This window comes from Chryseolinea lacunae (assembly GCF_016735595.1).
Classification (GTDB): Bacteria; Bacteroidota; Bacteroidia; order Cytophagales; family Cyclobacteriaceae; genus Chryseolinea; species Chryseolinea lacunae.
Genome location: NZ_JAERRB010000019.1, coordinates 1 through 57671, shown reverse-complemented (window position 1 = coordinate 57671; position 57671 = coordinate 1). Strand labels below are relative to the sequence as shown.

Annotated in this window: 50 protein-coding genes and 1 pseudogene (1 of these 51 running past the window's edge); 32 read left to right on the top strand and 19 right to left on the bottom strand. The window is 45.6% G+C overall.

From position 1 onward, the window contains the following. Window positions 1-1259: the 3' portion of an FAD-dependent oxidoreductase gene (locus JI741_RS31325; protein WP_202016405.1), read on the top strand. 673 nt of this gene lie to the left of the window's left edge; the window shows 1259 of its 1932 coding nt (coding positions 674-1932); its start codon lies beyond the left edge, outside the window; it ends in the stop codon at window positions 1257-1259. Window positions 1260-1451: 192 nt separating this feature from the next. Here the strand turns inward: JI741_RS31325 and JI741_RS31320 are convergent, their stop codons facing one another. The 3 genes from JI741_RS31320 to fucP all read right to left on the bottom strand — a co-directional run bounded on the left by JI741_RS31320 (window position 1452) and on the right by fucP (window position 5534). Continuing rightward, entirely contained in the window at window positions 1452-3176 is a 1725-nt protein-coding gene (locus JI741_RS31320) for a GAF domain-containing protein (RefSeq protein ID WP_202016404.1), read from the bottom strand. 45 nt (window positions 3177-3221) lie between these two features. After that, entirely contained in the window at window positions 3222-4226 is a 1005-nt protein-coding gene (locus JI741_RS31315; RefSeq protein WP_202016402.1) for a zinc-binding alcohol dehydrogenase family protein, read from the bottom strand. Window positions 4227-4316: 90 nt separating this feature from the next. Continuing rightward, window positions 4317-5534 carry an L-fucose:H+ symporter permease gene (gene fucP / locus JI741_RS31310; RefSeq protein WP_202016399.1) on the bottom strand — a complete coding sequence of 406 codons (1218 nt, stop codon included), beginning with the start codon at window positions 5532-5534 and terminating at the stop codon, window positions 4317-4319. Window positions 5535-5997: 463 nt separating this feature from the next. Between fucP and JI741_RS31305 the strand changes: the two genes are divergently transcribed. From JI741_RS31305 to JI741_RS31275, 7 genes are all read left to right on the top strand, one after another. Beyond that, window positions 5998-7020: a glycoside hydrolase family protein gene (locus tag JI741_RS31305; RefSeq protein WP_202016397.1), complete on the top strand. Its 1023-nt coding sequence runs from the start codon at window positions 5998-6000 to the stop codon at window positions 7018-7020. A gap of 570 nt (window positions 7021-7590) precedes the next feature. Beyond that, window positions 7591-8244, top strand: coding sequence for a fumarylacetoacetate hydrolase family protein (locus tag JI741_RS31300; RefSeq protein WP_202016394.1), 654 nt, complete (start codon window positions 7591-7593; stop codon window positions 8242-8244). A 47-nt stretch (window positions 8245-8291) separates the two neighbouring features. Further along, window positions 8292-9929 (top strand): UxaA family hydrolase, encoded by a 1638-nt coding sequence (locus tag JI741_RS31295; protein ID WP_202016391.1) that lies wholly within the window; start codon window positions 8292-8294, stop codon window positions 9927-9929. An 81-nt stretch (window positions 9930-10010) separates the two neighbouring features. Continuing rightward, window positions 10011-10775, top strand: coding sequence for an SDR family NAD(P)-dependent oxidoreductase (locus JI741_RS31290; protein ID WP_202016390.1), 765 nt, complete (start codon window positions 10011-10013; stop codon window positions 10773-10775). A gap of 2 nt (window positions 10776-10777) precedes the next feature. Continuing rightward, window positions 10778-11941 carry an alpha-hydroxy acid oxidase gene (locus JI741_RS31285; protein WP_202016389.1) on the top strand — a complete coding sequence of 388 codons (1164 nt, stop codon included), beginning with the start codon at window positions 10778-10780 and terminating at the stop codon, window positions 11939-11941. A 29-nt stretch (window positions 11942-11970) separates the two neighbouring features. Next, a complete protein-coding gene (locus JI741_RS31280) occupies window positions 11971-12828 on the top strand; it encodes a fumarylacetoacetate hydrolase family protein (RefSeq protein WP_202016388.1) in 858 nt (285 codons plus the stop codon). Window positions 12829-12912: 84 nt separating this feature from the next. Next, window positions 12913-13692 carry an L-fucose dehydrogenase gene (locus tag JI741_RS31275; RefSeq protein WP_202016385.1) on the top strand — a complete coding sequence of 260 codons (780 nt, stop codon included), beginning with the start codon at window positions 12913-12915 and terminating at the stop codon, window positions 13690-13692. Between the two features lie 108 nt (window positions 13693-13800). Here the strand turns inward: JI741_RS31275 and JI741_RS31270 are convergent, their stop codons facing one another. The 5 genes from JI741_RS31270 to JI741_RS31250 all read right to left on the bottom strand — a co-directional run bounded on the left by JI741_RS31270 (window position 13801) and on the right by JI741_RS31250 (window position 18491). Beyond that, window positions 13801-14661 (bottom strand): amidohydrolase family protein, encoded by an 861-nt coding sequence (locus JI741_RS31270; protein ID WP_202016383.1) that lies wholly within the window; start codon window positions 14659-14661, stop codon window positions 13801-13803. A gap of 51 nt (window positions 14662-14712) precedes the next feature. Beyond that, on the bottom strand, window positions 14713-16188 hold the full coding sequence (locus JI741_RS31265) for a tagaturonate reductase (protein ID WP_202016381.1): 1476 nt from the start codon (window positions 16186-16188) through the stop codon (window positions 14713-14715). Between the two features lie 12 nt (window positions 16189-16200). Next, window positions 16201-16860, bottom strand: a complete 660-nt coding sequence (locus JI741_RS31260) for a bifunctional 4-hydroxy-2-oxoglutarate aldolase/2-dehydro-3-deoxy-phosphogluconate aldolase (RefSeq protein ID WP_202016378.1) — start codon at window positions 16858-16860, stop codon at window positions 16201-16203. A 5-nt stretch (window positions 16861-16865) separates the two neighbouring features. After that, entirely contained in the window at window positions 16866-17858 is a 993-nt protein-coding gene (locus JI741_RS31255; protein ID WP_202016377.1) for a sugar kinase, read from the bottom strand. A gap of 291 nt (window positions 17859-18149) precedes the next feature. Beyond that, complete coding sequence (locus JI741_RS31250) at window positions 18150-18491, bottom strand: winged helix-turn-helix transcriptional regulator (RefSeq protein ID WP_202016375.1); 342 nt, start codon at window positions 18489-18491, stop codon at window positions 18150-18152. 66 nt (window positions 18492-18557) lie between these two features. Here JI741_RS31250 and JI741_RS31245 point away from each other — a divergent pair, with 66 nt between their 5' ends. The 14 genes and pseudogenes from JI741_RS31245 (at window position 18558) to JI741_RS31175 (ending at window position 34740) form a co-directional block, all read left to right on the top strand. Continuing rightward, window positions 18558-19658: a polysaccharide deacetylase family protein gene (locus JI741_RS31245; RefSeq protein ID WP_202016374.1), complete on the top strand. Its 1101-nt coding sequence runs from the start codon at window positions 18558-18560 to the stop codon at window positions 19656-19658. Window positions 19659-19946: 288 nt separating this feature from the next. Beyond that, window positions 19947-22292, top strand: coding sequence for a PDZ domain-containing protein (locus tag JI741_RS31240; protein ID WP_202016373.1), 2346 nt, complete (start codon window positions 19947-19949; stop codon window positions 22290-22292). A 184-nt stretch (window positions 22293-22476) separates the two neighbouring features. Next, a complete protein-coding gene (locus tag JI741_RS31235) occupies window positions 22477-24249 on the top strand; it encodes an alpha-L-fucosidase (protein WP_202016372.1) in 1773 nt (590 codons plus the stop codon). Window positions 24250-24291: 42 nt separating this feature from the next. Then, window positions 24292-24780: a hypothetical protein gene (locus JI741_RS31230; RefSeq protein ID WP_202016371.1), complete on the top strand. Its 489-nt coding sequence runs from the start codon at window positions 24292-24294 to the stop codon at window positions 24778-24780. Window positions 24781-25399: 619 nt separating this feature from the next. Continuing rightward, window positions 25400-27019, top strand: a complete 1620-nt coding sequence (locus tag JI741_RS31225; RefSeq protein ID WP_202016370.1) for an ATP-binding protein — start codon at window positions 25400-25402, stop codon at window positions 27017-27019. A 278-nt stretch (window positions 27020-27297) separates the two neighbouring features. Beyond that, window positions 27298-29106 (top strand): glycoside hydrolase family 36 protein, encoded by a 1809-nt coding sequence (locus JI741_RS31220; RefSeq protein WP_202016369.1) that lies wholly within the window; start codon window positions 27298-27300, stop codon window positions 29104-29106. Between the two features lie 68 nt (window positions 29107-29174). Then, the gene (locus tag JI741_RS31215) at window positions 29175-29480 is read left to right on the top strand and encodes a sulfatase-like hydrolase/transferase (RefSeq protein WP_202016368.1); all 306 of its coding nucleotides are present in this window, start codon (window positions 29175-29177) and stop codon (window positions 29478-29480) included. Between the two features lie 705 nt (window positions 29481-30185). After that, window positions 30186-30503 (top strand): helix-turn-helix domain-containing protein, encoded by a 318-nt coding sequence (locus tag JI741_RS32925; protein ID WP_202016367.1) that lies wholly within the window; start codon window positions 30186-30188, stop codon window positions 30501-30503. Between the two features lie 666 nt (window positions 30504-31169). Further along, the gene (locus JI741_RS31205) at window positions 31170-31769 is read left to right on the top strand and encodes a DUF5655 domain-containing protein (protein ID WP_202016366.1); all 600 of its coding nucleotides are present in this window, start codon (window positions 31170-31172) and stop codon (window positions 31767-31769) included. Window positions 31770-31772: 3 nt separating this feature from the next. Then, complete coding sequence (locus JI741_RS31200; RefSeq protein ID WP_202016365.1) at window positions 31773-32036, top strand: nitroreductase family protein; 264 nt, start codon at window positions 31773-31775, stop codon at window positions 32034-32036. Window positions 32037-32185: 149 nt separating this feature from the next. Next, a complete protein-coding gene (locus tag JI741_RS31195) occupies window positions 32186-32464 on the top strand; it encodes a nitroreductase family protein (protein WP_202016364.1) in 279 nt (92 codons plus the stop codon). Continuing rightward, window positions 32464-32737 (top strand): annotated as a pseudogene (locus JI741_RS33200) (nitroreductase family protein). Before JI741_RS31195 ends, JI741_RS33200 begins: the two are co-directional and overlap by 1 nt. A 117-nt stretch (window positions 32738-32854) precedes the next feature. Then, window positions 32855-34381, top strand: a complete 1527-nt coding sequence (locus tag JI741_RS31180; RefSeq protein ID WP_202016353.1) for a sensor histidine kinase — start codon at window positions 32855-32857, stop codon at window positions 34379-34381. Next, window positions 34378-34740 (top strand): response regulator, encoded by a 363-nt coding sequence (locus JI741_RS31175; RefSeq protein ID WP_202016351.1) that lies wholly within the window; start codon window positions 34378-34380, stop codon window positions 34738-34740. Before JI741_RS31180 ends, JI741_RS31175 begins: the two co-directional genes overlap by 4 nt. Before the next feature lie 91 nt (window positions 34741-34831). On the opposite strand, the gene JI741_RS33195 is transcribed toward JI741_RS31175, so the two are convergent. The 7 genes from JI741_RS33195 to JI741_RS31140 all read right to left on the bottom strand — a co-directional run bounded on the left by JI741_RS33195 (window position 34832) and on the right by JI741_RS31140 (window position 41147). Further along, entirely contained in the window at window positions 34832-34966 is a 135-nt protein-coding gene (locus JI741_RS33195; RefSeq protein WP_369411897.1) for a chaperone modulator CbpM, read from the bottom strand. Window positions 34967-35424: 458 nt separating this feature from the next. Next, window positions 35425-35619 (bottom strand): hypothetical protein, encoded by a 195-nt coding sequence (locus tag JI741_RS31165; RefSeq protein WP_202016349.1) that lies wholly within the window; start codon window positions 35617-35619, stop codon window positions 35425-35427. A gap of 35 nt (window positions 35620-35654) precedes the next feature. Beyond that, window positions 35655-35807 carry a hypothetical protein gene (locus JI741_RS31160; protein WP_202016348.1) on the bottom strand — a complete coding sequence of 51 codons (153 nt, stop codon included), beginning with the start codon at window positions 35805-35807 and terminating at the stop codon, window positions 35655-35657. A gap of 186 nt (window positions 35808-35993) precedes the next feature. Next, window positions 35994-37079 carry a sensor histidine kinase gene (locus tag JI741_RS31155; protein ID WP_202016347.1) on the bottom strand — a complete coding sequence of 362 codons (1086 nt, stop codon included), beginning with the start codon at window positions 37077-37079 and terminating at the stop codon, window positions 35994-35996. A gap of 317 nt (window positions 37080-37396) precedes the next feature. After that, window positions 37397-37810 carry a universal stress protein gene (locus JI741_RS31150; protein WP_202016346.1) on the bottom strand — a complete coding sequence of 138 codons (414 nt, stop codon included), beginning with the start codon at window positions 37808-37810 and terminating at the stop codon, window positions 37397-37399. Window positions 37811-38265: 455 nt separating this feature from the next. Next, window positions 38266-40326, bottom strand: coding sequence for a sensor histidine kinase (locus JI741_RS31145; RefSeq protein WP_202016345.1), 2061 nt, complete (start codon window positions 40324-40326; stop codon window positions 38266-38268). Between the two features lie 287 nt (window positions 40327-40613). Then, window positions 40614-41147 carry a DUF6671 family protein gene (locus JI741_RS31140; protein ID WP_202016344.1) on the bottom strand — a complete coding sequence of 178 codons (534 nt, stop codon included), beginning with the start codon at window positions 41145-41147 and terminating at the stop codon, window positions 40614-40616. A gap of 465 nt (window positions 41148-41612) precedes the next feature. Here JI741_RS31140 and JI741_RS31135 point away from each other — a divergent pair, with 465 nt between their 5' ends. The 3 genes from JI741_RS31135 (at window position 41613) to JI741_RS31125 (ending at window position 43703) form a co-directional block, all read left to right on the top strand. Further along, window positions 41613-41843, top strand: coding sequence for a hypothetical protein (locus JI741_RS31135; protein WP_202016343.1), 231 nt, complete (start codon window positions 41613-41615; stop codon window positions 41841-41843). Then, the gene (locus tag JI741_RS31130) at window positions 41840-42739 is read left to right on the top strand and encodes a helix-turn-helix domain-containing protein (protein WP_202016342.1); all 900 of its coding nucleotides are present in this window, start codon (window positions 41840-41842) and stop codon (window positions 42737-42739) included. Before JI741_RS31135 ends, JI741_RS31130 begins: the two co-directional genes overlap by 4 nt. A 190-nt stretch (window positions 42740-42929) precedes the next feature. Beyond that, window positions 42930-43703: a nuclear transport factor 2 family protein gene (locus JI741_RS31125; RefSeq protein ID WP_202016341.1), complete on the top strand. Its 774-nt coding sequence runs from the start codon at window positions 42930-42932 to the stop codon at window positions 43701-43703. 323 nt (window positions 43704-44026) lie between these two features. Here the strand turns inward: JI741_RS31125 and JI741_RS31120 are convergent, their stop codons facing one another. Next, window positions 44027-44413: a DUF6671 family protein gene (locus JI741_RS31120; RefSeq protein ID WP_202016340.1), complete on the bottom strand. Its 387-nt coding sequence runs from the start codon at window positions 44411-44413 to the stop codon at window positions 44027-44029. 574 nt (window positions 44414-44987) lie between these two features. Here JI741_RS31120 and JI741_RS31115 point away from each other — a divergent pair. Further along, complete coding sequence (locus tag JI741_RS31115; protein ID WP_202016339.1) at window positions 44988-45590, top strand: class I SAM-dependent methyltransferase; 603 nt, start codon at window positions 44988-44990, stop codon at window positions 45588-45590. Between the two features lie 135 nt (window positions 45591-45725). On the opposite strand, the gene JI741_RS31110 is transcribed toward JI741_RS31115, so the two are convergent. Then, window positions 45726-46460: a Crp/Fnr family transcriptional regulator gene (locus JI741_RS31110; protein ID WP_202016338.1), complete on the bottom strand. Its 735-nt coding sequence runs from the start codon at window positions 46458-46460 to the stop codon at window positions 45726-45728. Window positions 46461-46609: 149 nt separating this feature from the next. Between JI741_RS31110 and JI741_RS31105 the strand changes: the two genes are divergently transcribed. The 4 genes from JI741_RS31105 to JI741_RS31090 all read left to right on the top strand — a co-directional run bounded on the left by JI741_RS31105 (window position 46610) and on the right by JI741_RS31090 (window position 49543). After that, complete coding sequence (locus JI741_RS31105; RefSeq protein WP_202016337.1) at window positions 46610-46870, top strand: hypothetical protein; 261 nt, start codon at window positions 46610-46612, stop codon at window positions 46868-46870. A 227-nt stretch (window positions 46871-47097) separates the two neighbouring features. Then, on the top strand, window positions 47098-48354 hold the full coding sequence (locus JI741_RS31100; RefSeq protein WP_202016335.1) for an aminotransferase class I/II-fold pyridoxal phosphate-dependent enzyme: 1257 nt from the start codon (window positions 47098-47100) through the stop codon (window positions 48352-48354). A gap of 20 nt (window positions 48355-48374) precedes the next feature. Continuing rightward, window positions 48375-48623, top strand: coding sequence for a hypothetical protein (locus JI741_RS31095; RefSeq protein WP_202016333.1), 249 nt, complete (start codon window positions 48375-48377; stop codon window positions 48621-48623). A 56-nt stretch (window positions 48624-48679) separates the two neighbouring features. Continuing rightward, the gene (locus JI741_RS31090) at window positions 48680-49543 is read left to right on the top strand and encodes a sigma-70 family RNA polymerase sigma factor (RefSeq protein WP_202016332.1); all 864 of its coding nucleotides are present in this window, start codon (window positions 48680-48682) and stop codon (window positions 49541-49543) included. Between the two features lie 867 nt (window positions 49544-50410). Here JI741_RS31090 and JI741_RS31085 read toward each other — a convergent pair. After that, complete coding sequence (locus JI741_RS31085) at window positions 50411-50971, bottom strand: helix-turn-helix domain-containing protein (RefSeq protein WP_202016331.1); 561 nt, start codon at window positions 50969-50971, stop codon at window positions 50411-50413. A 641-nt stretch (window positions 50972-51612) separates the two neighbouring features. On the opposite strand from JI741_RS31085, the gene JI741_RS31080 reads away from it, so the two are divergent. Further along, window positions 51613-52011 (top strand): response regulator, encoded by a 399-nt coding sequence (locus JI741_RS31080; protein ID WP_202016330.1) that lies wholly within the window; start codon window positions 51613-51615, stop codon window positions 52009-52011. On the opposite strand, the gene JI741_RS31075 is transcribed toward JI741_RS31080, so the two are convergent. Then, on the bottom strand, window positions 51986-55303 hold the full coding sequence (locus tag JI741_RS31075) for a CheR family methyltransferase (RefSeq protein WP_202016329.1): 3318 nt from the start codon (window positions 55301-55303) through the stop codon (window positions 51986-51988). The genes JI741_RS31080 and JI741_RS31075 overlap by 26 nt on opposite strands. Before the next feature lie 850 nt (window positions 55304-56153). On the opposite strand from JI741_RS31075, the gene JI741_RS31070 reads away from it, so the two are divergent. Continuing rightward, window positions 56154-57248, top strand: a complete 1095-nt coding sequence (locus JI741_RS31070) for a VIT1/CCC1 transporter family protein (protein ID WP_202016328.1) — start codon at window positions 56154-56156, stop codon at window positions 57246-57248. Window positions 57249-57671 lie beyond the last annotated feature (423 nt).

The following is a 57671-nucleotide window of genomic DNA, read 5'->3' as shown; positions in this document are numbered from 1 at the left end:
CCTTAATCCAGGATCGCCCGGTGCTTGGCGGCAATTCAAGTTCTGAAGTGCGGGTCTGGCCAGAGGGTAGAACAAACTTCGAGCCTTTCCCGCATATTGGCGATATCGCGCAGGAGATTTCGCCCGACTTGTCTCAGTTGGTATATGGAACCCGAAATGCTAGGCAGGGCGCATCGTACGATGATCAGCGTAAGTTGCGTGTTGTCCAGAACGAGCCCCGCATTAAGGTCATGCTTGAAGAGCGCGCCATCAGCGTGGAACGCGACGGAGAGCAGATTACGGGAATAGTCATCCAAAATATTCGTACAGCCAGGCAACAGCATATCAAGGCAACGTACTTCGCAGACTGCACGGGAGATGCGATAGTTGGTTATTTGGCAGGTGCCGAGCATGAGATTTCTGCGTCTGGAATCATGGGCATGTCCAACCTGTGGAATGTAATGGATGCAGCCAATGATCAGGAAGTGCTGAAATGCGAATGTAAAGATAAGGCTGCCTTGGCCATCTCATGCGAGATTGGTAAAACTGAACAGCCGTTTCCGCGTTGCCCCTGGGCAATCGACTTGTCCGATAAGCCATTTCCGGGGAGGAAGAATTATAAGGGGCAATGGGGTTCCGATGATCCTCTGGGAAACCTTGGTGGGTGGTTTTGGGAAAGCGGCTTCGACAAGAATCCTATTACGGATGTAGAGAAGATCCGGGATCTCAACTTCAGGGCAATGTATGGAGCCTGGGACGCCTTGAAGAATGTGGACGGCCTTTATCCGAACCATCGGCTTAACTGGTGTGCCTTCATTGCTGGCAAGCGTGAATCGCGGCGTCTGATGGGTGATGTTGTATTAACAGCGGAAGATTTTCGGACCAAGAAGGCATATCCCGACGCGGCCTTTCCATGCACCTGGCACATCGATTTGCATACGCCGCACGAAGAGTTCGACGGTGAACTGCAAGGGCAGGAATTTATTTCCAGAGCCACCACCGGAGGTGACTTCGATTACGGTGGCTTGTACTGGGCCCCATACCGCGTTCTTTACAGCCGCAACATCAGCAACCTCTTTATGGCCGGACGCGACATCAGTGTAAGCCATGATGGCCTGGGAGCGGTTCGTGTCATGCGAACCTGCGGAATGATGGGGGAGGTAGTTGGAAAGGCTGCAGCACTATGCGTTCGCCACAAGACAACACCACGGAAAGTTTATGAAAGCCATCTCACAGAACTGCAGTCGCTGCTGAAAGAACCCGGCAGTAAGCGGATCTAATGATAACGTATCGCTAAGAAAAGTTGGACGAGAAAAAGGTGGGGTCAAACGTCGTAAGGGTTACAGAATTTATGGCCCCTACCTTTTCCCTCTTTCGCATGGCACAGGAAGGTCCTCAGTTACCATAATTTGGTTGACGTCATGGATTATTTTTAATGAATGCCGTGAAATAGATTGTGGTTGTGGGTAACGCTAGGACGATATACGTTGACTGGATTCCAGTTCTCTTTTTAGTGCTTCAATTTCACTGGATAACTGTTGTTGTGCTTTATTAACGTCAGTGACATCAATTGATACTCCGAGAATATTGATTTTCTGTGTGAGGCTGTTTCGGAAGGGAATCTTAGAGGTTTTAAGAATCTTTTGTTCGCCGCCCGGCATTCGAAGTTGTTGCTCTGGAAAATGTACTTCCCGCTGTTGGTCAATCACCCTATGGTCCGACTCGCGGATCAGGCGAATGGCTTGGCTGTCCTCGATAAATTTACTGTCGTCAAAGCCAATAATTTCTTCTTTTGGATAATTAAGAATAGAGGCCTGTGCGCGGTTCGCCAAGGTGTATTGCCCACGCTCGTTTTTGATAAATACCGGAAAGGGAATGTTGTCCACTACCAACTCTAGCAAGTCTGATTGTGCACGTAATTGCATTTCCTTTTCATGCATTTCTTTCTGCACCGCCATCAGGTGTTCGACATGTCGTCTGGTTTCTTCCTGGTGCTGGGTTATCTGCTCGGCCTGGCGGCGCGTGTTCTCCAACATACGCTGCGTCTGCAAGCTGATGTGAATGGATCGAATGCCCGTGCCGATAATGTAGGAGACTCGTTCAAGAAACTCTAACTGATGGACGTTGAATTGGCTGAACGATGCAATTTCCAGGACGCCTTCGACGCGAAGCTCGGATTTTAAAGGTACAAGAACTAAGCATCTTGGGGTGGCTGCCCCCAGGCCAGAGGTAATTTTGATATAGTCCTTTTGAACATTTTTAAGGATGATGACTTCCCCTTCCTGGTAGCATTGACCAACCAGGCCCTCCTTAACATGTATCTTCTGTTGAAGAAATTTGCGGCGTTCGTAAGCATAACAAGCCTGCAGTTGCAGATGCATTTGATCTTCGTCGACGATAAAAAAGGAGGCCTGGTTGGCCTTCAATCGTTTCACAATCGTGGAGGTCAGCTCACAATGTAGCTCACTTTCCTGTTGTTGTTTTCTGAGAATCTCAGATACAACGGCTATGCCTTCGGATATCCATCGCCGGTTTTGCTCTTCTTTTCGGGTTTGTTCACTATCCGCGCGGTGTGCGGTTAGTTCTGCTTCGGTAGCTTTAATGACCCTTTGCGCGGAGTCTAACCGAATGGACAAAGTTTGATGAAGCAGTATTTCCTTCATCTGCAAAATAATCATACGATAGGTCAATCCAAGTACGGCCGCGGAGGCGACAAAAAGAACGGCAAACTCTGAAAGTGCAGTCCAACCAGACACGATTGGCTCAAGGGCGCGGTACAGCAGGAAATGGTAGGAGAGCATTAACAAGATATTCCCATGAACGTAAAGGAAGCGCGCAATTTTTCGTTGGGGTTCGATGACAATAAATGGAAGAAGGCCTATGGCGAGTGTGAAAGTCGTTAAGGACACCTCGATAATTTGTGTTGCCCGCGGTAGGGCCGATAACAGGATTGAGAACAGCAGTGTGGTGAGGGGCCCAGCAATAAATTCGGCTAATGGGCGAGTGTCGGTCACCTTATGGGTGATGATCGTCAATCCACTTACAATGATGAGCAAGGGTACAACCAGCAACGCGGAGAAAAACAGGCTGCTCGTAATGGATAATATCAGACCGGCCAGTGCCAGGCTATAGCCGACGCGTGTTAGGTTCTTATCATAGGGCCTGAGCACAGCGGAATGTTCGAGGGTTTGCTCCATGAGTTTAAGCGTAATGTTTTTGAGGAAAATGTTGGGCTTCGTTCGCTAGATTTCAATCATCGCTTTAATCATATCGGGTTGAGCGGAAATCAAATGGAAATCTTCGGCAACAGCGTCAAAGGGAATTCGGCGGGTGATAAATTGGGTTGGATCAATTAACCCTTTATTCACCGTCTGAAGAACAAATTCAAAATCCGTCCGTGTAGCGTTGCGGCTGCTCATGAGCGTTGCTTCGCGCTTGTGAAATTCAGGGTGATTGACAGTAATAGTATTTTTTTGCAATCCAATCAATACATATCTACCCGAGTGCGCCAGGTATGAGAAAGCGTTGTTGATGGCGCCGATATTGCCGGTGGCGTCGATTACAACGGAGGCCATGTCGCCGCTCGTGATTTCGCGAACCAATTCTTGGACGTTGTCCTCCTGTGCATGTAATGCAAAACTGACGCCCAAACCCTTGCTAAATGCCAACCGATTTTCATTGACGTCTAAGCTGATGACTTTAGCGCCTGCCACAAGGCAAAACTCCATGGTGGCCAAACCAATCGGACCGGCGCCCACGATAAGGACATGGTCGTCGGGACCGACGTTGGCCCTTCGCACGCCGTGCGCGGCGATACAAAATGGTTCAATCAAAGCCAGGGTATCCAAGGGAAGGCCCTGACCATGCACAAGCAAATGCGACGGAACAGAAAGATATTCTACCATGCCCCCATCGGTGTGAACCCCGAGGACTTTCAACTGCTGGCAGCAATTGGTGTTTCCTTTTCGGCAGGGTAAGCACTGTCCGCAATGATCGTAGGGGATGATGGTAATATTTTCACCGGTACGAAAGCCAGGTGCATCGCCGGCAACATATTCGCAGCCGAGTTCATGGCCGAGAACACGGGGATAAGTAAAATAAGGTTGCGTGCCTTCATACGCGTGCAAGTCGGTTCCACATACGCCGATTCGTTTTATTTTAACAAGAGCATGCCCCTTCCTTAGGGAGGGAAAGTCTCGGTCGACGAATTCAAATTTACCGGGTTCAACACACGTTATTGTTTTCATGGTTACAGGCTTGATAAAGGGTAAGCTAAAGTGGTTACGCTACTGTTTGAAGTCTTCAAGGTGCGTCGTTGCGACGTTGAGGATAGGTGGCTAGTTAAGCTTCACAGGTTTGTATCCCGTTGTACCAAAGAACAATACAACACAGAAGCAACATAACGGCGTCCAGAAGGCAGTGGCAGTCGATCCAAAACTCCCCATCACTATCGGCACGATCGCTCCTCCTACAATGGACATGATGAGAAAGGATGACGCCGATTTGGTATGTTCGCCTAGCCCTTTGATGCCTAGCGCGAAGATGGTGGGGAACATAATTGAATTAAAAAAGAACGTGATGAGCAGCGCCAGAATTCCAGTGGAGGAATGGTAGTAGATGATGACTACACACAGCAGGATGTTTACCGCGGCGAAGATGCTCAACAGCACGTGGGGCTTTATTACTTTCATGAGGGCGGTACCCACAAAGCGACCGAGGGTGAAAAGAAGCAGGGCCGCTGAGAGTAAGTAGGATGCGTCTTGTTCGAGCATATGCTCACGGGATTCAACGCAGTAATTAATGAACAATGCGGCGCTACCAACCTGTGCGGCGACGTAAAAAAATTGAGCGATAACTGAATACTTGAAATGCCGGATTGAAAACAGGACTTTAACGTTTAGCCCAGAAGCCGCATCCTGTTTTATTTCCGGGAGTTTTACAATTAAGAACAGCACGCCCACCATCAGAACGATGATGCCAATTACCGGATATACAAACTTTACCGAGGAGAGGTCCGAAGCTTTGGTGGGTTGGCCAAAGAAGAGGGCTGCCCCAATGATAGGGCCGAGAAACGACCCAACGCCGTTAAAGCTTTGTGCCAAGTTTAATCTAAAGGTGCTCAGTTTTTCATCCCCCAATACACTCGCATATGGATTTGCAGCCGTTTCAAGAAAGGCTAGTCCGCTGGCGAGTATGAATAAGGAGGTGAGAAAAAGCGGAAAGCTTTCGGCGGATGCTGAGGGATAAAAGAGAAAGGCCCCGACAGCATACAGTAAAAGGCCAAGCACAATTCCACGTCGATAGCCAAACCGATTCATAAATATTCCGGCGGGCAGGGCCATTAAAAAGTAAGCACCAAAGTATGCAGCCTGCAGGAGCATGGAGTTTTGTTTGCTTACGGCCAGTGTGTTCTGAAAGTGTTTGTTTAAAACATCCAGGAGGCCGTACGCCAGCCCCCATAAAAAGAAAAGGCTCGTAACCAGGATAAAAGGAAAGAGCATGGAACTTGACGTGCGGGACTTGGTAGAGGCTTTGGGCATTATCAGGATAGGCATATTATCGATTGAGTTTTAATGACGGTCAGGACTGTATGGGGCCGCCAAGGCTAGCGGGTAAAGCGTCGAGTCTTCATAGGGTTTTGTGCTGTTATTTGCTTGCTTCGAAATTCAAAGCTGCATTACGAGGAGCAGTTTTACTTATAAGATATTAGCAGGTTGTGGCGACCGGTTAGCAAGGTCAAGATCTGGTAAAACGCTATTGCGGTGGATTATTCGCAAGCCCTAGCGGGAAATCAAAGATGGCTTATCAACCTTCGATCAGTAGTTAATAGATCATCATCAATTGCTAATACTTGGCAAGTGTTTAAGTTTTTTTTGCTAGACCTTTGAACCTGTTTCTTATGTCATTTCAATGATAATATTCCGAATTTTTCCGGTGGTCCTCCTTTTCGCCGTTGGCGTAGCGTGTACAAAAAAAACAACGGGTAGCGTATCAACCGATGGTGATTCTGCCTGTGATATGCACATTGCCTTGGGCAAGTTGCCTATGACGGCCAGGTTTGCCGACGACAGCTTGAGCATATGGTGCGGCTCATTGATAAAAGGTGACGATGGATTGTTCCACATGTTTTATTCCACTTGGCCTAAGCGAATGGGATGGGCATGGGTTACACATTCGGTGATTAAACATGCCGTGTCTTCTTCGCCTTTTGGACCCTTTGCATTCCGTGATGTGGTTCTGCCGGTGCGTGGAGCTCAATTTTGGGATGGCTTGTGTACGCACAATCCGACCATCCATAGGTTCGGTGAGAAATATTATCTGTACTATATGGGAAATACAGGAGATGGTATCAATCCCAATACCGAAGATTTAGCCGTAGAAAAACTGAACTTTGTTCATCGGAATAACCAACGCATTGGCGTGGCCGTGGCAGACAGTCCCGATGGGCCCTGGACCCGGTTTGACAAACCGATCATTGATGTAGCCGCCGACAGTACAGCTGCTGACGCTCTTGTGGTCACCAATCCGGCTATCGTGCAACGGCCTGATGGAACATTTCTAATGATCTACAAAGCGGTAGGTAAAAAGCGTCCGCTGCCATTTGGTGGACCTGTCGTTCACCTGGCGGCAACGTCAGAAAGTCCCACAGGCCCGTTTGTCAAACACGATGGTGAGATATTTACTGTTCACGGCGTTGATTTTCCAGCAGAGGATCCCTATGTCTGGTTTCAAAACAATCAATATTTTGCCCTTCTTAAGAGCATGCGGGATAGTGCAGGCGCAAATAATCCATCTCTGGTGCTATACAATTCACCTGATGGAATCACGTGGCGTCGATGTGATAAATCACCTGTCTCCGATCGTACCATTCAATGGCAAGACGGCCGGAGCCAGACATTTTTGCATCTTGAAAGACCACAGTTACTTTTTGAGGGCGATACACCATATGTACTTGTCTGCGCGGCCGACACGCTCGACGTGCATGGCGTGAGGCAAACGTTTAGTGTGCAGATTCCCATATTGGTGAGCGTTCCAAAGTGAGTATTGATCTCAAAGATGTTACCTGAGAGATACATCATAGGGACCAGAAAATAGTTAGAAAGCGGAAGATTCATGAAAAGGAAGGCTCCACCTTTTTGTGGTCTTCCTCTTCTTTATCTGTCTACCCAGTTGTTGGATTGATTTGATGGCGTTCAGAAAGTGCAGCGAAGGGCCAGCACTTTCTTGCACGTTCATATCGTATATTTTCATAGTGACAACAATCAAATTTCGTCGTTGGTGGTATCACTTGTTGTGACTGCACGTTATTAAAAACGCATTAGTTCTTGCTAAATTCTCATTGGATTGCGCAATGCAATCGAATTAGCTTTGCTTTTGATTTAGATATAAGAGATGAAGCTATTTCGATTTGGAGAACCCGGAAATGAGCGTCCGGGTGTGATCATTACGGGGGAGAAAAGAGACGTTTCCAGTTTTGGGGAGGATTATACGGATGATTTTTTTTCGAGCGATGGTCTACAGCGATTGCAAGCATGGCTCCCCATAAATCTAATGAACTGTCCGCATGTTCCGGGACACGTCCGGGTAGGGCCTTGTGTAAGCAGGCCCAGTATGATGATTTGTGTCAGATATAATGAGGTAGTATATGGTCTTGAGACAAAAATCTCAAGGCGACAGGAGCCGATTCATTTCTTTAAATCGTCACCACCGTTAGGGGGAGGCTGTGACAACGTGGTGCTTTCTCACGAGTTGTCTGATGCCGAATGGGAAGTCGAGTTAGCTGTTGTAATCGGGAGAACTGCCAAAAATATTGACGAACGCATCGCACTTAGCTATGTCGCTGGGTATGCCGTACACAACGATTTTTCTAAACATCCTTCCCGTCAAAGTGACTTGTCATCGCATGACTTCCATTGGCCAAATAGGTTATCACAACTTGGCCCCCTGCTGGTGACGGCAGATGAAGTATCAAACCCAGATGATCTCCGCGTTTGGCTGAATGTGAATAATAGGACGGTCAAAACATCAACTACGGCGGATATGCTTTTTTCAGTTTCCTACTTAATTAGCTACCTCAGCAGGTTCGTTACGCTCCAGGCGGGTAATATCATTTCATTGACGCTTCCTTCCGGCTTGGGCGGGATTCTGGAATCTCACCAATATGTTAAGACCGGGGATTTCATAGAGCTTGGTATACAAGGACTGGGTGTACAGCGAAAAGAAGTCTTAACGAATCAGAATCAGTTTAAATCTACCTTACTATAATTGAAATGAAATACTATAATTGAAATGCAATTCAATGTATTGAGTGTATGAACAGGGTTTTAAAGATTCATCCCAAGGACAATGTGCTGGTAGCCTTGACAGATCTAGCAAAAGGAGAAGGCATTCATTTTGAAAACAATGTCTTTGTGCTGGCCGATGCTGTACAGGCTAAGCATAAGTTTTACATGCAGGATATGCAGGCGGGGGACAGCGTCATCATGTACGGCGTCTTGGTCGGAAAAGTAACCCAGCCTGTTTTCAGAGGGTCTATCATGACGACCGCCAACCTGAAACATGCCGCCCAGCAATATGGGTACCGAAATGTCGTGCCACAGTGGCAAGCCCCCGATGTGTCCAAATATCAAACGCGGAAATTTTTGGGCTATCACCGCACTGATGGCAGTGTGGGTACAGCCAATTATTGGTTGTTTTTGCCTACCGTATTTTGTGAGAACCGAAATCTGGATGTCATCAAGGAAGCTTTACACAATACACTCGGTTATGCGGTAACGCCCAAGTATAAAAATTACGCAGATCAATTACTCCAGGCCTATACGGCCGGCGATTCTCTTACATCGTTTAATCCAGACAGTCTGCAGGCGACATCATCGAAAGGGCGGTATTTTGAAAATATAGACGGGATTAAATTTTTAAATCACCATGGCGGTTGTGGTGGCACGCGGCAAGATGCTAACACGTTGAGTAGGCTGTTATCAGCGTATGCCAATCATCCCAACGTTGCCGGTGTAACCATTCTGAGTTTAGGATGCCAGCACTTGCAGACACAAACATTACTGTCTGATATTAAGCGAGGTGAGACATTTCAAAAACCAATTCTGGTTTTTGAACAGCAGCAAATGCAGAGCGAGGAGCAGTTGATAAAAATTGCGATTCATCAAACGTTTATTGGACTTACCCAAGCCAATAAGATTGAACGTACGCCTGCGTCCCTCAGTAAACTTTGTGTGGGTGTAAAATGTGGTGGCAGCGATGGCTTCAGTGGTATCAGTGCAAACCCGGCTGTTGGCTATACAGCAGATTTATTGGTAGCGCTGGGCGCGAAAGTGTTGCTGGCTGAATTTCCTGAACTCTGCGGCGCAGAACAGGACATGATCGATCGTAGCGTAACCCAAGCGGTCGCTGAAAAATTTATTCGGCTCATGGACACCTACAGTGCTGAGGCCCAGGCTGTGGGCTCCGGCTTTCACATGAATCCCTCTCCTGGTAATATCAAAGACGGGCTGATTACAGACGCCATCAAATCCGCGGGTGCGGCAAAGAAAGCCGGAACTTCTCCTGTGGTCGATGTCCTTGATTACACTGAACCTGCTACAAAACCAGGGCTAAGTCTTGTGTGTACACCGGGAAACGATGTGGAGGCTACTACGGGCAAAGCTGCATCGGGCGCCACCTTGATTTTGTTTACCACGGGTCTCGGGACACCCACCGGCAACGCTGTATGTCCTACCATTAAGGTGGCCTCCAATACCCCTCTGGTCACGCGCATGGGCGACATCATCGACATTGATTGTGGGCCGGTAATCAGCGGTGAGAAAACGATCGTTCAAATGGGGGAAGAAATTCTGGAGTATTGTATAAACGTTGCGAGCGGTGAGGTTATTCCAAAGGCCGTCCAATTGAATCAGGATGATTTTATTCCCTGGAAACGCGGCGTGTCGTTATGAAATGCAAAACAGGATGCTTAGCCAGTCACGGTTAATTGGTCCGAAAAAAAATAGTGATGTCAGAAATAGAATCTTAAACTTATGTTCTCCTTACAAAATAAAAGGGCTGTTATTACCGGTGCCGGTAGTGGCATCGGCAAAGCCATCGCCTTGTTGTTTGCCCAGCAGGGTGCGGAAGTTCACATCCTTGAATTACGTGATGAAGCAGCCGATGAAACCGTGCGCGAGATAACTGCCCAAGCTGGGAAAGCAAAAGCGTATGCTTGTAATGTGGCACATCAAATCGCCGTGGTTGACGCGTTTGCCAGTATTGGCGCATTTGATATCCTGGTGAACAATGCGGGTATAGCGCACATTGGCCGGGCGGATACTACCACAGAAGCGGATTTTGATCGCGTCATGAGCATCAATGTGAAAGGAGTATACAATTGCCTCTTTGCCGCCATTCCTCAGATGAAAAAGCAAGGTCGCGGCGTAATCATTAACATGACCTCGATTTCAGCGCACGTGGGTCTGAACGATCGTTTCGCGTATTCTACTGCTAAAGGTGCAGTAAAGGCAATGACGCTTTCTGTCGCAAAGGATTATTTGCAGGACCATATCCGCTGCAATTGTATTTCACCGGCTAGAGTGCACACACCTTTTGTGGATGGTTTTTTGGAAAATAACTATGCAGGTAAAGAAGCTGAAATGTTTGAAAAATTGTCAAAATCTCAGCCGATCGGGCGCATGGGAATGCCTGTAGAAATCGCCGCGTTGGCATTGTACCTGGCGAGCGAGGAAGCCTCTTTCATTACGGGCAGTGACTATCTGATTGATGGCGGCTTTGTAACCTTAAACGGGTGACGATGACCTGGCCATTCAACACTCGGTATCCGTCCATTGAAGATTTAAGACAACGTGCGCGCGGTCGAATTCCTGGCTTTGCCTTTGAGTATCTAGACGGAGGTTGCAATGAGGATGTAAACGTATTCCGGAACACGGCCGAACTGCGCAAAGTAGAACTTGTGCCACAGTATATCACCGACCATGTAAGCTCTGATTTAAAAACTGAATTGTTCGGTCACCTATACGATGCACCGTTCGGCGTAGCACCGGTGGGCCTACAGGGTCTCATGTGGCCAAACGCTACGGAGATATTGGCCAGTGCTGCCTTTCGGAATAATATACCTTTTGTGCTTAGTACAGTAACGACGAGTAGCATTGAGCGCATCAGCGAGCTCACAGAAGGACGGGCCTGGTTTCAATTGTATCACCCGGCAGAAAACAGCCTTCGTGACGACCTTATTAAAAGATTGGAGGCAGCAAATTATCCGGTGCTGGTGTTGTTGTGCGATGTCCCGTCGTTTGGCTACCGCCCGCGTGATATCCGAAATGGATTGGCCATGCCGCCACGCATGACCGTTAAGAACATCTGGCAGATCATGGGACGCCCTGCCTGGGCCATACAAACATTGATACACGGACAGCCTGAGTTTTCCACGCTTAAACCCTATATGCCCGGTGAGATGAACATGAAACAATTGGGACAGTTCATGAACCGAACATTTTCCGGAAAACTCAGCAAGGAAAAGATTGCCGCCATACGCGATCGTTGGAAAGGAAAAATCGTGTTAAAAGGTGTAGTGAGTGAAGAAGATACGGCTATGGCGCTGACCTTGGGATTGGATGGCATCATCGTGTCCAATCATGGTGGAAGACAACTGGACGCGGGACAATCGGCCATTAAAGCCATACAACCGATTGTCAAAAACTATAAGGGCAGGCTGAAGATCATGATGGATAGCGGTATTCGTTCCGGTCCGGATGTTGCACGGGCTATGGCCCATGGTGCCGAATTTACATTTATGGGGCGAACGTTCATGTACGGCATTTCGGCATTAGGGAGTGAAGGAGGCGATCACACCACTAATATTTTGAAAACACAATTACACCAGGTGATGGATCAGTTATGTTGTGCAACAACAGGGGATTTTTACAAACACCTGCCTAAGCAGAGCACAGGGGATTAGCCAAGTGAAAAGTTATTTTAAAAAGGAATATGAAATTAATACGCTTTGGAGAAACAGGGAAAGAGAAAGCAGGGGTCATGAGTAATGATACCCGATACGATGTCTCACAATTCGTGTCGGATTACAATGAAGATTTCTTTGAAAACGATGGCCTGTCAAAACTGAAGGAGCTTGTATCGAAGCAAAAGGACACCTTGCCAAAAGTTGAAGCCTCCATTCGTCTGGGCTCACCGATAGCCCGGCCTTCGAAAATTGTGTGTATTGGATTAAACTACCGTGATCACGCCTTGGAAACAAATGCTACCATCCCGGCAGAGCCGATCCTATTCTTTAAGTCGACAACAGCGTTGTGTGGCCCAAACGATAACCTGGTGATTCCTAAACACAGCACAAAAACAGATTGGGAGGTAGAGTTGGCAGTAGTAATGGGAAAGAAAGCGAGTTATGTGGAAGAGGAAAATGCACTTCAGTATGTTGCCGGATACTGTTTACACAACGACTACAGCGAACGGGCGTTCCAATTGGAGCGCGGAGGACAATGGGCGAAGGGCAAAGGCTGCGATACGTTTGCACCGCTGGGTCCATTTTTGGTTACGAAAGATGAAATTACAAACGTCGATCGTCTGGAGATGTGGCTTACCGTGAATGGTAAAAAATATCAGGACAGCAATACATCAAACCTTATTTTCAAAATTCCTTTTCTTGTTCACTATCTGAGTCAGTTCATGACATTACTTCCCGGTGATGTCATCAGCACAGGAACACCGGCTGGCGTTGGCCTGGGTATCAAACCGGAACCGATTTACATTAAAGCAGGAGACGAAATAGAGCTCGGCATCGAGGGGCTTGGTAGCAGTAAACAACGCGCGGTGACGTACTGTGCATGAGGATGGATAGTTTCTAAGTTTTTAACATGCCCACGAGCAGTTCTGGAGGCAGATTGCCGATTTAGTAAACTTTAAAACAACATTATGGATTTTCAATTGAAGGATAAAGTAGTAATTGTTACCGGCGGAGCCAAAGGTATTGGCTTAGGCATAAGCCAGGTATTATCCCAAGAGGGAGCTATTCCAGTTATCGTTGGCCGAGCTGAAAAGGACAACCTGGACGCCGTCAGAATGATCGAGGAGCGTGGAGGTCGGGCCAGACAGTTCGTAGCGGAACTGTCTGAGCCGGCAGCAAGCCAACAAGTGATTCAGCACATTGCGAAAATATTTGATCGCATTGATGGATTGGTAAATAACGCAGGCGTCAATGATGGGGTAGGGCTTGAGCATGGAAGTTACGAAGGCTTTATGGCGTCCCTGCATAAAAATCTTGTCCACTACTATCTGATGGCGCACTATGCGTTGCCGTACTTGATTAAAAGCAAAGGTTCCATTGTAAACATCGGTTCGAAGACAGCCGAAACTGGACAAGGAAATACTTCCGCTTATGCAGCCTCTAACGGTGGCCGGAACGCGCTTACTCGTGAGTGGGCCGTTGAGTTATTAAAGTACGAAATCCGGGTGAATGCGCTCATCGTAGCGGAATGTTATACACCCCTGTATGAAAAATGGATCCAAACATTACCCAATCCAGAAGAGAAATTAAAACTTATTGAATCAAAAATACCCTTGGGACAACGGATGACTTCGGTAGAGGAAATCGCTAACATGACTGTCTTTTTGCTCAGCGAACGATCAAGTCACACTACGGGACAACTCATTCACGTGGACGGTGGATATGTTCATTTGGATAGGTCCTTATAAAAAAAGTTATAATTTTAATGGCTATAGTTCGCTTGCCTTTCGGCGTTCTAGTAGCTCGGGGTTGGGCCTTCTGCCGGTGTTATGTACTTCAACTATTTTGAACTAAGGCTAAGCAATCTTGTAAAATTCAAGCGCATTCAATCCGAAGATCGAGGCCTGTTCAGGTTTGGAAAACGAACGGAAGTAGTTTTCCACCATTCGGAGTTGCTGTTCGTAGTCAGTTGATAGCAAGCAAACGGGCCAATCAGATCCGTAGATAAGGCGTTTTAGGCCAAAGGATTCCACCACTGTGTCTAAATAGGGGCGGAAGTCGTTTTCACTCCATTCTTTCCAGCGTGCTTCTGTAGTCATTCCTGACACTTTGCAATAGATGTTATCAAAAGAGGCCAGACGCTGTATGTCTTTTGCCCAGCGGGTAAATTCGCCTCTAGCGATGTCGGGTTTGGCGATGTGATCAATGACGATGGGTTGGGCTGGTAAAAGCCTGACCAGGGCTGCGGCCACCGGCAGATGTGACGGTTTGATGAGGAGGTCGTAGCAGTAGTTATGGTGGTGAAGTAAACGAAGCCCCCGAATAAAGCTGGGGTCAAGCATAAACTCCAGCAGGGGCTCGTCTTGGATCACGTGACGAAATCCGCGGATCAACGGTTGCTGTGCATAGGCTTCCAGCTTGCTTTGCAAACTTTTGTCTTTCAGGGGTACCCAGCCGACAATCCCTTTAATGAATGAACTTCGTTTGGCCAAGGAGAGCATGAATTCGTTTTCAGCTTCGTTTTGTCGTGCTTGTACAGCAATACAGCCGGCGATTCCGTGACGGTGAAATATTGGTTCGGCATCCGTTGGTATAAAGTCGCGCCTTATGCCTGACATCGTCGTGCCGATCCAAGGATATTCTTTCTCTGAGTACTGCCAGAAATGAACGTGCGAGTCGATTTTCATTATGATTTTGTTCTTGCCAATGGGTTTCAAGGGATCCTGTTTAGAACCGGGAGATGAAGCAGTCGTGAGGACAGGTATAGGCTATGACGTTGATAACAGTGGATCGTCGTTTGATTTAAAAGTCTCTCCCTCGGTGCGGATGTAGTCCAGGTGAATGGATTGGTCCTTGGCGAGATGATCTAGGAAAAGTGTTATTAGATCTGGAAGTCCTTCCAACGTGGTTAAGTCTTGCCCCCATAGGGTGGTATTTGCTAATATCTGGTAGACCATCTGGTTAAGGTTTGTTGAACGCCAGGCCTGGTTGAACGCTTGGATGACTTCCGGTAGGTCTTTGACGGGGAGATTGCTGCCTCGCCATACGCCTTGGTAAAAACGAATCCAGCAGGCCAGGGAATATGCTATCCCTGGAGGGATCGTGCCCTTGATGCTGTAATAGTCAAGCAGCGATGGCAATGCGCGGACCCGAAATTTGGAAATTGAATTTAAAGCGATGCTGCTCAATTGGTGCTCGAAAAACGGATTTTTAAAGCGCTCCAGAACATCCCGTGCATATGCGTGAAGAGCGTCTTGGTCGGCGCGGAGCGTTGGTAATATTTCTTTGTATAAGATGCGGAGAATCGCTATTGATAACTCGTCGTCTTCGAATACCGAACGAACGCTGTGAATGTTCTTGAGCAATGCCATCGACGTCATCAGCGTATGCAGGCCGTTGAGAATTCGGACTTTTCGAATGCGGTACTGCGCGAGGTCCGTGGTGAAAACTATATTGTGAGATAATTTGTCAACTGGAAATTCATTCGCGACAGTGTGAGTGCCCTCGATTGCCCAGAAGTAATAGGGTTCGGCCTGCACCGGAATTTCGTCTATGTAGCCAGTTGTTTTTTCAACTTCGTGCTGTAGTTCCGATGTGACCCCAGGAACAATTCGATCAACCAACGTATTGCAGAAGATATTCTGGGTATTTATCCAGTCGGAAAATTGCGTTGCATCGGTAAACTGCTGCGCATAGCGAAGAATAATTTCTTTTAGAATAATTCCGTTGTTTTCGATGAGTTCGCAGGGGAGTATAATCAACCCTGGTAGCCCTTCCTGGTACCTTGCGTAAAGAAAGGTGGTAAGGCGAGCGGGAAACGTGATGGGTGAAATACCCTCAATCAACACTTCCCCACCATCGGTAATTCCGGCTTCCGTTGTGTTGGAGATTACAAACCGCAAGGACGGTGTCTTCGCCAAACCTTGAAAGCAAGTATAAGACTCGGTCGCATGAATGCAGGAGTGAATGCACGTGATGAGTCTGGTGGAGGCTACCCGACGACCATTTTTGTATCCCTTCTCAAGCAGGTGGTAAAGGCCGTCTTGTTTTGTGATGGGATTGTTCTTCTCTGGCGTTTGGGATTGGACAATGACGACACTTCCGTTGAAGCCGCATTTGTCGTTTAGTTCTTCAATAAAGAGATCGGCAAAGGCGCGTAGAAAATTTCCGCCACCAAATTGGACTACCTTGATGGGAGGGATTGGTCCCACGCCGATTGTTGTTCTATTTAGAAGTCTACTCATTATTTTCGTGAGTCAGTATTTGAGTATATCCTTGATATGGGTGAGCGTCTGTTTGATAGTGAACTGTATTTCATTCACGTTCCCTTGATTGACAAGGGCATCGGGAAATAATTTGGAACCTAGTCCAATACATTTTACGCCCGCGGCGAGCCACCTGGCCAGGGATTGTTTTGAAGGATCAATACCTCCGGTAGCCATCAGATGCAAGTCTGGCTTTAGGGCCATGACATTTGAGATGAATCCTGGGCCGAGTACGCCGGCTGGAAAAATTTTAATAATCGGAGCATTCAGTCTTTGCGCAAGGAATATTTCGGTGGGTGTTGCGCAGCCGGGAATCCAGGGCGTATTGTACTGGCTACAGCATCGTTGGGTAGCACGATCTACGATTGGGGCGACAATAAATTCTGCGCCTGCCGAAATAAAAATTTCCGCTGATCTACGATCGGTGATCGTCCCCACTCCAAAAAGCATGTTTTCAAAGTCTTTTCTTCTTTCCATAAGTAGGGCGAAAGTCTGCAAGGCTTGACTGCTGCGGTTGGTAAATTCAAAAACGCGTAGCCCGCTGTCATAACAGCAGCGAACCAATTGGGTAAGGGTCTCAATATTGCTCTCGCCGCAGATGGGCATTAGAGTGGCGTTCTTAAGGCGGGAAACAATGTTGGTGTCAGGCATATTCATTATCGACGCAATTGTCCTACCCGTTCGTTATTTACTAACGCAGTCACTTCTTGAACGGATAACAAATTCACATCCCCTTTGATCGTGTGCTTTAGCGCACAGGAGGCTGCTGCAAAATTTATAGTTTCGACATCCGTGTAACCGTTCAGGATACCGTACAGAATCCCTGCCATAAATGCATCGCCGGCGCCAATCCTATCAACAACGGGAGCGATATGGAATGTTTCCGATTCGCTCACGTTTCCTTTCGACCAAAGCGTAGCGGAGATGGACTCGTTGCTTGCATTTTTGGTGTGTCGATGAGTAGTGGCTATTTGCTTGATGTTAGGAAATCGGTTAATGGCCAGGTTGCACATGTCTTCAAATGAGTTGGATGGGATGCCGGCGCTGTTTTTAAAGTCCTCAGTGCCTGCAATAATCAAGTCTGAGTGCGCGATAAGTTCCGGCATGATGTCTATGGGTGCCTTTCCATATTTCCATAGGTTGCGGCGGTAGTTGATGTCGCCGGAAACACTAACCCCCATGCTCTTTGCTGTCTGCACGGCTGTCAGGCAAGCTTCTGCCGCGGATGCAGATATTGCGGGGGTTATACCCGACCAATGAAACCATTTTGCTTTCGCCAGAATATTTTTCCATTCCAGTCCCTTAAAAGTAGCCTCGCTAAAAACAGAATGATATCGATCGTAAATGATTTGCGGGGACCGCAAGGATACGCCACCTTCGATATAATATGTTCCCATGCGGCCGGAGCCGGGTAATGCCTGAACATTTACGCCTAATTTGTTGAATGCTTCAGCAGCACACTTTCCGATTGCATTTTCGGGAAGCGCGGTGATATGCATACAGGGACTACCCCAGGATGCGAGTGCACCCGCTACGTTGGCTTCGGATCCTCCGAACGTAATGGCCAATTGTGAGGATTGTGAAAAGCGATTTTGATCAGACGTTGAAAAGCGAAGTAGGATTTCACCGAAGGTTACGATTTGCGACATGAATGATAGAACTTACTTCATGACTATGGCCACGAAAGTTTGCGTTGAATTTTGGTCAAAGATGATTTGCTATCGGTCGTGATAGCTAGCCAAATCTTAGCAAGATATGGTGTACGATTAGCTGTTTTGTGGGAGGGACGGACTAGGAGGAGCCAATTATTCACCGGAGAATGCCTGTGGATCCGAGCTTGAAGATGATTGTAGCCTATTGTGTCTTAGTCGGAACCGACAGCGTGTAGCGTGGTCAGGAGCGCTACACACACGAAAATGTTACGCCTTGCTGACGATGCATCATTTTTGATCTGCTTGCTTTCGTGTCGGCAACATGTGTAGCGCTTCAATGGCATTAAAAATCGGAATGAATTCGATGCCTAGTTCGGTGAGATGATACTCAACGTGAAGCGGTTTCTCTTGGATCACTCTTCGCTCGACAATATTTGCTGATTCAAGTTCTCTGAGTGCGTTCGTTAATCCTTGTTTAGTTGCCTCAGGCAACAGTCGTGAGATTTGGCCGAAACGTACAGGACCTTGTGTTGCGTAGCGAAAAATGCAAGGTTTCCATTTTCCGGTCAGGAGTTTTAGCAGGTATTCCTTTGGACATTCTACAATAATTTCAGGATTCTTGGTAGTCATAATTTTTTGACTAATTGATTGTGACTGTTGGTGTTTATTCCTTGTTCCAAAATAAACAAAAAAATTATGCAAAAGACCATCGAGTCGGTTCTGAATTTTAAAAGCTCAAACTGGAGAGCAGTTTTGTGCCTGTCGTTTATATTGGTTTCATTTTGCGTGCACGGCCAGGGAACCTTTGCGGAGCGTTTGGGATGGAAAAAAGGAGAGCGGGTTTTGATTTTTCACGTTGACGATGTTGGCATGTCTTATGAGTGCAACAACGGAGCCAAGGATGCAATTGACTATGGCATTGCTACCTCAATGAGTATAATGATGCCCTGTCCTTGGGTTCCGGACATTGCAGCATATGTCCGAGACCATCCGCACGTGGATGCGGGCCTTCATTTAACCTTTACGGCAGAATGGAGTAAGTATCGGTGGATGCCCGTCTCAGGGACAGGTACTCCCGGACTTATTGACCAAGAGGGAGCTTTATGGGATAACGTTCCAGATGTAGTAAGGCATGCGACGTCGGAAGAAATCGAGATAGAGATGCGTGCTCAACTAAACAGGGCAAGACGCATGGGAATGAGTCCAACCCATCTGGATACGCATATGGGTACGTTGTGGTCGACGCCCGAGTACCTTGACAGGTATGTAAGCTTTGGCATTAAGGAACATATTCCGATTCTGTTTACAGCGGGTCATAACACTTTGCTGTTAAAGCAGATTCAAAGCGGCCCACTCGAGGGATTAAAAAAATTGACTGCTTTTCAGAAGGCAGACACACCCGAGCACGTACAGCACTACAACGACGCCATTCGTGCCGTTGGGGAACGGTTGTGGGATGGCGGGCTTGCGGTAGCGGATGACCTTTACGTTTCCAGTTATGATTGGGAACTTCCCAGCAATTGGGTTCGAACGGATGAGAATTGGAGAAAGTTTAAGGTTGAGAGGTATAAGGAATTGCTTAGGTCTGTCCAGCCTGGGATTACGGTCATCCTGCTACATTGCGCGGATGCTGGATCTGCTTTTCAGTCTATTAGCGATTCGGGTGACACAAGACGTGCTGACTGGCTCGCGATGCTCGATGACGGATTAAAAGAATATATCGTGCGAGAAGGTTTTGTATTGACCACCTGGGCAGAAATGCAGCGACGACGGGATGGGCAGAACGGCAATCGCTAAGGTAAGTCTGGATACGGAGGTATTTGTAGGGGTTTCAGGAGCATGGTGGTACAGCAATATGAGTACTTTAGGGTGATCACGAACTGAACGTATATTTTTCAGCCTTCAACTTGCTAATATCGCATCAGTGTATGCTAATAGATCATAAAAAAGTCGAGCATCCCGTTTTTACCTTGCGGTGTTAAGGTGTTAAGATTTCAAGGAATTAAAGATCATTACGATCTTTAAAGTATACCTGACGATCAGGTGCCAAAGTAGCTTTGAAGGATAATAGGAATGAATTTACTAATGAAAACACAATTGATTATTTTTCTTTGGGTTGCGACTTCATTTTTTCTGTGCGGTCATGCGCATGGTCAAGTTGATCTTTTTGTCGCTGCGCAAGGGAACGACAATAACCGAGGTACCAAGGAGAAGCCTTTTGCGACCCTACAGAAAGCGAAAGCTGTGGCCCGGGAAACTGCCGGTAAGGTGACGGTATATGTCCGTGAGGGGACTTATTATTTAAATGAACCCCTTGTATTTACCCTCCTTGACAGCCGGGAGGATGGTGAGGAAATGGTTTTCAAAGCCTATGGCCATGAACGAGTAACCATTAGTGGCGCGAAAGTTCTGTTACCCAAGTGGCACGTTCTCAAAAACGGCCTGCACATGGCAAGTATTCCTGACGATCCTGTGTTCGACCAACTGTTTGTTGACGGCAGGCAACAGCCGATGGCGCGATATCCTAATTTCAACCCCTTGCGGCGTCATTATAATGGCACATCTGCAGATGCCATCAGCAAGACGCGAACGGAGCGTTGGAAGGATCCTTCAGGTGCTTACCTTCATGCTCTTCATGGAAGCGAATGGGGCGACTTTCACTTTTTGATCACCGGTAAAGATTCAACCGGCAAGCTATTGTTGGAGGGTGGTTTTCAAAACAATCGAAGAACGGGTATGCATACGCAATACCGATTTGTTGAAAACGTACGGGAAGAACTCGACACTCTAGGCGAATGGTATTATAGTAAACAGGATCGTAAACTCTATTATCTTGCGGCGAACAATTTGCGTGGAGCAAAGATTGAATCGCCGCAGTTGCGGCAGTTGTTCGAGTTCCGTGGAAGCCAAGCATCGCCTGTTCGCAATATCACATTGGAAGGGCTCACACTGGTTCATACGCTGAGAACGTTTATGGAGACCAAGGAGCCATTACTGCGCAGCGACTGGACAATTTACCGGGGTGGTGCTGTGTTGATGGAAGGGGCGGAGCAATGCATCATCAAGAACTGCACGTTCGATGCTATTGGTGGAAACGCTGTTTTTTTTAGTAACTACAATCGAGACAACCAGGTTGTTGGTTGTGAAATTGTGAATATCGGAGCGAGTGGCGTATGCTTTGTCGGCGATCCGGGTGCGGTGCGGTCACCCAGTTTTGAGTATAATCAATTTGTTCCCTTGAACGCCATGGACATAGTGCCGGGCCCCAAGACTGGAAACTATCCGGCGCGGTGTCTAGTGTATGATAACCTGATTCATGATGTTGGTTTAGTAGAGAAGCAGGTTGCCGGAGTTCAGATCTCGATGGCACAAGACATCACCGTCAGTCACAATACTATTTACAACATGCCACGCGCCGGCATCAATGTCAGCGAAGGCACATGGGGTGGCCATATCTTTGAATACAATGATGTTTTCAATACCGTGTTGGAAACGGGTGACCATGGTTCATTCAACAGCTGGGGACGCGATCGGTATTGGCATCCCAATTACGATTCCATGAAAAGCAGGGTGATGGCACTTCCAGGCCTGCCTCTTTTGGATGTCGTGAATCCCATCGTTATTCGCAATAACCGCTTTCGTTGTGATCACGGTTGGGATATCGACTTGGACGATGGTTCCAGCAATTACCACATTTATAACAACGTTTGTCTGAATGGCGGCCTAAAACTACGCGAAGGGTTTTACCGCGTTGTGGAGAATAATATTATCATCAATAACTCCTTTCATCCGCATGTGTGGTTTGCAAACAGTCATGACATCTTTCGGCATAATATTGTCACTCGACATTATTTTCCCATACGCGTGAGTAATTGGGGCGATCAGGTTGATTACAATCTTTTTCCCGATTCCCTTGCTCTGGCGCAAGCGCGGTCCGGTGGGACGGACTTACACTCAAAGGCGGCTATGCCTGATTTTGTCAATCCTATTGAGGGGGACTATGCTGTCGCAGAGAACTCGGCCGCGTATGCGATAGGATTCCGGAATTTTGCAATGGATAGCTTCGGCGTTCTTTCGCCTTCCCTCAAAGCTCGTGCGTTAAAAGTCCAACTGCCTGTGATACTCGACAATACAGAGTCGCGCGAGCACCGGTACGCGTGGATGGGAATGTCTATTAAAAACCTCACGACACTGGGTGAACGCTCGGCTACCGGTATGGCCACGGAGGCGGGGGTGTATGTGTTGGAAGTGGAGACGTGGAGTTTCTGGTCGAAATATCTCCGTCCCAATGATGTGATACTGGCCTTAGGGGATACTACCATCAAAACCGTCGAGGATTTGGAGCGTTCTTTTGGTGCACTATCGTCGGGGGAGGTGGCGATGACCGTATTCCGCTCTCAGGCAGCACTCAAGTTGATTGTTCGGCGGTAAAGGATATGACGCGATAATTTCGTTAGGATGATCGGACTTGCTAAAAGATCATCACACCAGGCTAGTAGATAATCATGAAGTGTTATAGACGGTCAATATCTTTGACATATTCAAAGACTAATTCAACGTCGATTAAACCCTAATTGAACGTCAACGCGCGAACCGCCTAAAGACTGATGAACGTATGATGACCAAAATCCTGTCACTACTATTTGTTCTTTGTGTTGTACTTTCAGAAGTGCACGGGCAGCAGCGTGACATGAATGAGATGTGGGATGGGAAAGCCGAAAACGAATCTGCCTTCGGTAATCGTGGGAGGGTGTTTCGCGAAGGTAGGTACGCCATGTTCGTGCATTGGGGCTACTACTCGTTGCTGGGCAACCAGTGGAATGGAAAAACATATTATGGCATTGGAGAGTGGCTTATGAATAGTCGGATGGCCGATCTTAGCGTGGAAGACTATAAGAGCAAAGTTGGATTATTTAACCCTGTAAGCTTTAATGCTGATAGTCTGGTTGCCCTGGCCAAAAATGCCGGAATGAAATATATCGTAATTACCAGCAAGCACCATGATGGTTTTGCAATGTTTCGATCAAAATATTCCGCCTTTAATATCTATGATGCGACCCTTTTTAAAAGAGACCCGATGAAAGAGATGGCCGCAGCTTGTAAAAAAGCTGGTTTAGGACTCGGGTTTTATTACTCACAAACACAAGACTGGACCACCCCTGGAGGATTTCACGGACCAGTGAAAGATAAGAACGGAAAGGAAGTAACGTTTGATATGTATTTTAAGACCCGGTGTCTTCCTGAGGTAAATCAACTCACCACAGCATATGGACCAATTGCCTTAGTGTGGTTTGATACGCCGGCCAACATTTCTAAGGAGTATGCCGCGCAATTGGTGGACTTAGTCCATAAAAACCAGCCGGATGCGTTTGTCAGTGGAAGGGTAGGGCACGGCCTTGGCGATTATTCAACCTTGGGTGACATGGAGGTGCCCAAAAAAAATATACCGGGTCTATGGGAAACCGTGGAGGTAACCAATGATTCATGGGGCTATGCATGGTATGATCAAAACTGGAAAACTCCAAGACAGGTTTTGGCCTTACTACTATCCACCATTGCGCGCGGCGGAAATTTTATGATCAATGTCGGGCCGAAGGGAGATGGGACGTTGCCCACTCAGCCCGCTCATGTTCTTAGAGCAGTAGGTGACTGGGTGAAGCGTCATCAAAAAATTGTCTATCAAGGGAAACCATCGCCTTGGAAGCACGCTTTGCCGTGGGGCGATGCCATCGTTGGGGAAAACAAGATTTCGCTCCTGGTATATGACTGGCCTTTGTCCGGGCGTCTGTTTGTTCCGGGGTTAAAAACGTCCGTACTGTCGGCTAGACTCTTGGATGCCGGCGCTGGGCAGCCTCTTCCGTTTGCGTTGGAGAATGGTTGGCTGATATTGCAAATTCCGTTTGAGCGCCCGGACCCTATGATGTCTGTTATTGAGCTTAACACTGAAGGTGTGATTGCAGCAGATGAGGGATTGGCTATCGATCCTCAGATTCGAACAACCTTAGAAGCAGACTTTGCGCTTTCAACAAACTGTGACATGAAGAGCAAACAATGGATGGAAAAGTTTGGCGAGTGGAAGCATATAAAAGAAGTTACCAATTGGCAGCCTGGTGGGACTGCAACCTGGACGATTGACGTCCAGGTGCCAGGAGACTATCAGGCCTTCGTGAATTATACAGGCAACGGGCGACTGGTTTGGCGCATAACTAGTGACGAGGGACATTTGGTCCAGAATCAACAAAATTCCTCATCGGTATATCATGACTACCCTTTGGGTTGGCTGCAGTTTGATAAGGGCGGAACACATACGATAACCATTGAACTGTTGGAGGGTGATCGCAATAGTGCAAGTCTTGCTTCTGTGGGTTTTGAACCCGTGCAATACTAAGTGCGCTGAAAAGCCAAGTCATTGATATCGTTTGATACTGATATGATGATGGCGATTTTGTATAAGGTATATCCGACCATTTTTTTTTTTTTTTTTTTTGATATGTTACTTATTTTTAAGAAGAGTGCAGAGAATGTCAACAGTTCATCGGCGGCAATTGTGAGCTTTGATTTGGAGTCGAATGTAACCTTTGTCACCTTTGAAGGTCTTCTCGACCATGCTATGGCTGAACGTGTAACGCGCGTGGTCATTCGGTTTCTTAGGGACAACAATTGTTCATTTGTTGTAAACGACCTAAGCCGTGTCAAGAGTATGCACACGAAATTCCTTCAAATGAATGAAATTCGGACGGGGCTAAAGTATGGCGTGGAAAAGTATGCCATCGTGGTCTCGGAACAGCGGTACAAAAAACTAAGAATTTTCGAACTCGGGAGAAGAATTGGTGATTTTGAAGTGCGAATTTTTAAGTCTTTGGTGAAGGCTAATCGCTGGGTGTTAGATGTGGTCACCTTAGAACCGAATGTATTATGAGGCATTAACTCGGGGCAGCACTGCCGATTTTCTTTATTTGCTATTCATGTCGTGTTACCTGTGTCTACGAGAGAATTCCAGCCAAGTGATAGTCGATATGTATCTAATGGCATCTTGAGTTGCAGAGGCCATAGGATACAGGAGCAATAAGATGTATGTTCTACTATGCAGATCCGTTCTCTGCCTTCCTCGCCAGGTGTTGATGACCGAAAGGCCGTCCATTCGGCCCCTTTAACTAGTGATTATGATATCCATCCTTGAGGCGTTGCAGCATCTATGGTTGTCAACCAATAGGCCTTAAGTTTACCAACTTTTATAGATATCTTTATTGAGTTTTTACACTTCCCCCATCTTGTAAATCACCTCCGAGAGAGGGATCGATTCGGCTCATTCATTACCTTCAGTCCCGCCCCAATTAGGTTGTGATTTTTTTGGCTAAACGTGCCAAGGTCAGGACAAAACCCATGGTCAATTGATGCAAAGTGAAGGATGTGTTACGCTGGATTGAATCTGCTAACTGCCTAATATGTAACCTTTTATAGTTTGTTCGTGATCTATTGGGACGAGGAAGTTTCATTGGACTTTGATATCTTTGGGTAGCCCATCTATCCTCTCTAGTATGATCTTGAAATTTCTACTATTGATCATTTTCATTTCACCTTTTCAGGTGTTTGGTCAAAAGGATCCCCGTCGAACCAAAATCGAAATTCTATACGATTCCGCCTGGAAGATGAAGGGCATCAACACAGACAAAGCGTTTCAGCTGCTTCATCAGATGGACACGATCGCCCTATATTCAAAGGACCCAAGGGACGACATTCAAGTTCTTGAAATAAGAGCATGGCTGAATAATCCTCATAATGTGTTGAATGGTCTGGCCAGTATAAGGCAAGCCATCGCGCTAGCCAATGCTAAAGCCATCCATCAATACGATCGGCGCCTTTTTTACGTTGCGGGCGGACTCTTTAAACATACTAATTTGGATTCCGCTAACTATTATCTTGAAACATCCTACCACCTGGCCAGATTGAGTAAGGACAGTGTTGTGATGAGCAATGCACTAAACACGATGGCGTTTATAGCCATGGATCAAGGTGATTTTATTAAGGCTCTGAAGTATTTGCAAACCTGTGAGAAATATTTCTTTGGAAAGCAGCCCGCTAAAATGGTTACCAGTAAACTTAATCAATCTCATGCTTTGTCTGCTGTCGGTCTAGAAGATAGGGCTATTGAACTTGCTAAACAGGGCATTGAGCAAGCCCTGCAAGAGCATTACAAAGGGTATGAAAATCAGCTTATATCGCTCTATGGAAATTTAATTGAATCTCTGCTGAAATTAAATAAACCACTTGAAGCCTATAGGTATTGGCGCAAAATGATGGTAGAAATCCCGCACGTTCATGATCTACCTGAGTACTCTCATTTTACGCTTACCATCGGTGAAATTTACCTTGCCCTTGACAGCCCTGCCTTGGCGCTTTCTGCTTTAACAAAGAATGTTCCAAACCCTAAATTTGGGTCTTACAGAAGGAATGCAGGCATCTTCTATGCATACGGGCAACTTGGGGATCGCAAGAACCAAAGAGAAATGGCGCAAGAACTTATTCGCAAGATCCCAAAAGTAAAAAGTGTTGACGGAAGCATGAATACGTTTAAGATCGCAGAGCAGGCATTCGAATTCCTGCAGATGAATGATAGTGCATATCACTATCATAAGCTTTACTTTGAGAGTTATCAACTCCTGTACAGCCAAAGGCAACTAGGTGAGATCTTGCAAGATGAATTCAATGCTAAATTGGTGTTGGAGCAATCTGAGGCGGCTATGGAGAGAAAGATCTTGGAGTCGGAAATTCGGTATAACAAGCAGAGGTTTTTATTTGTAGTTGCTGTGACCGTTTTGCTTGCATTTATTGTTGGCTTGCTCATCATTCGATACAGGTCTGCCAGAAGATTTAATTCATTGTTGAATCAGCGTGTTGAGGAGCGCACACAAGAACTTTTCGAAAAGAATAAGCAATTGTCCGAATATGCGTTTATAAATGCTCATAAATTGCGCGCTCCTGTGGCGAGAATTTTAGGACTTCTCAATCTTCCCTTGGATGAGAGACAAGGGGCGGAGCCCTCTGCTCTGATGGCCATGTTGAGGGCAGAATCCGAATCCTTGGACAATATCGTGCGATCGATTACCAAGGCAATTGAGGATAAGAGGATGTTTGATCGCAATGATATTAGAATGTGAACTTGGTCGATAACTATGGATCTTAGCTGTCTTTTTCAATTCTTTTCAAGTAGAACGGTAATGATTGTTTTATTTTTCAAGCAAGCTTTTAGTCAAAGGTATCTTCCAGGGTTTGTTTCGTAAAGCCGGTTGAAAAGTTTAATCAGTTCCTTAGGTTAATCCATCATCACAGATTGGTAAATTATCGTAGCCTTACGTAAATGTTGGCTTGTAAATTTGATTCATTACTGATGTGGTTATTAACGTCACGTCAAGACGGTGTTTTAAAAAAAGAGACTATGAAAAGAACTGTTTGGTGTTTGGGTTTTTTAGCGTTGATCTTTTGTGTTGGGCAGAATGGATTCAGTTTGTCAAGATGGCCAAATATCATTTCAACAATAAAATCATCGAAGGCGACGGTCGTTTCTTCCAATGGCCAACACAATAGTTCTGTGTCGGTAAAGCGCAAGTGGTCGAGAAACACCTGTAAGACATTGGTGTCCAATTCCTCGAAATCTCCTATTCGTATAAAGGAAGTGATCTTATTCGAAGCAATTAATCTTTTTCCCCCAGACACGCCCATCAGTGGGGAAGGCTTTCAGATGCTTTCGCAAACAGGAGGAACGCTTAACGCACCCGTTGCGCTAGGCTCTTTCGAAGATTCGAAACATTATGGCATGGTTGAGCCCAAAGGCTACCGCGTCGTTTACAATTTACTTTACTTGAATGGCCGTGAAGATCGTAAATATTTGTTGGGGTTCACCTCCGCAAATAGGTTCGTGGGTAAATTTTACCTTTCCGCCGATACGGTTAGAGTTGTGATGGATTTGGAGAACATTGAATTGGCTGCAGGTGAAACGATCGATCTTGAAGGTTTTTTTATGGAGGATGGCAAGGATCGTGAGTTGTTGCTTTCGAATTTTGCAGAGCAGGTTGAAAGGGCGCATCCCCGTCGACCGTCAGCGAGTCCCACCGGGTGGTGTTCATGGTATTGTTTTGGATCGCAAGTTACAGCCCAAAATGTTTACGATAATCTTTCGGCGATTAAGGCTGAAGTGCCAAGCTTGAAGTATATTCAGATTGATGACGGTTACCAATTGAATATGGGCGATTGGCTCTCCGTTGGTAGATCGTTTTCGGGTGGCGTGACAGATGTTTTGGGTCGAATTAAAGAGGCCGGATTTGAGCCGGCAATTTGGGTGGCACCATTTATTTGTGATTCGACATCTTCGATTTTTAGAGAACACAAAGATTGGTTGGTGAAAGATGAAAACGGACACCCGTTGAGAAGTGACAAAGTTGGTTTTGGCGGCTGGCGACGTGGTCCATGGTATGTGCTCGATGGTACCAATCCACATGTTCAGCGTCATTTTGAAACGATTTTTTCGACGATGCGTGAGAAATGGGGCTGCACGTATTTTAAATTGGATGCGAATTACTGGGGTGCTATTCACGACGGCAAGTATTACCGTGCAAATGCCACGCGCACAGAAGCCTATCGGGAAGGTATGAAGGCGATCGTAAAAGGAGCAGGACCAGATGCATTCATCCTGGGATGCAACCACCCCCTGTGGCCATCGCTGGGCTTAATCCATGGATCAAGATCTTCAATGGATGTTTCAAGAAATTGGACGAATATTAAGAAGACGGGAAAAGAAAATCTGCTACGGGGCTGGCAAAACGGTCGGCTTTGGTGGAACGATCCAGATTGCCTACTGCTGACGGGCGACTTGCCAGATAATATGTTTGCATTTCATGCGTCGCTTTTGTACGCGACGGGAGGTATGCTATTAAGTGGAGATGACGTGGCTAGTATTCCGAAGAATCGACTGATAATGCTGCAGAAAATGGCCGCTGATGGTAACACCACTACAGCCAAGTTTGTCTCTGAAGAGTTTGAAATCGGATGGGTCAACTCGAAGGGATCGAAAAAGTTGGTGGTGCTAAATTGGGGAGATATCCCCAAGTCATTCAAAATTCCAATAGATAATCCAGTTGTTGTACGAGATTTCTTCTCTGAAAAGCTGGTCGGTCATTTCGATCGGGAGATTGTATTGGAGAACTTCGGTGGTCAACTTGGCTGCGTCTACGTTGTTGAGGAAGAATAGATCAGCCTATTGCTCTGCTCAGCCCTGCCTTTCTCGTTAAGTAGCAATCTTTTGATCATAATCAGAGTATGTTGGTTTTTAGAATGAATGACCATCAAACGAATCTTAAACTCATTGCGATTAGCTTTATATCCCTAATGTTTTCATTAGGAGTCCAAATAGGTTATGCGCAGAAAAAACCAAACGTTTTGTGTCTTGTATTGGAAGATACTTCGCCCGATTTTATAGGCTGCTATGGAAATCTGTATTCGAGAACACCGACCATTGACTCTTTAGCTCAAATTGGAACAAGGTTTACTAATGCGTTTTCAACCGGAACGGTTTGTGCTCTAGATTCAAGAGTACATTTTGGATTGTGTAAACGTGATCCTTAAGAAGGGGACGGAAGTAAGCGCGGTATCGGTAGCAGGAGTGAAGGCCTGGAGACATTATCGATTAAAAACCAGAAGTTACATGGTTATATTCGGGACCTAATGAATAGGAAAATTCGCCGGAAAGCAGACCGGCATTCTTAAGGGTAAGATCAAGGTGAAAGTATCAGACATTAGACTCCTGCCAGGAGACATGCTTGCCATTCATGAGTTGATTTCTTGTGTCCAGATGGTCAGCAACCAAAGGCGTTGCGATTTCTCAGCTCCACCCCTGAGGGATGCACCATTTTTAAGCTTTCTCCTGTGGAATCAACAAACATCTTATCTCCAGCCTTATACATCATCGTGTGCATGCAGGGTTGCTCACGCCACTCCCAGGGATTGTAGGGAGGATAGAAAGGGGATTATTTAAATCCTTCCAGAATTGAAATGATAATCCTCCCAGAGGCGCAGTAGTGCTACCGCTCGATTTAATCGCTTCTCTTGGCCTTTCAAAGAATTATGAAAAGCTGACATCGTACTATTTATTGAAGGCTCTGGCGCCTTTTAAGATGAGCCCATCGGGATGACGGAATCTCCACGTTAACGCGGCCGAACCGATTTGTATTTTGTCTCTCTTTAGAATCCTCTCTTCTTATTCTTCTAGTAGATTTCTAGTATGATATCTTGGCTGACTCGACAAACTAAATTGTTGGGAAATTATCAGCTATGCAAGACGATAAGGTGGTTAACCAAAAAATAACAGCGACGATCCACAAGGATCAATTGCTTACCGTAGGGCATTTAGATGCGTTTAGAGATACTCTGTTGAACGATATCCGTGAACTACTGCAAGCAGAACGATTTGGACATCGGGAGAAACTTTTTTTGAGATCTTCGGAGGTGCGAAAAATGCTAAACATTTCGCCGGGTACCCTGCAAAATCTCAGGATAAACGGAAGTCTCGACTATAAGAAAATTGGGGGAATAATATTCTATAGATATGAGGATATAGAAAGGCTATTGAATGGAAGTAAAACTAAATAGCGAAGGCATGGACCAACTTGCTCAGGTATTTGGATTTATTAACCGTGTCGTTTCGGATGACCGTTTAAAACCTGTTCATATTTCGCTTTGCATTGCCTTGTGTCACCTATGGATGGCGAATGAACTTCAGGATCGATACCGGGTTTCCCGAAAAATTCTTATGCGCGACTCCCATATCCGGTCAATAGCGACTTACCATAGAGCGCTTAAAGACCTTCGGAATTTTGGCTATGTTCAATACTATCCGTCCAATCATCCTATTAAAGGGAGTGAGGTAAGCATGATAACTGACAAAAGAAAATGAACAGCAGTACTTGGGGAATCCGGGGTGGTTGACCACTTCATTTCCCGTAGCTTTGCTCAAAACATTCCGCGTCGTCGTGTAAAGATTCCGACCCATTGACCACTTTGTTTCAGTAGGGCGTGCCCAGCTAAAGTTACGTTGCGTATTAGTTTCATTTCTTAACCATCTTTCAGGAATGACTCCACCCTCTTCACTATCTCACTAAAAAAAATCGTGCAACTCGAATGTTTCTAGATTTACCTCCGTCTTTCCTTCTTCAAGCTTGCCCAGTGAAAGGAAGGTGTTGTGAATTTGGGAAGCCTATGGAGTAACGGGCAGCTTATTTTTTCTCTTTCCCTACGCCTCTTAGGCCACACCGGGATGTGACGCGGCTAGGCCGGGGAACGCTTTATGGCTGGCAAGGACGTTGCCATGACAGAAATCATCTTTCTGTTTTCTTTTCATCATCGGATCTGGAATATGCCGGGCATATTTTTATTCTATGGAATCCCGGAAGCGGATACAATAGCTGGGATATGATTACAGAGAGGGAAAAAAATGCAAAAAAGGACTTATGGACTTGCCCCACCTGCGGGCGCAAGTTCCAGCGGCGTGGTCAGTCGCATTCGTGCAGGCTATTCCAGCTGCAACACCATTTTGACAATAAGCCCGATGGGAAAGCGCTGTATCAAAAATTAAGACATACCCTCAAAAATACGTTGGGCACTTACAAGGTGGAATCCTTGGCGTGTTGTATCCATTTTGTCAACACCTTCGCATTTGCAGCGGTTAAGGTTTTCAAAGATAAAATCCGCGTCGAGTTTACCCTGAACCGGAAGATCAGGCACAACCGCATAACGCAAATTGTATCGCTGTCGGCGCATCGTTACCTCTACAGCGTGGACGTTGTGACCGCAGCGGATATTGACGCAGAATTAATAGCGTGGATAAAAGAGGCCTGGCAAGAACGTTTAGACATTTGACATATGACGACCAATGAGACAATAGCGACCATCTATCAACGGAGGGCCGTTCGAAATCACAAGGTCAAACCGGTTGAGAAAGACTTGATTGAACAAATCATAGATGCTGGAAGAATGGCGCCATCGGCCATGAACCGTCAATTATGGAAATTCTATGTGTTGACTGACTGGGAACTGATCGGCTCCCTGTCGCCACGCATTGTGAAAGTGGCCAATTTTGAGTTGGGCGCAGAACGATTAAACACACAGCGGTGCCACAACAAGTAAGCAAAGCAGTAGCCAAAAATTTGCCAACTGGACTATTTCACGCGATGTGTATGTTGTGACCTATCATGCGAATTACTGTTATCTCATGTCCGGATTATTGGTCCTGCGCAATGGTATTAAGATCAATATCGCGACGAAACGATGACGCTATGCAAGACCTGATGACGATACTTTACGGGCGACGAGCGGTGCGGAAATATGACGACCGAGCTGTGGAGACCCAGGTGATTGAAGGGGTCATTGATGCAGGCCGGATGGCACCCTCGGCCATGAATACTCAACCATGGAAGTTTTACGTGGTAACCGAAGGTGATTTGATCAATGCAATGGAAGTTCAAATTCATTTAGTGGCAAATGATATTTACATGATCCCGGAAATGCTACAATTCTTCAGGGCGAGAATGCCATTTTTCATGGTGCACCTGTAGTGATTTTCATCGCAGCGTCAAGGGAGAATGAGTGGGCCATGCTTGATGTTGGCATGTATGCACAAAACATTATTATCAGCAAGCGCCGCGGGCCTTGACACCTGCCCGGTTGGGCTAGGAAAGTTCATTGAAAGAACTAGCCTTTATTCGCTGCTAGGCGTTGCCGACACAGACCGTGTGGTGATTGGTGTAACATTGGGCTATATAGCCACGTGGAGCCCGTCGCGCCAGAACGGAAAAGGCAAAATGTGTTTTATGTTCGGTCCGGTGTAAGGTAAATGTTCAGCGTTAAGGGGGGTATAAAGTGTTTTGTCGTTGTTTTTTTGTTTAACGTGATGTGTCTAATTATAGGTATTTTGATTATTTTCGTTAAACAAAAAAAGGCCTATTTTGGAACAAAAACCCATTGCTCTTGAAAGCGAGGCTGGTTTCCGCGTCCTGTTTGAATATGCTACCATCAGCATTCTGGTTATCAGCGAAGCTGGGGATATAGAACTTGCTAATACCTGCGCAGAGACGCTTTTTGGATATCAGCCTTCCGAGTTGCTTGGTCAGCCTATAGAAGTCTTGATCCCGGAGGACCTAAGGTCGCGCCATGTCCACCATCGCACGCACTATTTTGACAAGCCGAAGGCACGTCCGATGGGCGTTGGCATGGAATTATTTGCCAGGAAAAAAAGCGGCGAGGTATTTCCGGTGGCCATTAGCCTTGGGCATTACGAACTGGATACGGAGAAACTCGCTGTTGCTTTTGTGACGGACATCACGGATCAGGTGAAAGCGAAGAAGTTGGTCGCGGAGCGAGAGGCTTGGTTTCGCAATATGGCCGACAATTCTCCGGTTATGATCTGGGTCTCTGACGCCGGAAAAAATTGTACCTATTTTAATAACACCTGGCTTTCCTTCACCGGACGAACTATTGGGGACGAAATGGGTAGCGGCTGGGCAGCGGGTGTTCACCCGGACGATTTGGAAAAATGTCTCTTTGCCTTTAGCGCAGCTTTCGATGCCCGGCTATCCTTTGTGCGAGAATACAGACTTCGCCGTGCAGATGGCCAATATCGTTGGATCCAGGACACTGGCAAACCCACCTATTCTGACGCTGTGTTTACGGGATACATTGGAACCAGTAACGACATTCATGATCAACGTGCAATGAAAGACGAGCTTGAGCAGCTCGTACGAACCCGCACAAATGAGCTCTACCAGGCCCTTGACCGGGAAAAAGAGATGAACGAGATGAAGTCACGATTCGTGTCAATGGCGTCGCATGAATTCCGTACGCCGTTGAGTATAGTGTTATCAAGCGCGTCGCTAATTGAACAGTATGTTTCTTCCGGTGGCGATGAACGCGTTGGGCGTCATCTTAGACGAATTCAGTCTTCGGTTAACAACCTTACCAATATTCTCAATGATTTTCTTTCAATTGACAAACTTGAACAAGGCAACGTGGAAGTTGAATACGAAACTTTCGGAATGGAAGGGTTTTTAAAAGAGGTTGTTGAGGATGTTGGAGCGGTTCGAAAGCGTGAACAGCAGGTGAAGATAGAGCATCTTGGTGAACGCGAAATCACACTCGACCAGAAGAAGCTTCGGTACATACTTTTGAATCTGGTGTCGAATTCTTTAAAGTATTCACCCGAAGGTGGCCAGGTGTTTGTGAAGTCGATGGCTCTGGAGAAGCGGGTGATCGTTTCGGTGCGCGACTGTGGGATCGGTATTCCGGAGGAGGAGCAAAAATTTATGTTTAATAAATTTTTTCGTGCGAAAAACACGGGAAACATTCAAGGCACAGGCCTCGGGTTGACCATTGTTAAGCGTTATGTTGATTTGATGGGAGGGAGTGTTTCCTTTACCAGCAAGCCCGGAGAAGGAACCACCTTTATGATTGATGTCCCAACCGTTGGAATGTTATGAAGACGGTTTTGATCATCGAGGATAACCTGGAAATACGCGAGAACACTACGGAGGTTCTGGAGCTTGAAGGGTTTGAGGTACACGCCGCAGATAATGGCCAAGTCGGCATGGCTCTGGCGATTGGGCTAAAACCCGATATTATCTTATGTGACATCATGATGCCGGAAGTGGATGGTTATGAGGTGTTAAGGCGGCTGAAAGAAGATCCGGTCACGAATAAAATTCCGTTTATTTGTGTGACCGCTAGCGGCGAAAAGATGGAGATTCAAAGGGCGATGGAATTGGGGGCGAGCGGGTTTGTGAGAAAGCCCTTTGACGTGAAGGAACTAATTCGGGTCATGCGCAAGTGTCTGTTGTAGCCAAGAGGCAATTTCAATTTTGAGGAAGATGGCCCGGGCATGCGGGGCACCCGTTGAGTTTGGGTGCATGGAAAGCGAAAATGTATGTCACTCACGGTTCATAGACCTTAAAACGGTTGGTTCGCCAGGTGATTTTTTTTTGCATTTCGTCTGTCCGGTTTAGCAGGTGTATGATCGCTTCAATGCATTCCAGATTAATGTCAAGATCGAAATGAAAGTGGATTATTTTCTCAAGGCGAATTTAACTCCGATAGCGGTAGAAAGATATCGTTTTCCGTTTGCTCGGTAATTATGCTGCTGTTGAAAATGATTGGATGAAGGATAGTGCTATGGTGGGGTGGAGGGAGAATACGCGTGCAGGAAACTTGTCCTTTGGTTAGTTGTGATAGTTCGGTGAACAAAGCCTTTTGTTTCTCGCTTCAGGTGAGTGGGCAGCTTTACGTCGAACGTTACATACAAATCACCAGTTTGTTTTTCCTGTTTGTAAAGCGGAACTCCCTTTCCTTAGACGGACCCCGGTGCCCGGGTGAGTTTCGGGATTGACTGTTATTTTCACTTTGCCGCCCAGCGTGTCTAGTGCCGAGCTGATGGGCCAATTGGTTTTAGACTGCACATCGGTGAATTGCAATTGCTTTTTCAGGTCAGCGTGGTTGAGCTTGGCAATGCGTTAGGATGTTGCTGCGTTCAGATAGTTGATTTCACGTTGTTCCAGGTCCACGCGACTGCCCACCCCTTGATCCCACAGATTGCGTTGGCGTGCCATGAGAAAGAATCGTGAGCCACCTTGGCGCTGGCCAACTCGATGCTTGCCCTCGCAGCGTCGAATTTGGTTTGATTGCCCTTGAGGTCTTCGTGTTCGGAAGCCAGTCGGTCATTCATGGTGTTGCGCGCTGACACGTCGTGGCGCATTTCCATCAGTACATCGCCTTGTTTAACGCGCTCACCTTCGCGCGACACGATGCTTTGAATGGCTCCGGCAACGGTGGTGTATACTTCGTATTGATTTTGGCTTTTACGGTGCCGGAGGCATAGACCGATTTGGTAATGTTACGAAGGGTGGGATTCACTTTTTCAATTCTTCTCGTACAGCAAACCGCTGGCACTGCAATCAATGCAAGCCACTGAAAAGATATTCGTTGGTGTATCATCGGGCAGCGTTAGGATGTTGACTGACTAAAATTAGGCTTCGACCGTGGCTCCGATGACGATGTCAGGGGTTGCCACAACATATATCAGTCGACTGGCGGGGGAAACTATGTTGTAAAAACAATGTCAACTGTCGTCCCACGTCCCAAGGCACTTTCGATTTCAAAATGAGCATTTATCTTGGTTAGCAAATCTTTAGAAAGCCGCAGTCCAAGACCGGCCCCCTTTTCATTTTGAGTCCCCTCCGTGGATTTAGATTGTCCGTCAAGTACGGCGCGGATCTGAGCGGGGGTCATGCCCGTGCCGCTGTCTTTAACGGCGATACAAGTGTTTTTGCCATTTCGAAAGGTTGAAACCGTTACGCCGCCAGCATTTGTAAATTTCACGGCATTGGACAGCACGTTTCGGAGCACTATGGATATGATGTCGGGATCGGTAGTCACGTTTTCGACACCCAGACTTAGCTTTAGGGTAATGCCTTTATCCTGAAATGACTTCTCATATTGCCCTGCGATCTTGCCAATGACCTCAGAAAGATTTGCAGCAACGATAGTTGGGTTAATGTTATCGAAGTTCGTGCGCGTCCATTGTAAGGTTGTGTCGAGAACTTCCACGAGATTGAAGGTGCTTGTGCTAACACTCTTCATGCATTGATGGTATTCATCGGGCGTGAGCACGCCGCTAACCGATAGTTCGATCAACGATTGGAGATTGGTGAGTGGAGAGCGAAGGTCATGGCTGAGAATGGAAAGGACGCGGTTCTTGTTCTCATTCATTTGGGCAAGTTCGTTCTCTCTAGTGACTTCTTTGTTTATATTGGTGAAGGCGACCATGTTGAGAGACTCTCCTATATAGGAAGCTACTTCATACCACTGTTCACCTTTCGTTCGCGTGCAGATGCAGGCGTTCATGACGGCCTTTGCATGCTGTTGCCCCGCACGAGAAAGTTCAGTCCACTCGGCAATTACCTTATTTCGATAGCCTTCGTCGGGATAAGCTTTCAGAAACCAATCCCTGAGGGTTGGGATGTCATGACACGAATAGCCTATTTCTTCTATGAATGCTGTGTTTACAAATAGATTTTGTCTTTCATGATCACGCCAGTCGGAAATCAGGAATGGAATCGGGAGCAGGTTAAATAGTTTTTGCAGGGCGACTTCGCTGAAACCAAGAATTGTACTTATACGTTGCATAGGGCATTTATATTTAGGTCTGGGATGTAAACGCTTTACTTTTTGTTTTGTCATGTGGGGCCATACAGTCTCTTAGCTCCTGTTTCAGGATCAGTCGTATTGCGGTTGTTGTGAGGTGTGGCCGGGCATCTCAGAAACCTGCGACTGATTTTTAAGGTCGTGCGATGGCTTTGTTGGACAAGTATCTTCCATAATATTCGTTGGTGTTCAGTTTTTGCGGTGATCCCATAAAGGTTTATTGATATATTTTCGATGTTGAGTTTGAGGGTACGCAATATCTCGTCGGTTTCTACGGGAGGCGCGAATGAAGAATGCTGTCACACATTGCCCATTTCGGTCTGCAACTTCACCGGGATGTCGGCCGGCATCTTTTGTGTTATGCGTTCAATTCCTGCCTGGGCGTCGGCGTCCATTTGTGAAATGAGACCGCTACGATAACTGATGGGTGTGGTTCCATAGTAGGGTTTGGTCAATGCCGGAAGATAGATCACATGCAATACTATGATCTCTCCTTTTGATTTTGCGGCACGTTCTGAAGCCACCAGCGATGCATTGTGCGCCGGCTGAGAGAAATCGCAGGGGACAAGTATCCTTTTATGTTTTTTTCGAAAAGTAGATATCTCGGCGAAAGCATCGTGTGACAGATGGTTGAACTTTTGATGATTTTTGTCAGCTAATCGTCTTATGTCCGGGAGGAAAAGCTTGTATGAGGCATGGCAACTGAATGGCATGCCCGATGATGAGAAACATTGATCAATTTATACTACTTCAATTGTCCAGCGCCTGATTAGTATATTGAAAGTGCTGACTTTTAGTGCCAAGGAATATCAGGACATGATGTGCGCGTTGACGAATAGAATTTGCTTGCGGTTAGGCCGTTGTTTTGTGTGTAAGTGTGAACAGAAGAGGCAATGGGTGTACATCATTATATAGGTGATGTTTTTCAAGATCGTCCCTGTTAGATACCGGGTGATAGCTAGAAAGTCAATGTCTTCACACTTCATACCTGTTCAGACTCTCTTTTTGTTTTAGACAGTGTTAGCCCAACAGAAGTCCATGCGGCATTTTCAATGAATGCGGTTTGTATCGATGCTAGAAGTTCCGAGCATGCTTACGACTTCCTTTCCCGCTTTAGAAAAAGGGCTCCAACGTCAGAAAGGAAGATGACTATATATGTGTTTGATTCTTACCTCTTCTCCAGCTTATTGTTTGTGATAAATTTAATTTCAATGCGAACGTTTGGTTCTGAAGTAATTCTTGCCACTCCGTTTAAATCCATGGTAAGGCCTTCAATAAGTTGAAGTCCTAGTCCTTTTTTTTCTTTACCCAGTAGCGTGCTTGAAGAAAATCCAATGCCATTGTCAGCAATATAAAGTTTGATCGTCTTTTCATGCTCTTTCAGATTTATTGAAATAACATTAGCGCTACGCGTGCCAATAAAGGCATATTTCATAGAGTTTGTTATTGCCTCATTTAAAATCAATCCCAGGGGGATGGCTTGAGAAACATCTAGTGAGACATCATCAACATCAATTTCAAATAGGATCCTTCTTTTTGTTTTAAAACTTTGGCCAAGATGCTCCACCAATTCAGTGATATAATTTCTCAGATAAATCGTTGTGATATTTTCAGACTGATACAGTTTTTGGTGAATGAGAGACATTGCATTAACACGATTCTGACTGTCCTGAATAGCGGACAATGCTTCGGTGTTTTTTAAATATGAAGCCTGAGACTCCAGCAAACTGACAATGGTATGAAGGTTATTTTTAACGCGATGGTGAACTTCCTTCAATAGCCAATCTTTTTCAGTGACCAAATCCCCAAGAATTTTGTTGCTTTCTTGCTTCGTCTTGTACATATAGGAAAGTAATCCTGCGATAATGAGCAACAGCACGGAGCTACCGATGGTCACATTTCGCATGAAATTGGATTGTTGAAGCCTGCTGTCCTGGAGCTCCCTTTGTTGTCTCAATAGTCGAATGTCTCCTTCTTTTTTAGAGGTCTCGTATTTTACTTCCATTTCCCGCACTACGTCCACCTGCTTTTTCTTGAAATAGGCGTCGTCAGATTCTTTATATTTTTTATAAAACTCCAGCGCTGACGGGTAGTTGCCGCCAGCCGAATCTATTTTATATAATAGTTTATTGGCATTGGAAAGATAGCGGTCGGAGAGAAAAATACCTCTCGGTTTAATGGCCTGTAGAACATACTGCTTTGCAAGTTTGTAGTCACCTTTTTTGTAGTATAACAAACCAAAAGAATAACTGGCAGTAACCAAATTTTCGTCATTAATAGGTACTTTCATCATTTGCACATAATTCGACTCGGCCTGCTCTAATTGACCACTGAGCAGATATGCATCTCCTAAGAGCCTATACATCGTAAATTTGTTGGCGTCATTCTCTGGAGGAAACATTTTAGTATACTTCTGAATTATCGGCAAGGCCTCCGTACCTCTATTCAGATTGCGAAAGTTAATGCGTAAGTTATCGAGTACATAGTACACAACATACACAGAAACTGCACTGGCTGAATATTTCATTGCCATCAAGTTATTTTCGAGCGACTTTTCATGTTCCTCCAGATTGTGATAAATGTTTCCTAAAACTTCGTGGGCCAGAAACAAATCAGCCGTATCGGTTTTGGCATCGGCTAATGATATGGTCGCGTGGGCACACGAAAGGCAAACGTCATAGAGCCCCTCCACATAGTATAGGAATAGCATTTCGCGACAAACAATTTCTGTTTTCATGACACCAGTCGCGGAGCTTCCATCAATGATTTTTTTTAGTTCGCTTGACTGTCTCATGTACAACGAGGCACTATCCTTGTTGCCTTTCTCGAAATGATACTTTCCAATCCGCGAGATAAGGCGTAATCTGAACAAACTGTCCGTCGCCGATTTCAGATACGACCGCGCCACGTTAATGTTCCCTCTTTCAGCGTAGTTGGCTGCAATATGGTAGGAAGCATCGTTGATGCCCGCTGTGTATTTGATTTCCTTGCTTATTTCAAGCGCTTTGTTTGCCAAAGGCAGAGCTTTATCCAAATACACGATGGCTTGATCTTCTTTGGAAAGATATTTTGCACTTTCTTCCAGTAAGCTCGCAACATGGGAGATTGTTAACTCACCTTCCGCCATACCTAGCTCTACAGGATGTGATATTGTGCCATGATTCTTTGTATTGCATGCATAAAATATTATTTGAGCCAAGACAATTATTAGTAACGAGCGCGTTTTCATAAACGGGAAAGGCTTTTTGGATTACTCGGGAATACAAGTAAATGGCCACTCATAGCAAGAGGCTTGTCTACCGAGGGAGTCGATATGGTCTTATTTCGCTGATTACGCTGGTGAATTCTTGCTAGGATCATAAGAGCGTCAAGAAAAGATATAGATTGACCACTAATGTAACTAGTGGGAATAAAGTTTCCATAGTTAAGGGGCATTTGGTTTTCAAAGGTACCAAATATCTGGCTACTAAAGGCGTTGCTCATGGCCCGTGTTGTGTGGGTTCCTCCTCTGGATCATCATGGATTGCAATCATCGCAATACTGTGGGTCGCCATAACCTTCGTTCATATTGAGTTTTCGTTGCTCGGTATAAAGGCACGTGGAGCATTCATATACATGGCGTCGGACAAGACGAGTGGGCGTGCCACACTGGAGACAGGGAAGGCAATTAATGCTGTTTACTATTTTGAAACCTGGCGTAGCGCAAACCGGACAGAGGCAAAAAATGGAAGCTAAAAGATTTTCAGTAGCCATGCCGATAATCTTCATGTGTGTTGGATTACGCATGGCGCGCATATCGGTCTCCATCGTTAAAGGCCGTTCATAGTCCGGCATTGCATCCAAAATCTTTCGTGAGCTGTCCACGTCCTGAATCTCCTTAATAATTTCGCCTTGCGAAGACTTTAGAATTAGCCCATGCTCCGGGACCCCAATTCTCAATGCGAAATTTTCCGCCGATCGCCAGTCATCAAAAATGACTAAATGAAAATTTGTATGCGGTGATATTTCAGAGTCGATAATTTCAAATCCGTGGAGCGTGTCGATCAGCATTGGAGATTCCGAGCCATTGACCACTTTGTTTAAGGAGGGCGTGACCCGCTAAAGTTGTCTGAGGACTTGGCCTTCGCCTAAGTTTCGAACCCCTTGATTGCTAGACTCGTTTCTGGTCAAATGGTGGCTTAATTGGCGGTCACGTGATCTGAAAATTGATGGTCAGGACAAAACGGAAAAAGATGGTCAAGCACTTCGGATTCTCCAGGCAAACATCAATGCCATATCCCCGGAACAAATTTTTCTGTTTCATCGCTGCGAATTTTGAGATATTTCATCGTGAGTGTGCAAAAATCTAATACCGGATACGTCAGCTGGCGGGCTGAATTGGCAATTGTTGGAATGAGGGACGATTTTACTATCCGATTTTTCACAATGGCTACCGATTTGAAATAGAGAACGGTGTTGCGTCGCTTACAAATAGCTTACGGTGAACCTTTAGAATTTCATTCAAACACTTTTTTTATGAATAAAAAATGGTTGAATTTTTATGACAATTTTGTTCGTCCACGCGCTAGATGTTCAGTCGGTTCAGAAAGAAGGTGGCTAAGAAATAGCATGGATGATCGCACATTTGCCCCTGAATTTTACTTGCATTTTTTCAAATTCAGCAGTTACTTTTTCATTATCAACATTGCTAAAATGAATGGTAAAAAGTTTACAATTGCGGCGTTTTTGTATCTTGGTAGCGAATGAAAGAAAGACGGTCAATCGCGGAATTTAAGTTCAAACCAAGTCTGTCCCTGGAGTTTGAGATTATTTCGATCAAAGACTTATACTCAAAGAATAAAAAACAGATTACTCTGCCACATCGTGCAAATTTTTATCATATCATCTGGATCGAAAAAGGAAGTCCAACACATCTGGTAGATTTTCATACAGTGAAAGTACCCAGGAATTCTATACTGTTTGTTAACAAGTTGCAAGTACATCTATTCGATTCATCGGAAAAGTATGATGGCAAGCTGATTCTTTTTACCGACCGGTTCTTTTGCAAAAATCAGGATGACATAGATTTTCTCAACACTACCGTTCTTTTCAATGACCTTCTTGAAACTGTACCATTAAAACTGGATGGAATAAGCAATAGTCTCCAATCTTTGATTCAGCTTGTTGGAGCGGAGTTGGCCAGTGACGATGATCCAATTAAACGCAATGTTTTGAGGAATTACCTCCATGCCTTTTTGCTTTTGTGTGACCGGGAAAAAAGGCGGCAAGGATTTAGGCAGATTCCAAAAGGAGCGGATCGAGACTATTCAATGTTATTTTCCTCGTTGGTCAATGAGCATTTTAGTAAAATTCGTTCTGTATATGAATATGCTGAAATGATGCACGTGCCTGAGAAACGACTTAGTCGTGCAACTGCTCACGTGTTGGGAAAGTCACCTAAAGAACTTATAAGCGAGCGCGTTTTGCTCGAGATTAAGAGACTTCTTGTGCATACAAATAAGAGCATTAAAGAAATCGGTTTTGATTTGGGATTTAACGAACCGAGCAACTTTATCAAATATTTCCGCCAGCAAGCCGGTCAAACTCCCTCTGAGTTCCGCGAGAAGCATTTGGGCGAGCTGTCTAAAAAGTATCATTCGTAGACCATTTCTTACCTTTTTCAAGGCGGCTCAGGTCCCCACCTTTGCATCGTTAAAAATCACAACGATGACAACATTCAAAACTTTAGTGCTCGGTATAACAACGCTGGTAGGGGCTTTAACGTGCTCCGGGAATAGGACAATGGAGGCCACCGAAAAAAATGACTCAACGACAATTAAAATAACGACGAACATGGAAAAGAGTAACAAGGATAAAGTGGTCGAATTGCTCAAGGCAATAGAGACTGGAGCGACTGAACCGATCGCCTATATTAATCCCAACAAGTACACGCAGCATAATTTAAGTGCCGCTGATGGATTTGCAGGCTTTGGAGCGCTGCTAAAGGCATTGCCGCCAAATTCTGCTAAAGTTAAAACCGTAAGAGCGTTCGAGGATGGCAATTATGTATTTACGCATACTGAATATGACTTCTTCGGCCCTAAGATTGGTTTCGATATTTTTAGATTCGAAGATGGCTTGATTGTAGAGCACTGGGACAATCTTCAGGAAACTCCTAAACAGGCAAATCCGAGTGGACATACTATGGTTGATGGTCCAACTACTTCAACAGATGTTGCTAAAACTGAAGGGAATAAGAAGCTCGTTCGCCAATTTGTAGACGATATTCTGGTGAATGGTAAAATGGACAAGATCGCGGGCTACTTTAATCGGGACAATTACATTCAACACAATCCACAGATTCCTGATCAACTTTCTGGTCTTGGAAAGACGCTTGGTGAGTTAGCAAAGCAAGGTATCACTTTGAAGTATGATAAGATTCACCAGGTTTTAGGAGAAGGTAACTTCGTCCTTGTGGTGAGTGAAGGTAACTTTGGCAGTAGCTATAACGCCTTCTACGATTTGTTCCGCTTGGAAAATGGTAAGATTACCGAGCATTGGGATGTGATTGAACAGATACCTGCAAAAGAAAGCTGGAAGAACAACAACGGTAAGTTCGGTTTCTAAAATACGGGTTTTTTAATTTAATTTTGGGAACGGTTTCAATACTGTTCCCATTTTTATGTTGAAAGCAATGGATGTTGGAGATTATGCAGGAGAAATAAGCCCCCACGAACAGTCCTTACGATGCAGAACTTGTAACTAACATGGAGAACCGAAAATCTGTTTACATAAGTGCGATATCAATGCTTTGGCTGGGTAAATAACGAGGCAATCAAGCACAAATGGCTTTCTCGGATCTGAGTCGATAAAGGTTGTAACCAGTATTGCGACAGGGGCTGCTATTAGTCCGATATTTCATGCTTCCGGTCTCCATCGTTAAAGGCCGTTCATAGGCCGGCATGGCATCGAAAATCTTTCGTAAGCTGTCCAAGGACAATGGCTGAAAGAAAATTTGTATGCAGCGATATTTCAGAGCCGATAATTTCAAAACCATGGAGCGTGTCGATCAGCATAACATGTTCCAGGTAGACAGACAAAAAGGAGTAGAGTGCATGTGGACCGAAAGACCCTTCATTGGCGAGTCCCAACGTTTCGCCAGACCATGTAAGGGCGGCGAGCAATTTATTGCGAAGTGTTTCCAAAGCAAGTTCCTTGCGCTGGACCTCCCAGGCGAAAGTCCCGAACACATCGGTATTGAAACCTTGTATAACCTCGACTTTCGCCGGAAGATCTTTTTTTATCAGCGGGGAAATGATGTGCTCCTTTCCATGCATGGTAGCGATAATAAGTTTTCTTTCCGTAAAATGTCGGGTGACTTGCTCTTTGATAGATGGTGGAACGCTTATTATTATATTGGAATTTTCTTCCTGCTGGCGGCGCGAGATTCACTCTCATTGATGTACGCGATATCGGCAAGGTGGCGGCGAAGGTTATATAGAATACGACCAACACATGCGACTTACTGATGATGGGAATAATCATTCCACCAATGACACCGGCCAAAAGTCCCGAGTAGATGGAGGTGCATGAGGCGAGTGCTATGCCTAGGCACAGCGGCAAGGCCACAAAAAAGACCGTGATACTTGCTTTGAAATCACTTTTGAGAAGTGTGAAGGAGTATGTTCTTTGAAAAGGACTCATGGCTGCCCTAAAAAGAATAAAGAAACGGAGACAGCTTGCGTGCAAACTATTTGACCGAGGAGTCTGCCCTCAAAGATCGTTTTACAAAGGCCAGATTGACGTTGATTTTAATCAACCCACCCGTTGAGTTAGGTCAAGCGGCCGGACTCCGGTTCTTTCTAGTTTTGTTGATTGACTGCATGCAAAAGCGCATAGTCAACGCATATAATGATTTTCAAACGTCTTCGGCTAAATATTGGTGTCACCGACAGCGACTTTGTCTCCATTTATCCCGAGGCGATAAAGCATCTGGACCGGAAGCATTGGACTCCCGTGTCGATCGCCAAGGTGGCCTCTGAATTCCTGGCCGAGAAGCCCGGGACCAAAGTCCTGGACATCGGGTCCGGCGCCGGCAAATTTTGCCTAATCGGGGCTGCGAACACCAAAGGACACTTCACCGGCGTGGAGCAGCGGCAGGAATTGGTTGAGTTGTCCCAAAAGCTTTCGGCGTACTACTATATCCGCAATGCGCGGTTCATCCATGCCAATATCCAGTCCGTTGGCTTTGGTGCATATGATGCGTTCTATTTCTACAATTCATTCTATGAGAACCTTAACCCGGTCGAGAGGATTGATGATGCCGTGCGGTTGAGTAGCGACTTGTATCACCTGTATTCACTGCATATCGTCGAGCAGTTGGCCCGTTGCCGGCCGGGAACCAGGTTGGTTACCTATTGCAGCCCTACTACGATAGTTCCCAGCAGTTTCAAACTACTGGATTCGCTAAAAGGAGGACTACTGAAATTCTGGGAGAAGACACTTTCGATTTGAGTGAACTAAAACCTAAAGTATGTTCAAGAAACTACGAGATCTTTTAATCGCTACCGGGAGTACGTTCGCGTGGACCTTCTGATGTACGCCGTGTTGGTCGGCATGATTTTGATATACTTTGTCGTTACCAAGTTTCTACTTCACTGAAGTTACTTTTTTTGAATTTAGTCCTCTGAGGTTCGCTTCCTTAATCATCCCCTTTCGGTCCACGATCCGAATTGACCGGTCTGCCTTCTCAATAAGGCCGGCACCAACGAACTCTTGCAGAAGTCTTACCAGCGTTTCTTTAGCGGTTCCTACCATATTTGCCAGGTCCGTCCGGGACAGGTTAATATCGCTAGGAGTCTCCGTCATAGCCGGGTTCTTGTATTTCTCGTCCAGAATCAAAAGATTAAAGGCCAGGCGTTCCCGCACCGTCTTGGTTGCCAAGTTGGTTATGCTGTTGATGAACAGGCTAAACTCATGACCAAGTGCCTTCAGCAGCGTATTGGAGAGAATGGTTGAATTTCTGATGACCGACAGAAAATTCTCCTTTGGAATGAATGTGATTTCAGCATCTTCCAGTGTGGCGGCGGAATCCGGATAATACTCCTCGCTGAGCAGGGCATGGTAGCCCAAAAGCTCCCCTTCACTGCAGACATAGAAAATTTGCTCACCGCCCTTGCCGGTCGTTTTATATTTCTTGATTCGGCCGGTCTTTACGTAAAATATCCCGGTGGGTATGCCTCCTTCCCGGAAGATCACTTCACCCTTCCGGTAAAGATGTGTAACGCCAGAACCCATGAGCGACTCTACTTCATCGGTTGCCAGGCCCTCAAAAATCTGATCTTTTTTCAGCCGGAAATTTTCAGATAAAAAGTTCTGTAACATCGATTGGAAATTTGGTATGCGCCAGGCAATCTCCACAATTGAATCAATATCTAAGTTGATTTAAATCAATAAGTCAATTGATAATTTTCAATCAAAACCACAGAAACGAGCTCTAATTTGGCCTGAAAACGTATTTTAACCCGGTTTTTATGGTTGCCTTTTGCAATGAGATTCAGCGTGAAATTATGAATGCCGAGGATGAGGCTGTCCTGATTAAGGCGATTGCAAACTCTCTGCAACGGCTGCAGAAACATAGAAATTACAATGAAGACCGCTACATCATGAATATGATTGCCTCCCTGACGGCTCTTCGCGCTGAGGACCTTTCTACCAAATCTTTGGACAATGTAGAACTCGCAACGGCTATTTTCAGGCAATTTCAGCTTGGGAAGTCAGTGCGCCTTTTCTGATGATCAACGTTGCCAGCCCAACCGCCTTGATCTGGGTTCCGGACTCGGGTATCCCGAAACCTCGTCGTTATGGTGGAGTAATGCGTGCTGAGCATGATGCATGGGTCAGTCAACATAATGACGTAAGTCAATCCTGATGACAATTCAACTCAACCATTGCTCCCCGGACTTGCTCTATTTTTGCGCTCCTTTAAAATCATTTTGTTGTTATTAACACTGAAGTAAGCATGAAGGATTTGTTCGAGAAACTAAGAATGGAGCAAGGGCCACTAGCCAAGTATGCCCACCTTCCGGAAGACTATTTCTTTTTTCCTAAGCTGGAGGGCGACATTGGACCAAGAATGAAGTTCAATGGAAAAGAGGTTCTTAACTGGAGTCTCAATAATTATTTAGGTTTGGCCAATCATCCGGACGTCCGGAAAGCGGATGCCGAAGCTACCGCCCGGTTTGGCCTAGGCTCCCCGATGGGTGCCCGCATGATGTCGGGCAACTCGGTACATCACCTTGACCTGGAAAGACAATTGGCTGAGTTTGTAGAGAAGCAGGACGCTATGCTGTTGAACTACGGATATCAGGGCGTATTATCCATCATCGATGCGCTAGTCGATCGCAAGGACATTATTGTGTATGACGCCGAATCGCACGCCTCTATTATTGATGGGGTGCGGTTGCACATGGGCAAACGTTTTGTTTATGCCCACAACGATATGGCGAGTCTGGAAAAACAGCTGCGACGGGCAACCAAGCTAGCCAATGAAACGGGCGGCGGCATCCTTTTGATTACCGAAGGCGTATTTGGAATGTCCGGACAGATGGGCGATTTGCGCGGTATCGCGCAATTGAAAGCGAAATACAATTTCCGTCTGCTGGTAGACGATGCTCATGGCTTTGGAACCATGGGGACGACCGGCGCAGGCGTCGGACAGGAGCAGGGCGTCCAGTCTATGATTGACTTGTATTTTTCCACATTCGCCAAGTCGATGGCCAGCATTGGGGCTTTTGTGGCTGGTGACAGGAACGTGCTCAAATACCTTCGCTATACCGTCAGGTCGCAGATATATGCCAAGAGCTTACCCATGCCGTTGGTGATTGGCGCTCTTAAGCGCTTGGAACTTCTAAAGACCAATCCCCAGCTGAGGTCAGATCTGAAAACAATCATGTTGGCCGTAAAGAATGGGTTGAGAGAACGCGGATTTAACGTTGGAGACTCGCACTCCCCGCCGACACCGGTGCTCTTTAAAGGCGGCGTAGGGGAGGCAGCAAACATGGCCATGGACCTTCGTGAAAATTATGGTATTTTCTGTTCGGTCGTTATTTACCCGGTTGTTCCCAAAGATGTCATTATGTTTAGGATTATCCCCACCGCAGTTCATTCACTATCGGATGTTGAAGAAACATTGCAAGCCTTTTCCATTCTCAAGTCAAAGCTTGATGAAGGATTCTACCGAAAAGAAGAATTGGTGTCGGTAACCCGGCCGGCCTAGGCTTGATTTTTTAGAAAAATATGGTGGACTTTAGACAGCGCATTTTAAGCCGGATCAAGTCAGCTTCAAATGAAGAGGAGGTGACTGATGTGATCGAACAATCAATCCAGCGACTCAAGGGAAGAAATGTTCATGGCCACATCATTCAACGGTTCATCCTTGGGATGAGCAAGGTCCTTTCCCAGGCAAGGATTGAAGCAATTTCCGAAAGAGAAGAATGCAATGTGGATTTGGCTATTGACATTTTTCGGCAGCTTCACCGTCCTTGATCCGTGTTATTTTTTCACGGCCAAGGGCATTAAGTTTTTAAGTATACTACCGGATCATGAGACAACTTAAGATCACCAAGCAGATCACTAATCGCGAAAGCCAGTCGTTAGATAGATATTTGCAGGAAATTGGAAAAGTAGATCTGATCACCGCCGATCAGGAAGTCGAGCTGGCCAAACGAATCAAAGAAGGGGATCAGGCAGCGCTGGACAAAATGGTAAACGCAAATCTCCGTTTTGTCGTCTCGGTTGCCAAACAATATCAGAACAACGGGTTGACGTTGGGCGATCTGATAAATGAGGGCAATTTCGGCCTGGTAAAAGCAGCTATGCGTTTTGATGAAACCCGCGGTTTCAAATTCATCTCCTATGCTGTATGGTGGATTCGCCAATCGATCATGCAGGCTCTAGCCGAGCAGTCGCGTGTTGTAAGGATTCCGCTCAACCGGGTTGGCGCGCTCAATAAAGTCAACAAAACATCTTCCGAACTGGAACAAAAGCTCGAGCGGGAGCCCTCCCCCGAAGAATTGTCTGAAGTGATGGAGATTACTCCGGATGAAATACGGGACACACTGTCAATGGGGAGCCGCCATGTGTCCATTAACGCGCCCTTCGTAACGGGAGAAGAAAACTCTTTACTGGAAGTATTGCAGGACACTTCCGAGGGAACGCCCGATTCCGTCCTCATCGATGATTCGTTGCGGCTGGAGATACAACGATCCCTGTGCACCCTTACACAGCGGGAATCCGATGTGGTTTCGCTCTATTTCGGGCTCAATGGCGGACCGACTATGACCTTGGAGGAGATCGGCGAGAAGTTTAGCCTGACCAGGGAGCGGGCTAGACAAATTAAGGAAAAGGGTATTCGCCGGCTTCGGCATGCGTACAGAAGCAGGGCGTTGAAAAACTATCTGGGATAGTATCGTTGCTTCCTCGCTTGCTTTTCCACTGACGTTTGCGTCTTTGAAACGGTGATGAGGATGTTCCCCTTTTATCAATAAACTCAGGAGAGGGCGCATTTGCTCTAGTGAAGGCTTGTAGATATTCCACGGGTGAAAGATTCGTTTTTGTCTTGAATAATTTCGTTAACGATGAAAGGTTCATGCAGGAACCACAGTAAACCTATTTGTTCGGGTGCCAAGCCAATGCGTACCAGGAGCTCGCAGCCGCCGGCTCTTTGTAGACTTAAATCCATAAAGAGTTCTTTCGGTTCGTGTCTTTGCCGGATCTAAATCGAACTCGGGGTGGTTTATCTTGAATATTGTCTGTCATCAGAGAAGGCCGTTAATAGTTTGCATCGGTCGCGGCACCTTCAAATACTTATTTGGTTATTGAAAGGATCGTCTGAACGCCATTGGTGATTGGTTGGTCTTTGTCTTAAAGAGTTGCTAAAGGACGTCTGCCCGACGTTCCGCTTGTTGTAAAGTTGCACACCGCTTCAAGCAATGCGTTTGTGTGTCTTTCTGTTGAAGACAACGGCAGGGGAATTGACCTTGAAAAAAACGGCGCAAAGATTTTTGGGCTGTATAAGCGATTCAATGGAGTCGGAAGCTCCGCCTTGACCAAAATACGAATCATTGTAATCAAATTTTTAGGCCTACTTTTGGAAAATTTATTTGAAGATAACGGCATGATAATCGAAAGAAAGGATGGTCAATTTCTCTCGGAATGAATTATCTGGCGGTAAGGGATGTGGTGTACGCTTTCGCGGAATGAGTGGTCAACCCCGTTGGAGTCTTCAGGAGCAGAATCGGAACAAATTGTTAATCGACCATGGACTTCCCCGTTCAAATATCTTCCAGGTTGTATGATCTCTTTAGCCCAATTTTTTTGAAGTAAGACGGTGACAGTCCTGTTACCTTCTTGAACTGATTTGATAAGTGGGCCACGCTGCTATAGTGCAGCTTAAAGGAAATCTGCGAAAGATTCAATTGATCGTACAACAACAGTTCTTTCACCTTCTCAATCTTGTGGGAAATAATGAAATGTTGAATGGTAATTCCCTTAACTTCTGAAAAAATATTTGATAGGTAGGTGTAATTATAATTCATTTTTTTACTTATATAGTTAGAGTATTTCACTTTGGGTAGTTCGTCATTGTAGTGGATCAATTCGATAATGACGGTCTTAATCTTGTCAATTAAAATACTTTGTTTATCGTCGAGTAACTCAAGCCCCGATCTTCTCAGATTTTCATTCAATTGAAGTCGTTGACTGGCGGTAATATCCTCTGAAATCTGAACTACCCCCAGTTCAAGTGTAGTGTCATGAAGCCCCAGTTTTTTCAATTCTTCCTTGACGATCATTTTACACCGAAGACTGACCATATATTTAATGTAAAGTTTCATGGGCGAAAATTTTCAAAAAGGAACGAGTCTGTTTTGCAGGTGAATTTTCCATCCGGCCTTATTCGCAGCTAGAAATTCGTACTACCCAAGCAAGGGTAGGTGCCATATCTGTGTGACTAAACTAGGATATTGAAAACAATACACCTATGATAATAATCAGCATCAAAAGTTATTGTTACGAAAAAAAGGAATTATCTGGATTTGAGAAACCGCCCGATGTGGACATCGTGCCCCTTATGAAAACGTTGTTTGCCGAGGTATATTAACATTTTTGATTTAACTAACCGGAGCCTTCATGCCGACTTGTTTTATTACTCGGTGCATCCGTTACGTGATTCAAATTTGGTCGAAGAGGTAGGAAACAGTCATTATAGTTTGACGATTTTCATCGCTTCGGCCCGGACACACAGGTTAGTTTTGCTCCGAACTACAGTTTCTCGCGATAGGTTGATATTATCTAGGTCGGGTGCTGATTTCCATCATTGTATCACTCAAGTGAATCGGCTATTTTTAAGATATCAAACGGGGTGAGGGGTGACCGTGGGGCGACGAATTTTGTTAGTGCGTTTGAGTGTGGTGCGTGAAGAATCGGTGCAGGATGGTATGAAATTCGTTTTCGAGTTAAACTAAACCAAATTTTTATGCTTATCCTTGAAGTAGATGACGATGAAGACGACAGGGAATTATTCCTTGACGCGCTCAATACTATCGATCCGAGTATTTCCTGTCAACAGCTGGAAAGCGGAAAAGACGTCCTCGATTACCTGAATGAGGCAAAGTTGTTGCCCGATTTCATTTTTATGGACGTAAATATGCCGAAAATGACAGGCTATGAATGCGTCAACCTCATTCGTTCGATTCCACGTTTTGAGCTTGTCCAAATAGTGATGTACAGTACTGCTTTTAACCCAGAGGAACGGGCCAATTTGAGCTCCAAGGGAATAAAATTTTTGTCAAAAACAGCTCTGTTTTCCGAGTTGGTCGAAGGGATAAAAAAACTGACCGGCTGTGAATTTATGGCGTTGGCAAAAGGATCGTAAAGGTTGCTCCCCTGTTCTTGATTCCTTTAGCGAAGATAGCCCCTTCATGGTCCTCAACTATTTTTTTACAGATGGAAAGACCCATGCCGGCGCCCTTGACCTTCTTGTCGTCATCCAGACGTTTATATAGTGAGAATATATTATCGGCATATTGTTGGTCAAAGCCGATTCCGTTGTCCTGAATGCGGATGGCTACGTAGTGCCTTCCTTTTTTTAGATGATATTGTGTATACGCGGCAATCGGCGGCCTTTCGGTCGTGATCTTGATAATGGGATCTTTATTACTGAACTTCAATGCATTCTTAATTATATTATAAAAAACCTGGTGCAGTAAAACAGGCTCACCATTTACTACTGGAAGGTGTTCTATGTGAATTGCTGCGTGCTTTTCCTCTATCATCAGTTCGAGATCCTTACAAATATCTTTTGTTGTTTTATTTAGATCGACGGACTTGAATTCTTGCTGGTGACCCTTGAGCAAGCTCGAGTATTGCACCGTGGCCTGCACCAGGGTGGACACTCTTTCCACTGCCCTGTTTATTTTAGCTACATACTGTTCGGCAACCTCATCGCTAAGTTTCCGGCCTGATAGTAGATTGGCAAACGTCATGATTTTTCGCAGCGGCTCCTGCAAATCATGGCTGACACCGAAGGTGAATTCTATCAAGTGGTTATTGATTTTTTTTAGCTCGTTGTTTGATCTGACGGCTTCGCTGATGTTGATGAGTGCAAGCAGGATCAGAAATTCTGCAGGGTTGTCGCCCACGGTTAGCTTGTGCATGTTTACCACAAATGCAAGTTCGCCTATGCCTGGAAAGTATTTAGTAAATTCAAATTCCAGGTAAGCTGTTTTTTTTCCAAGAAGCGTACTCAAGCTTCTTCGAACGATGGAATCATCCCAAGCCTGACCATTCAAGTCGAATATTGAGTGCCCGTCAGTTTTCGCCGGCGTAAGCTGAAATGTATTGTAAAATGAATTGTTGGCACTCTTCACCTGGAGGTTTGAAGTAAGTACCAGGAACGGGCTGTTCACAGTGTCGGTTATAGCCTTTGCATAGCTTTGAGAAGCTTTAAGTTCGTTATTTCTTCTCTCCAATTCCTCGTTTATGGAGGTGAGTTCTTCATTAGTAGATTGAAGTTCTTCTTTTGATGTTTCAAGTTCCTCATTTGTGCTTTTCAATTCTTCATTGGCGGACAGCAGTTCCTCGGTATGTGCCTGTAGGTCCTCATGCGTGGATTCATACTCTTCACTAGTGGTTCGAATCACTTCTCGCGATTGTTCCAATTCACCCTGAAGTCGCATAATGATTTTGGATTTTTGATCGGCTATCGGTTTTTTGCCTGGCGATGGTAGATCGTAGGCCAGATTTTCTTTGAATACGACCAAAAAAAAGAATTCATTTTCTACCTTTTTAGGCACAACCTCAATGATGATTTCCCGGGTTACGTTATTATGCGTAAGGATTATGCCGTCTTTGGACGCTGGCATCCCGGTTTTTCGGGCCTCCGCTAACAGTGTTCGGAGATATACCAACAAGTCCTGCTGTATCATCTTGAGCACATTTAGGCTGGCTTTCCCGACCAGCGGCCCAAGATAAGGTGAAGTGACCCCATAGAACTGTATGATGTTCAGGTTTTGATTCAGGATAACGCTTGGCCACACAAACCGGTCCAGAAGGAGTTTACTCATTTCACCTTCGATGTTCACCTTCTGTCGGGGCATACTCCTTGTCACGGGAGGGGATGACGCCAATCCAGGGGTGGAATTTGAAAGCTGGGCCCATGGGGCCTTGGTATTTCTGCGGGCGTAGATTTTGATTTCCTCATCACGGGCATCAAACAGGTCAGTAGCGCCTGCGACGGTTTCAGCTTTGCCCAGGAACAAGTACCCTGACGGCTTTAATGCGTAGTGAAAAATCTGTAAAATGGTCTGCTGCGGCGCTGGCTCCAGGTATATAAGAACGTTTTGACAACTGATGATATCCATTTGCGAAAAAGGCGGATCCTTCAAAAGGTTATGCTGGGAAAAAATGCACAATTCACGTATGTTCTTTTCGATTTGATAGTGGTGGTTGAGTTTTTTAAAATATTGTGTGAGTTGTTGTGGCCGAACGTTTTGAAGAGTATTCCCTGTGTATATGCCAAGTCGAGCTTTCTCAATGGCTTCTAAATCCAAATCGGAAGCAAATATCTGGAAAGGATAATCCTCATCTCTGGCTTGTAAAAAATCCTTAAGGCAAATGGCAACAGAATAAGCCTCTTCACCGGTGGCACAGCCGGCGATCCATATTCTTATCGGATCATCGTCGTTTCTGTTCTTGAGTAATGCTGGCAATACTTGTTTTTCCAGCGTAGTGAAGAATTCTGGGTCCCTGAAGAAGGTGGTTACATTAATGAGGAAGTCGTTGTAAAGTTCATGGACTTCCTTCTCATTGGATTCAAGTATGAGGATATAATCTCGGAGGGTTTTGCACTTATTCAACACCACTCTTCGGAGTACCCGTCGATAGATCATTGCCTGCTTGTACTGACCAAAAAAGTCAACGCCTTTTTTAGATTTCACGATCGCCAAGAGTTTTTTTAGTAGCTCGGCATCAATGATGTTATTTTCGCCTTGTTCGTGGATCTTGGCAGTGGGCAATCCACTGTAAGGAATTTTTGTCAGGAGCGCGATTTCTTTGGCAATTTTTTGAGGCGATAATCTGAAATCCGCATAACCCGAATCGTATGCATTTTTAGGCATCCCTGGAAATTTGGCGGAGTCATCCTGGGCAAAAGTTATTCCTCCTTCGGCTTTTATAGCCTTTAGTCCCAGCGTCCCGTCTGTTGCGTTGCCAGAGAGAATCACGCCAATGCTGTTATTCTTGTAAATAGCGGCAAGAGTGGTAAAAAAAAAGTCAATAGCGAATGCTCCACCACGCGGCGCTTTCAGGCGAGGAGAAAGTTTAAAATGTCCGTCAATAAGGCTCATGAATGCGTTGGGAGGGATCACATAAACATTGTCAGGTCGCACGTTCATACCATTCTTAACCGTATGGACGGACATTTTGGTTTTATTCTGCAAGATTTCGCAAAGCGAACTCTTATGTTGTGGTGATAAGTGCATGATGAATACGTAGGCGACACCAAGATCGCAATTGAGATTTTTCAATAACTCGGAAAACGCCTCCAATCCTCCGGCAGAGGCACCAAAGGCAGCGATGGGGAAGGTCTCTGCTCGAGGCGTGTTCTTGGCTGCAGGTTTACCGGCGCGAGGCCTTATCGCAATTTTATGGGGTGACTTTGTTTTCATTTATAGTTGGAAGATCCAGACAGGAGCATCAATAACACCGACAAACCAAAAATAGTCTTTCGGGAAATTTATTGTTCATGATTTTGGTCACGACAATCACTTAACTATGGTTGACCTTTTAACTTGATTTGTCGGGCGACACTGTCGCATTATTTACAAGTTACTGTTCTCCGTTGATCTATTTATGTTTAATAATCATTATCTGGGCTGATCGTTGTCATATAATCTATGGATGTCGGAGGCTATGTTTAGGATGAAGTCAGTGCTCACCGGTCTTAGACGATCTTCATTTACATTCGATTATATGTCAAAGTAAAAAACGATCTATTTTGAAAAGAACTCAATTGCTCGGTTTTTGGGTGCCATTGGATAACGCCATTAAGGTTCATCCTCCAATCGCGAGAAGTGACTTGGGATCTGGGCTTCCGTCTGTCGTGTGTTTCTGAACTCCAGGATAATATTGCCATTTTCTTCAGGCCGTTTAAAATCTGCCCGACATTTTTTTTCGTACTCACTATATGATTAAATGAAAATTGGTTTCTTGGGGTATTACGTCGAATGATAACGGAGTTCCCGCTGATCATTTGAATCTCGAATTTGATTTTCAAAATTCTTGTCGGGGAGAATAGAATCGGTGCCGAGTTTCCCGGCATCTTTACCTAGGGCACGGGAGCGTTGGAATTCTTGAAGTCTTTGATTCGTATCCATTTCTGGTGAATACGGCATTTCCTGCCGGGGAGCCCCGGTCAGCCAGCTGATCCTGTTTGGAGGAGGATGCACGCCTGTGACGTGTCTGTGGTTTTCCAGACTATATATATATACGTCCTAGATCAAACCAACAATGATTGCAATGAAGAACAAGACAATACAGACCGAGGTTGATGCATCTTACCTTTACCAAAAACTGGCTGATCATGAAGCGGATGCGACAATTGCTAATGTCTTCAAGCAAATGAGTGAGATAGAGAAGGACCATGCGGTGGCATTTGCAGAAAAAGAAGGCGTGCCCCTGGCAAATCTCATGCAGCCCTCATGGCGGGCAAAGACAATTAACTTAATTGGTAGGATTTTTGGCTATGACTATGTGTTGGGAACTTTGATGGAAACTGAAAAGAGTATATCCAATGCGATACTTGTGACAAAGAAGAAGAACAATGTTGCAATAAAGGGTACTGAGACCAGTCACGTTAAAATACTGCGAACTATACTCGAGAGTGAAAGCAAGGTAACAGGTGCGCAACTATCCAAATTCGAAAGCCGACATCGTTCTGTAGGAGGGAATGCAATTAGAGCGGCAGTGCTGGGTGGTAATGATGGTCTGGTGTCCAATTTTAGCTTGATTATGGGAATAGCAGGAGCAACCGCTGGTCAAAACGGCGTTCTCCTGGCAGGTCTGGCAGGTTTGTTGGCGGGTGCTTTGTCAATGGCATTAGGTGAATGGATTTCAGTGAAGAGCTCTCAGGAGCTTTATGAAAACCAGATGCAGATTGAAATGAATGAACTGGAAACAAATCCCGAAAGTGAATTGAAAGAGCTTGCATTAATATATATGGCGAAAGGAATTCCCGATGAACAGTCACGAAGTATGGCTGGCGATATAATGAAGGACAAAACCCGTGCATATGAAATGTTGGTGAAGGAGGAATTGGGGATAAATGCCGAGACGCTGAAAGGTTCTGCGGTGGAAGCGGCGATCTACTCATTTATTCTGTTTGCTATTGGGGCGGTCATTCCTGTTCTTCCTTTTATGTTTACCAATGGAACGAAAGCGATTATTACTAGTGTTGCCGCCAGCGCGGCAGGATTGTTTATAATCGGTGCTGCTATTACGCTGTTTACTGGTAAGAGTGTATGGTATTCAGGCTTCAGACAAGTCCTTTTTGGGCTAGGGGCTGCGGCGATATCATTTGGGATAGGAAAGCTCATTGGCGTTAATGTTGCGTAAAATATTTCTTCGTAGAAATATATTATGCTGCGTTCATTTTTGAATCCGTCATCGGTTGCGGAAAACTGTGTTGCGCGTCTCCGGAAACGCGCCTATCAGTGTGTGCGTTGAGTCAGCGATGACGCCTGAGCTTTTCTTCGCCGGGCGCTTGGTGCCGTTATCTGGCCCGGTAAGTCAAAAGGCTAAAATTGGCGTGAACCAATCTGGATGCTATGCAGGCTGAAACGATAGTAAAATGTCGATGCCTGACCCTGAAAGGTATGACAATGATAGATACAGTATTAAAAAGGATAAAGCCCATGTAAGCTCCCCTGAAGTTCGGCCATTTGAAAGTTGAATACAAATGTTCAATTTTAAATGGTTAAGACGATGAAAAAATCAAAGTTCACAGAGACACAGATAGCGAAGGCGATCAATGAGCAC

Bases quoted from the DNA above. Each gene is read 5' to 3' on its own strand.
- JI741_RS31320 (WP_202016404.1), bottom strand. From the start codon at position 3,176: ATGGAGCAAACCCTCGAACATTCCGCTGTGCTCAGGCCCTATGATAAG.
- JI741_RS31315 (WP_202016402.1), bottom strand. From the start codon at position 4,226: ATGAAAACAATAACGTGTGTTGAACCCGGTAAATTTGAATTCGTCGAC.
- fucP (WP_202016399.1), bottom strand. From the start codon at position 5,534: ATGCCTATCCTGATAATGCCCAAAGCCTCTACCAAGTCCCGCACGTCA.
- JI741_RS31305 (WP_202016397.1), top strand. From the start codon at position 5,998: ATGCACATTGCCTTGGGCAAGTTGCCTATGACGGCCAGGTTTGCCGAC.
- JI741_RS31300 (WP_202016394.1), top strand. From the start codon at position 7,591: ATGATGATTTGTGTCAGATATAATGAGGTAGTATATGGTCTTGAGACA.
- JI741_RS31295 (WP_202016391.1), top strand. From the start codon at position 8,292: ATGAACAGGGTTTTAAAGATTCATCCCAAGGACAATGTGCTGGTAGCC.
- JI741_RS31290 (WP_202016390.1), top strand. From the start codon at position 10,011: ATGTTCTCCTTACAAAATAAAAGGGCTGTTATTACCGGTGCCGGTAGT.
- JI741_RS31285 (WP_202016389.1), top strand. From the start codon at position 10,778: ATGACCTGGCCATTCAACACTCGGTATCCGTCCATTGAAGATTTAAGA.
- JI741_RS31280 (WP_202016388.1), top strand. From the start codon at position 11,971: ATGAAATTAATACGCTTTGGAGAAACAGGGAAAGAGAAAGCAGGGGTC.
- JI741_RS31275 (WP_202016385.1), top strand. From the start codon at position 12,913: ATGGATTTTCAATTGAAGGATAAAGTAGTAATTGTTACCGGCGGAGCC.
- JI741_RS31265 (WP_202016381.1), bottom strand. From the start codon at position 16,188: ATGAGTAGACTTCTAAATAGAACAACAATCGGCGTGGGACCAATCCCT.
- JI741_RS31260 (WP_202016378.1), bottom strand. From the start codon at position 16,860: ATGCCTGACACCAACATTGTTTCCCGCCTTAAGAACGCCACTCTAATG.
- JI741_RS31255 (WP_202016377.1), bottom strand. From the start codon at position 17,858: ATGTCGCAAATCGTAACCTTCGGTGAAATCCTACTTCGCTTTTCAACG.
- JI741_RS31250 (WP_202016375.1), bottom strand. From the start codon at position 18,491: ATGACTACCAAGAATCCTGAAATTATTGTAGAATGTCCAAAGGAATAC.
- JI741_RS31245 (WP_202016374.1), top strand. From the start codon at position 18,558: ATGCAAAAGACCATCGAGTCGGTTCTGAATTTTAAAAGCTCAAACTGG.
- JI741_RS31240 (WP_202016373.1), top strand. From the start codon at position 19,947: ATGAAAACACAATTGATTATTTTTCTTTGGGTTGCGACTTCATTTTTT.
- JI741_RS31235 (WP_202016372.1), top strand. From the start codon at position 22,477: ATGATGACCAAAATCCTGTCACTACTATTTGTTCTTTGTGTTGTACTT.
- JI741_RS31230 (WP_202016371.1), top strand. From the start codon at position 24,292: ATGATGATGGCGATTTTGTATAAGGTATATCCGACCATTTTTTTTTTT.
- JI741_RS31225 (WP_202016370.1), top strand. From the start codon at position 25,400: ATGATCTTGAAATTTCTACTATTGATCATTTTCATTTCACCTTTTCAG.
- JI741_RS31220 (WP_202016369.1), top strand. From the start codon at position 27,298: ATGAAAAGAACTGTTTGGTGTTTGGGTTTTTTAGCGTTGATCTTTTGT.
- JI741_RS31215 (WP_202016368.1), top strand. From the start codon at position 29,175: ATGTTGGTTTTTAGAATGAATGACCATCAAACGAATCTTAAACTCATT.
- JI741_RS32925 (WP_202016367.1), top strand. From the start codon at position 30,186: ATGCAAGACGATAAGGTGGTTAACCAAAAAATAACAGCGACGATCCAC.
- JI741_RS31200 (WP_202016365.1), top strand. From the start codon at position 31,773: ATGACGACCAATGAGACAATAGCGACCATCTATCAACGGAGGGCCGTT.
- JI741_RS31195 (WP_202016364.1), top strand. From the start codon at position 32,186: ATGCAAGACCTGATGACGATACTTTACGGGCGACGAGCGGTGCGGAAA.
- JI741_RS31175 (WP_202016351.1), top strand. From the start codon at position 34,378: ATGAAGACGGTTTTGATCATCGAGGATAACCTGGAAATACGCGAGAAC.
- JI741_RS31165 (WP_202016349.1), bottom strand. From the start codon at position 35,619: ATGAATGACCGACTGGCTTCCGAACACGAAGACCTCAAGGGCAATCAA.
- JI741_RS31155 (WP_202016347.1), bottom strand. From the start codon at position 37,079: ATGCAACGTATAAGTACAATTCTTGGTTTCAGCGAAGTCGCCCTGCAA.
- JI741_RS31150 (WP_202016346.1), bottom strand. From the start codon at position 37,810: ATGCCATTCAGTTGCCATGCCTCATACAAGCTTTTCCTCCCGGACATA.
- JI741_RS31145 (WP_202016345.1), bottom strand. From the start codon at position 40,326: ATGAAAACGCGCTCGTTACTAATAATTGTCTTGGCTCAAATAATATTT.
- JI741_RS31140 (WP_202016344.1), bottom strand. From the start codon at position 41,147: ATGCTGATCGACACGCTCCACGGATTTGAAATTATCGACTCTGAAATA.
- JI741_RS31135 (WP_202016343.1), top strand. From the start codon at position 41,613: ATGAATAAAAAATGGTTGAATTTTTATGACAATTTTGTTCGTCCACGC.
- JI741_RS31130 (WP_202016342.1), top strand. From the start codon at position 41,840: ATGAAAGAAAGACGGTCAATCGCGGAATTTAAGTTCAAACCAAGTCTG.
- JI741_RS31125 (WP_202016341.1), top strand. From the start codon at position 42,930: ATGGAAAAGAGTAACAAGGATAAAGTGGTCGAATTGCTCAAGGCAATA.
- JI741_RS31120 (WP_202016340.1), bottom strand. From the start codon at position 44,413: ATGCATGGAAAGGAGCACATCATTTCCCCGCTGATAAAAAAAGATCTT.
- JI741_RS31115 (WP_202016339.1), top strand. From the start codon at position 44,988: ATGATTTTCAAACGTCTTCGGCTAAATATTGGTGTCACCGACAGCGAC.
- JI741_RS31110 (WP_202016338.1), bottom strand. From the start codon at position 46,460: ATGTTACAGAACTTTTTATCTGAAAATTTCCGGCTGAAAAAAGATCAG.
- JI741_RS31105 (WP_202016337.1), top strand. From the start codon at position 46,610: ATGGTTGCCTTTTGCAATGAGATTCAGCGTGAAATTATGAATGCCGAG.
- JI741_RS31100 (WP_202016335.1), top strand. From the start codon at position 47,098: ATGAAGGATTTGTTCGAGAAACTAAGAATGGAGCAAGGGCCACTAGCC.
- JI741_RS31095 (WP_202016333.1), top strand. From the start codon at position 48,375: ATGGTGGACTTTAGACAGCGCATTTTAAGCCGGATCAAGTCAGCTTCA.
- JI741_RS31090 (WP_202016332.1), top strand. From the start codon at position 48,680: ATGAGACAACTTAAGATCACCAAGCAGATCACTAATCGCGAAAGCCAG.
- JI741_RS31085 (WP_202016331.1), bottom strand. From the start codon at position 50,971: ATGAAACTTTACATTAAATATATGGTCAGTCTTCGGTGTAAAATGATC.
- JI741_RS31080 (WP_202016330.1), top strand. From the start codon at position 51,613: ATGCTTATCCTTGAAGTAGATGACGATGAAGACGACAGGGAATTATTC.
- JI741_RS31075 (WP_202016329.1), bottom strand. From the start codon at position 55,303: ATGAAAACAAAGTCACCCCATAAAATTGCGATAAGGCCTCGCGCCGGT.
- JI741_RS31070 (WP_202016328.1), top strand. From the start codon at position 56,154: ATGAAGAACAAGACAATACAGACCGAGGTTGATGCATCTTACCTTTAC.